The 57,671-nt window shown below is 67.1% G+C and carries 44 protein-coding genes (1 of these 44 only partly in view); 24 read left to right on the plus strand and 20 right to left on the minus strand.

Annotation, left to right across the window (positions count from 1 at the left end):
• The 5 genes from HLH28_RS12170 to HLH28_RS12190 all read left to right on the plus strand — a co-directional run.
• On the plus strand, positions 1–331 hold the final stretch of the coding sequence (locus HLH28_RS12170; protein ID WP_182959473.1) for an AsmA family protein. It extends 1,982 nt beyond the left edge of the window; the window shows 331 of its 2,313 coding nt (coding positions 1,983–2,313); its start codon lies off the left edge, out of view; its stop codon occupies positions 329–331.
• Positions 332–459: 128 nt separating this feature from the next.
• Complete coding sequence (locus HLH28_RS12175) at positions 460–1,311, plus strand: EamA family transporter (RefSeq protein ID WP_220790067.1); 852 nt, start codon at positions 460–462, stop codon at positions 1,309–1,311.
• Positions 1,308–1,880, plus strand: a complete 573-nt coding sequence (locus HLH28_RS12180) for a GNAT family N-acetyltransferase (protein ID WP_182959475.1) — start codon at positions 1,308–1,310, stop codon at positions 1,878–1,880. The genes HLH28_RS12175 and HLH28_RS12180 overlap by 4 nt, the downstream gene beginning before the upstream one ends.
• Before the next feature lie 53 nt (positions 1,881–1,933).
• Positions 1,934–2,764, plus strand: coding sequence for a 3-methyl-2-oxobutanoate hydroxymethyltransferase (gene panB / locus HLH28_RS12185; protein WP_182959477.1), 831 nt, complete (start codon positions 1,934–1,936; stop codon positions 2,762–2,764).
• A 269-nt stretch (positions 2,765–3,033) separates the two neighbouring features.
• Positions 3,034–4,299, plus strand: coding sequence for a GNAT family N-acetyltransferase (locus HLH28_RS12190; protein ID WP_246396075.1), 1,266 nt, complete (start codon positions 3,034–3,036; stop codon positions 4,297–4,299).
• A gap of 16 nt (positions 4,300–4,315) precedes the next feature.
• On the opposite strand, the gene HLH28_RS12195 is transcribed toward HLH28_RS12190, so the two are convergent.
• From HLH28_RS12195 to HLH28_RS12210, 4 genes are all read right to left on the minus strand, one after another.
• Positions 4,316–10,294, minus strand: coding sequence for a DUF4011 domain-containing protein (locus tag HLH28_RS12195; RefSeq protein ID WP_246396077.1), 5,979 nt, complete (start codon positions 10,292–10,294; stop codon positions 4,316–4,318).
• 138 nt (positions 10,295–10,432) lie between these two features.
• Positions 10,433–11,620 carry an alpha/beta hydrolase gene (locus tag HLH28_RS12200; protein ID WP_246396096.1) on the minus strand — a complete coding sequence of 396 codons (1,188 nt, stop codon included), beginning with the start codon at positions 11,618–11,620 and terminating at the stop codon, positions 10,433–10,435.
• A 79-nt stretch (positions 11,621–11,699) separates the two neighbouring features.
• Positions 11,700–12,488, minus strand: coding sequence for a class I SAM-dependent methyltransferase (locus HLH28_RS12205; protein ID WP_182959481.1), 789 nt, complete (start codon positions 12,486–12,488; stop codon positions 11,700–11,702).
• A 117-nt stretch (positions 12,489–12,605) separates the two neighbouring features.
• Positions 12,606–12,995, minus strand: coding sequence for a VOC family protein (locus HLH28_RS12210; RefSeq protein WP_182959483.1), 390 nt, complete (start codon positions 12,993–12,995; stop codon positions 12,606–12,608).
• Between the two features lie 347 nt (positions 12,996–13,342).
• Between HLH28_RS12210 and HLH28_RS12215 the strand changes: the two genes are divergently transcribed.
• Positions 13,343–13,651 carry a hypothetical protein gene (locus HLH28_RS12215; protein WP_182959485.1) on the plus strand — a complete coding sequence of 103 codons (309 nt, stop codon included), beginning with the start codon at positions 13,343–13,345 and terminating at the stop codon, positions 13,649–13,651.
• Between the two features lie 118 nt (positions 13,652–13,769).
• Here HLH28_RS12215 and HLH28_RS12220 read toward each other — a convergent pair whose 3' ends face one another.
• Positions 13,770–14,903 (minus strand): TIGR03364 family FAD-dependent oxidoreductase, encoded by a 1,134-nt coding sequence (locus HLH28_RS12220; RefSeq protein ID WP_182959487.1) that lies wholly within the window; start codon positions 14,901–14,903, stop codon positions 13,770–13,772.
• Between the two features lie 215 nt (positions 14,904–15,118).
• Here HLH28_RS12220 and HLH28_RS12225 point away from each other — a divergent pair, with 215 nt between their 5' ends.
• Entirely contained in the window at positions 15,119–15,841 is a 723-nt protein-coding gene (locus HLH28_RS12225) for an MgtC/SapB family protein (RefSeq protein ID WP_182959489.1), read from the plus strand.
• A 46-nt stretch (positions 15,842–15,887) separates the two neighbouring features.
• Here HLH28_RS12225 and HLH28_RS12230 read toward each other — a convergent pair whose 3' ends face one another.
• The gene (locus HLH28_RS12230) at positions 15,888–16,652 is read right to left on the minus strand and encodes a class II aldolase/adducin family protein (RefSeq protein ID WP_182959491.1); all 765 of its coding nucleotides are present in this window, start codon (positions 16,650–16,652) and stop codon (positions 15,888–15,890) included.
• A gap of 4 nt (positions 16,653–16,656) precedes the next feature.
• Entirely contained in the window at positions 16,657–18,051 is a 1,395-nt protein-coding gene (locus HLH28_RS12235) for a purine-cytosine permease family protein (RefSeq protein WP_182959493.1), read from the minus strand.
• 255 nt (positions 18,052–18,306) lie between these two features.
• Between HLH28_RS12235 and HLH28_RS12240 the strand changes: the two genes are divergently transcribed.
• Positions 18,307–19,242 carry a 2-hydroxyacid dehydrogenase gene (locus HLH28_RS12240; RefSeq protein ID WP_182959495.1) on the plus strand — a complete coding sequence of 312 codons (936 nt, stop codon included), beginning with the start codon at positions 18,307–18,309 and terminating at the stop codon, positions 19,240–19,242.
• Between the two features lie 112 nt (positions 19,243–19,354).
• On the opposite strand, the gene HLH28_RS12245 is transcribed toward HLH28_RS12240, so the two are convergent.
• Positions 19,355–22,207: a TonB-dependent receptor plug domain-containing protein gene (locus tag HLH28_RS12245; RefSeq protein WP_182959497.1), complete on the minus strand. Its 2,853-nt coding sequence runs from the start codon at positions 22,205–22,207 to the stop codon at positions 19,355–19,357.
• A 1,083-nt stretch (positions 22,208–23,290) separates the two neighbouring features.
• Between HLH28_RS12245 and HLH28_RS12250 the strand changes: the two genes are divergently transcribed.
• Positions 23,291–25,936 carry a M1 family metallopeptidase gene (locus HLH28_RS12250; RefSeq protein WP_182959499.1) on the plus strand — a complete coding sequence of 882 codons (2,646 nt, stop codon included), beginning with the start codon at positions 23,291–23,293 and terminating at the stop codon, positions 25,934–25,936.
• A 132-nt stretch (positions 25,937–26,068) separates the two neighbouring features.
• Here the strand turns inward: HLH28_RS12250 and HLH28_RS12255 are convergent, their stop codons facing one another.
• From HLH28_RS12255 to HLH28_RS12265, 3 genes are read right to left on the minus strand one after another with little or no spacing between them, the layout of a single operon-like run.
• Positions 26,069–27,049 carry a heme-dependent oxidative N-demethylase family protein gene (locus HLH28_RS12255; RefSeq protein ID WP_220790068.1) on the minus strand — a complete coding sequence of 327 codons (981 nt, stop codon included), beginning with the start codon at positions 27,047–27,049 and terminating at the stop codon, positions 26,069–26,071.
• Positions 27,050–27,065: 16 nt separating this feature from the next.
• Positions 27,066–28,013: a PDR/VanB family oxidoreductase gene (locus HLH28_RS12260; RefSeq protein ID WP_182959501.1), complete on the minus strand. Its 948-nt coding sequence runs from the start codon at positions 28,011–28,013 to the stop codon at positions 27,066–27,068.
• Positions 28,010–28,588: a dimethylamine monooxygenase subunit DmmA family protein gene (locus HLH28_RS12265; protein ID WP_182959503.1), complete on the minus strand. Its 579-nt coding sequence runs from the start codon at positions 28,586–28,588 to the stop codon at positions 28,010–28,012. The genes HLH28_RS12260 and HLH28_RS12265 overlap by 4 nt, the downstream gene beginning before the upstream one ends.
• Before the next feature lie 173 nt (positions 28,589–28,761).
• Here HLH28_RS12265 and HLH28_RS12270 point away from each other — a divergent pair, with 173 nt between their 5' ends.
• The 7 genes from HLH28_RS12270 (at position 28,762) to HLH28_RS12300 (ending at position 36,706) form a co-directional block, all read left to right on the plus strand.
• On the plus strand, positions 28,762–29,433 hold the full coding sequence (locus tag HLH28_RS12270; RefSeq protein WP_182959506.1) for a GntR family transcriptional regulator: 672 nt from the start codon (positions 28,762–28,764) through the stop codon (positions 29,431–29,433).
• Positions 29,430–30,686, plus strand: a complete 1,257-nt coding sequence (locus tag HLH28_RS12275) for a D-amino acid dehydrogenase (protein ID WP_182959508.1) — start codon at positions 29,430–29,432, stop codon at positions 30,684–30,686. Before HLH28_RS12270 ends, HLH28_RS12275 begins: the two co-directional genes overlap by 4 nt.
• Positions 30,683–31,474: a maleate cis-trans isomerase family protein gene (locus HLH28_RS12280; RefSeq protein ID WP_220790069.1), complete on the plus strand. Its 792-nt coding sequence runs from the start codon at positions 30,683–30,685 to the stop codon at positions 31,472–31,474. Before HLH28_RS12275 ends, HLH28_RS12280 begins: the two co-directional genes overlap by 4 nt.
• 30 nt (positions 31,475–31,504) lie before the next feature.
• Positions 31,505–31,858: a RidA family protein gene (locus HLH28_RS12285; protein ID WP_182959510.1), complete on the plus strand. Its 354-nt coding sequence runs from the start codon at positions 31,505–31,507 to the stop codon at positions 31,856–31,858.
• A 52-nt stretch (positions 31,859–31,910) separates the two neighbouring features.
• The gene (locus HLH28_RS12290) at positions 31,911–32,810 is read left to right on the plus strand and encodes an EamA family transporter (RefSeq protein WP_182959512.1); all 900 of its coding nucleotides are present in this window, start codon (positions 31,911–31,913) and stop codon (positions 32,808–32,810) included.
• A gap of 711 nt (positions 32,811–33,521) precedes the next feature.
• Positions 33,522–36,353 (plus strand): diguanylate cyclase domain-containing protein, encoded by a 2,832-nt coding sequence (locus tag HLH28_RS18405; RefSeq protein WP_182959522.1) that lies wholly within the window; start codon positions 33,522–33,524, stop codon positions 36,351–36,353.
• A gap of 74 nt (positions 36,354–36,427) precedes the next feature.
• Positions 36,428–36,706, plus strand: a complete 279-nt coding sequence (locus HLH28_RS12300) for a hypothetical protein (protein WP_182959524.1) — start codon at positions 36,428–36,430, stop codon at positions 36,704–36,706.
• 165 nt (positions 36,707–36,871) lie between these two features.
• Here the strand turns inward: HLH28_RS12300 and HLH28_RS12305 are convergent, their stop codons facing one another.
• Both HLH28_RS12305 and HLH28_RS18275 read right to left on the minus strand, forming a co-directional pair.
• A complete protein-coding gene (locus HLH28_RS12305; protein WP_182959526.1) occupies positions 36,872–37,096 on the minus strand; it encodes a hypothetical protein in 225 nt (74 codons plus the stop codon).
• A gap of 90 nt (positions 37,097–37,186) precedes the next feature.
• Positions 37,187–37,903 (minus strand): SH3 domain-containing protein, encoded by a 717-nt coding sequence (locus tag HLH28_RS18275; RefSeq protein ID WP_182959529.1) that lies wholly within the window; start codon positions 37,901–37,903, stop codon positions 37,187–37,189.
• 223 nt (positions 37,904–38,126) lie between these two features.
• Between HLH28_RS18275 and HLH28_RS12315 the strand changes: the two genes are divergently transcribed.
• Positions 38,127–39,680, plus strand: coding sequence for a glucoamylase family protein (locus HLH28_RS12315; RefSeq protein ID WP_182959531.1), 1,554 nt, complete (start codon positions 38,127–38,129; stop codon positions 39,678–39,680).
• Positions 39,681–39,720: 40 nt separating this feature from the next.
• On the opposite strand, the gene HLH28_RS12320 is transcribed toward HLH28_RS12315, so the two are convergent.
• Both HLH28_RS12320 and HLH28_RS12325 read right to left on the minus strand, forming a co-directional pair.
• On the minus strand, positions 39,721–40,629 hold the full coding sequence (locus HLH28_RS12320) for a LysR substrate-binding domain-containing protein (RefSeq protein WP_182959533.1): 909 nt from the start codon (positions 40,627–40,629) through the stop codon (positions 39,721–39,723).
• 10 nt (positions 40,630–40,639) lie between these two features.
• Complete coding sequence (locus HLH28_RS12325; protein ID WP_182959535.1) at positions 40,640–41,317, minus strand: TetR family transcriptional regulator; 678 nt, start codon at positions 41,315–41,317, stop codon at positions 40,640–40,642.
• Between the two features lie 136 nt (positions 41,318–41,453).
• Here HLH28_RS12325 and HLH28_RS12330 point away from each other — a divergent pair, with 136 nt between their 5' ends.
• From HLH28_RS12330 to HLH28_RS12350, 5 genes are all read left to right on the plus strand, one after another.
• Positions 41,454–43,490 carry an oxidoreductase gene (locus tag HLH28_RS12330; protein ID WP_182959537.1) on the plus strand — a complete coding sequence of 679 codons (2,037 nt, stop codon included), beginning with the start codon at positions 41,454–41,456 and terminating at the stop codon, positions 43,488–43,490.
• 360 nt (positions 43,491–43,850) lie between these two features.
• A complete protein-coding gene (locus tag HLH28_RS12335) occupies positions 43,851–46,178 on the plus strand; it encodes a TonB-dependent receptor (RefSeq protein ID WP_246396081.1) in 2,328 nt (775 codons plus the stop codon).
• A 130-nt stretch (positions 46,179–46,308) separates the two neighbouring features.
• Positions 46,309–47,556, plus strand: coding sequence for an aromatic ring-hydroxylating oxygenase subunit alpha (locus tag HLH28_RS12340; protein WP_182959539.1), 1,248 nt, complete (start codon positions 46,309–46,311; stop codon positions 47,554–47,556).
• A 25-nt stretch (positions 47,557–47,581) separates the two neighbouring features.
• Positions 47,582–48,934 carry a peptide MFS transporter gene (locus HLH28_RS12345; protein WP_220790070.1) on the plus strand — a complete coding sequence of 451 codons (1,353 nt, stop codon included), beginning with the start codon at positions 47,582–47,584 and terminating at the stop codon, positions 48,932–48,934.
• Between the two features lie 35 nt (positions 48,935–48,969).
• Positions 48,970–50,976, plus strand: a complete 2,007-nt coding sequence (locus HLH28_RS12350; protein WP_182959541.1) for a CocE/NonD family hydrolase — start codon at positions 48,970–48,972, stop codon at positions 50,974–50,976.
• 64 nt (positions 50,977–51,040) lie between these two features.
• Here the strand turns inward: HLH28_RS12350 and HLH28_RS18280 are convergent, their stop codons facing one another.
• Complete coding sequence (locus tag HLH28_RS18280; RefSeq protein ID WP_275943731.1) at positions 51,041–51,175, minus strand: hypothetical protein; 135 nt, start codon at positions 51,173–51,175, stop codon at positions 51,041–51,043.
• Positions 51,176–51,387: 212 nt separating this feature from the next.
• On the opposite strand from HLH28_RS18280, the gene HLH28_RS12355 reads away from it, so the two are divergent.
• Together HLH28_RS12355 and HLH28_RS12360 are read left to right on the plus strand one after the other, a co-directional pair.
• The gene (locus HLH28_RS12355; RefSeq protein WP_182959543.1) at positions 51,388–51,591 is read left to right on the plus strand and encodes a hypothetical protein; all 204 of its coding nucleotides are present in this window, start codon (positions 51,388–51,390) and stop codon (positions 51,589–51,591) included.
• Between the two features lie 622 nt (positions 51,592–52,213).
• Positions 52,214–52,381, plus strand: a complete 168-nt coding sequence (locus HLH28_RS12360) for a hypothetical protein (RefSeq protein ID WP_182959545.1) — start codon at positions 52,214–52,216, stop codon at positions 52,379–52,381.
• 26 nt (positions 52,382–52,407) lie between these two features.
• On the opposite strand, the gene HLH28_RS12365 is transcribed toward HLH28_RS12360, so the two are convergent.
• The 4 genes from HLH28_RS12365 to HLH28_RS12380 are packed head-to-tail and all read right to left on the minus strand — an operon-like array spanning position 52,408 to position 57,292.
• The gene (locus tag HLH28_RS12365; protein WP_182959547.1) at positions 52,408–53,562 is read right to left on the minus strand and encodes a PepSY-associated TM helix domain-containing protein; all 1,155 of its coding nucleotides are present in this window, start codon (positions 53,560–53,562) and stop codon (positions 52,408–52,410) included.
• Positions 53,563–53,593: 31 nt separating this feature from the next.
• Complete coding sequence (locus HLH28_RS12370; RefSeq protein ID WP_182959549.1) at positions 53,594–54,280, minus strand: Fe2+-dependent dioxygenase; 687 nt, start codon at positions 54,278–54,280, stop codon at positions 53,594–53,596.
• Entirely contained in the window at positions 54,280–54,951 is a 672-nt protein-coding gene (locus HLH28_RS12375) for a tetratricopeptide repeat protein (protein WP_182959552.1), read from the minus strand. Before HLH28_RS12375 ends, HLH28_RS12370 begins: the two co-directional genes overlap by 1 nt.
• 13 nt (positions 54,952–54,964) lie before the next feature.
• Positions 54,965–57,292, minus strand: a complete 2,328-nt coding sequence (locus HLH28_RS12380; RefSeq protein ID WP_246396083.1) for a TonB-dependent receptor — start codon at positions 57,290–57,292, stop codon at positions 54,965–54,967.
• Between the last annotated feature and the right edge of the window lie 379 nt (positions 57,293–57,671).

Here is a 57,671-nt window from a genome sequence, read left to right on the forward strand (position 1 = left end):
CATCGACGCGACTTCGCCCTGCGCCCGCCTCCTCCGCGCCACCCTTTCCTCCCCAACCGCCGCCGCGCCACCGAAACCGCCGCAATCCACCCCCGCACCCCATCCGGCCCCGCCCAGGCCTGCGCCCGCCAGGCCAGTCGCGACCAAGCCCGGCCCCACCAGACCGGCCCCCGCCCGGCAGGTCCATCATGCGCATGCCAAACCCCGGCGTCCCCCGCCCGTTCGCGCCAGGCCCAGGCCGTCCGACCCACACAGGCTGGATCCCTCCGAAATCCAGGCGATATGGCGGGCGAGGCAGCAACAGGCGCCGGAACCCAGCAACGTCCCCTGATCCGCCCGTCGCGCGGATCGCCGCCGGCACGCATTTTCAAACAGCCGCCAAAAGCGGTATGTCGGGCGCGGAACGCCGGATGGGATCGCCGGCCCGCCCTCGACCCCGTTCCCCACGGATGCCGGCCCATGACGCCAGACCACCTGACCGCCGGGATCTTCGCCGTCGTGCTGTTCGCAGCCACGATGCACGCGACATGGAATGCCATCGTCAAGGGCGGCCAGGACAAGCTGATGGCCACCGCCCTGGTGACGGGGGCGGCCGGTATTATCGCGGCCGCGATCCTGCCGTTCCTGCACCAGCCGGCACGGGCCAGCTGGCCGTACATCGCAACGTCCATGGTCTTGCAGATCTTCTATTACGCGCTGGTCGCCGGCGCCTATCGCGTGGCGGACATGGGCCGCGTCTATCCGCTGATGCGCGGCACCGCCCCGGTGCTGGTGGCCTGCGCCGGCGCCCTGTGGGCGGGCATGGACCTGCCCGGCCCGGCTTGGGCGGGCATCGCGCTGATCTGTTCCGGGGTGCTGGCTCTGACCCTGGGGCGGCAGGATGACGGCGGCCGCACCGGCGTGACGATGGCGCTGCTGAACGCGGTGGTGATCGCGACCTATACGCTGGTCGACGGCACCGGGGTCCGGCTGTCGGGCGCGCCGGCGGCCTATACGCTGTGGATCTTCCTCGCCTCCAGTCCGCCCCTGCTGGCCTGGATCGCGGCCACGCGCGGGGTGGGGGCGTTGCGCGCCCTGCGCGCCGGCCTGCTGCCCGGCCTGGCCGGCGGGGCCGGGACACTGGTGTCCTACGGACTGACGATGTGGGCGATGACCCGCGCGCCCATCGCCGTCATCGCCGCCCTGCGCGAGACCTCGATCGTCTTCGCAATGCTGATCGCCGCCGTGATCCTGCACGAACGGATCGGCCGCGCCCGCATGGCCGCCGCCGCCGTGATCGCGACCGGCGCCATCGTGCTGCGCCTGGCATGACGCGGACGCCGTCCCCCCCGCCAGCGGCCGCACCGCGCCCCGCCCGCCCGGCGGACGCGCCCGGCCTGCCCGCAATCGAACGCTCGGCCGGCGCGTCGTTCCTGGCCCTGCCCGACCTGGCCTGGATCGCCGACCACGAGGTCATGCCCGCCGCCACCCATCTGGAAGCGATCGGCCAGGGCACCTGCTGGGTGACCGAGGACGCAGGCGGCCTCACCGGCTTCCTGACCGCCGGCACGGCGACCGAGGACGGGCCGCCCCCGCACGTCCCCGTCCTGCATATCTGGGAACTGTCGGTCCGCGCCGACCGCCAGGGGCGCGGCCTGGGCCGACGCCTGCTGGACCGCGCCGCGCGGCACGCGGCGGCCCACGGCCTGTCCGCCGTGACGCTGACCACCTTCCGCGACGTGCCCTGGAATGCCCCGTTCTACGCCCGCGCGGGCTTCGCCCTGCTGGACGGCGACACGCTGACCCCGCGCCTGCGCGCCATCCTGGCCGAGGAGGCCGCCCACGGCCTGTCCCGCCGCTGCGCCATGCGCCGCGCCATCCTGCCAGGGCATTGCCCTTGACCCACCCAAGGGCCGGAACCATTCAGACCCACAACGACAAGGCGGATCCTCCGATGCGAACCACGCTCTTCGACCTGCAGGCCATGAAGCAGGCGGGCCAGCGGATCGTCATGCTGACGGCCTACGACTTCCCCTCTGCCCGGCTGGCCGAACGGGCGGGGGTACCGATCCTGCTGGTCGGCGATTCGATGGGCATGGTCGTGTACGGCCACGATACCACCCTGCCCGTCACGCTGGACGAGATGATCCGCCACGCTGCAGCCGTGGTGCGGGGCACCGGCCGGGCCTTCGTCGTCGCCGACCTGCCGTTCCTGACCTACGCGACCGAGGCCGACGCCATCGCCGCCGCCCGCCGCATGATGCAGGAAGCCGGGGTCCAGGCCATAAAGCTGGAAGGCGGCGCCCCGATCGTTCCCACCGTCCGCCGCCTGACCGAACTGGGCGTGCCGGTGATGGGCCATCTGGGCCTGACGCCGCAGGCGCAGCACACGCTGGGCCTGCGCGTGCAGGCGAAACAGGCGGCCGAGGCCCGGCGGCTGCTGGCCGACGCCCTGGCGCTGGAGGCCGCGGGCGCCTTCGCCCTGGTGCTGGAACTGGTGCCCGCCCCGCTGGCGGCGGCGGTATCGCAGCGGCTGCGGATCCCCGTGATCGGCATCGGCGCGGGCGCGGGCTGCGACGGGCAGGTGCAGGTGTGGCACGACGTGCTGGGCCTGTATGACGGCAAATCGCCCCGCCACGCCCGCCGCTATGCCGAAATCGGCACGGCGATCGAGACCGCCCTGCGCCAGTATGTGGACGAGGTCCGGTCCGGCACCTTCCCCACCCCCGCCCACAGCGCCCGGATGGAGCAGGAGGAACTGGATCGCGCCCTGGGTGAAGACTGAAGGCCTTCCGGAAGTCGCCCCGCCGGCAATCCTGGCGGCCGCCCCACCCGGACACCCGAAGGGATGCAAGGGCCAAGGTCCTTGCCGGGTCCGGACCAGGGCCGGCCTTTCCACGCTCCACGCCCCCCGGCCATCCGCTCCCGGGCGCCGATCGTTCCGGCCCATCACCGGAAATAACTCGTTCGCCGCCGCCCTTTCGGGCTGTATGTTCCGGGCCGGGTCCATTATATCGGACGTCCGCGATATCGGGATGGTGGCAGACTTCATACATGCAGATTGAACGTTCTTCTGCCCTGGCGGCGACCCTCGACACATCATCCGCCGCCCCCGACACGTCCTTACCCGGCATTTCGGCGCCTGCCGCGCCCGCTACGCCCGCGCCTTCGGCGCCCGTCACGATCGTGCCCGTCGAGGGCAAGCGCCTGCTCTCGGTTTTCGTCACCCTGCCGCGACGGCTCTATGCGGGCCAGCCCGGATATGTCCCGCCGCTGGACATGGAACAGCGCGACCTGGTGGATCCCAGGAAGAACGCGTTCTTCCGGCGCGGTCGCGCGCGCTTCTTCCTGGCGATGCGCGACGGCCGGCCGGTCGGCCGTGTCTCCGCGCAGATCGACGATCTGGTGGAACCGCGCGAGGGCGAAAAGATCGGCTTCTTCGGCGCGCTGGACGCCATCGACGATGCCGCCGTGGTGACCGCCCTGCTGGATGCCGCCTGCACATGGCTGCGCGCCCAGGGGGCACGGGCGGCGCGCGGCCCGTTCCTGCTGAACTATAACGGCGAGTACGGCCTGATGGTGGAAGGGCAGCAGATGCCCCCCATGGTGGCCATGCCGTGGCACCCGCACTGGCTGCCGCCACTGGTCGAGGCCTGCGGCTTCGCCAAGGCGATGGACGTGGTGGCCTACCAGATGCGGATGGGGCCGGAGGCCGAGGCCGCGCTGCCCCTGCCGTCGGGCCTGCGCCTGGGCGAGGGCAGGCTGGGCACCGTGACCACGCGGGGCCTGCGCAAGGGCCGCCTGGCCGAGGACGCCGAGATCCTGCGCCGCCTGTACAACGACGCCTGGCGTCGAAGCTGGGGCGCCGTCGACCTGACGCGCGAGGACATCACCGCCCTGGTCGCGCAGATGAAGCCCCTGCTGCGCCCCGAGCACTACGTGCTGATCGAACAGAAGGGCGAGCCCGTGGCAGTGGCCCTGGTGGTGCCCAACATCTACGACATCGTCGGCGACCTGGGCGGCGCGCCGTCGCCGATCGGCTGGATCCGGCTGGCGACGCGGCTGCTGCGCCATCGCTTCCATTCCGCCCGCGTCATCCTGCTGGGCGTCAGCAAGGACCTGGAAGGCACGGCGCTGGGTGCCATCCTGCCGGCGCTGATCATCGGCGAACTGATGCGCCGGGGCCGCACGCTGCCCTATCGCATGATCGAACTGGGCTGGATCCTGGAAACCAACATGCCGATGCGCCGCCTGATCGAACGCATCGTGCCCGAACCGTGCAAGCGCCACCGGGTCTACGAAAAACCCCTGACGCCCTGATCGCGCGAAGGACGCCTCACGGAAGGGACGTCGCCCGGGCACGCGCTTCCTTCAGGGCCACGGCGAACCGTGCGCGCGTTGCCTGGCCCATGCGGGTCATGCCACAGGCGTCACGCATGCGCGCAATGGCGTCCTCGTCCGGGCAGTCGATGGCGATGGCACCGGTCGCGAGGTCGACCAGGGCCGCAAGCGGCACCGTCGCCGGATCCACGGCCTTTCCAGCCGTCAGAGACCGGAACGACGCCCCTGCGTCGGGGGCATGATCGCCCGACCATAGGAACACCCCGACCTCTTCCTCGGTGCGCGTCACAGTCGCCGGGATTGCACGCTGGATGCGTTCCCGGATTTCGCGCCCCGCACGCCCAAACCCATGGTCGCGCGATACGGACTGGATGAGCAGGTCCTCGCGCATCACTCCCGCGCCGTTCAGCGCGCGAACGATGAGTCGTGTCAGCGTCGGCAGGTAGTTATCGTCCGCGAAACGCGACTGATCGGGCGTTTCATCGGCGACCTGGCCCGGCACCCGCGCATAAGGCGGCCCGGGCTCCGGCTCGGCGCGCGGTACGGGCCGCACCGGGGCGACATCCGACGGCACGGGAAGCGGCGTGTCGTCGTCGGCGACCGCCGGATCGTCCACCTCCTCCCGTTCAAGCGCCGGGGCCGGCAGTGCCTCCGCCTCCGCCCGGTCGCGTTCCGCCTGTTCCGCCCGCGCCTTCCGCGCCGTGTCCAGGCACGCCCGCAACGCCAGATCGACACGCTCGACCTCCCGCGGCGCATTGGTCCACCAATCGGTCGACCAGATGCGAATCACGTTCCAGCCCAGGTTTTCCAGGACGGCCTGGCGCAGCCGGTCCCGATCGCGGGCCGTGGCACTGCGGTGGTAGGTCGCGCCGTCGCACTCGACGCCGGCCAGGAACGTGCTGGGCAGGTCGGGATCGACCACGCCCAGGTCGACGCGGAAGCCCGATACGCCGACCTGCGTGACCACGTCCCAGCCCTTCGCCCGCAGCATCCGGGCCACCTCGACCTCGAAGAGACTGTCGAAGCCGCCGACCGACCCTTCGTGCGCGCCGCAGAGCGCCGTCGCGCCATGCTCGGCGAAAATCAGGAACCTGCGCAGGTCGTGCACACCCAGCGCCTGCGTACGCTCAACCGCGATCTGGTTGCCGCGCAGCGACCCGAAGACGATCAGTTGCTCGCGCGCGCGCGTGATCGCCACGTTCAGGCGGCGCTCACCCCCGTCCCGGTTCAGGGGGCCGAAATTCATCGAGATCCTGCCCGCGGCATCCGGCCCGTAGGTGAGCGAAAACAGCATGACGTCCCGCTCCTCGCCCTGCACGTTCTCGAGATTCTTGATCAGGAGCGGCTCGTCCGCCTTCTCGCCGATGAACCTCTCGAGGCCGGGGTCCTTCCGCACCTCGGCGTCGAGAAGATCGACGATCCGCTTCTGCTGCTCGCCGTTGAACGTGACGATACCGACCGACCTGCCGCGCCCGTCGCGCAGGATGCGCAGCGCCTCGGCGACGACCATCCGCGCTTCGGCGGGGTTGGTATGCGATCCATTCCGGCCCGGCTCGTAAACGCCGTCGGGTACGAAGCGGAACGACACGGCCCGATCCGCGGTAACCGGGGACGGGAACGTCACAAGATCGCCGCCGTAGTAAGCCTGGTTCGAGAACGCGATCAGGCTCTCGTGACGACTGCGATAATGCCAGGCCAGGCTGATGGCCGGGATTCCGGCCCCGATGCATTCGTCGAGGATGGAATCCAGATCCGTCATTTCGTCCGATGCGCCCCCTTCGTCCGGGCCCCTGCCCCGGGCGAAGAAATCCGTCGGCGGCAATTGCTTCGGATCGCCCACGACAACGACCTGCCTGCCCCGGCCGATCGCCCCGATCGCATCCCAGGTCGCGATCTGGGACGCCTCGTCGAAGATCACCAGGTCGAAGGGCGCGGCATCGGCCGGCAGGTACTGCGCGACCGACAGCGGGCTCATCATCAGGCACGGGGTCAGCGTCCGCAGGGCCCTGGGCATCTTCTCGGCCAGTTGCCGCACCGGCAGATGGCGGGCCTTCTTGGCCATCTCGCGCGTCAAGACCTTGTATTCCGGGTCATGCTGCCGCGCGGTTTCATCGGGGATCTGGCCGGCCAGCCGCGCCCGGATCAGCTGGGCGGCCAGGGTCTTGAGCTTCTCGTCGCGTTCGCGGAACCGGAGGATCCGCCCTTCATGCGTCGCGGCGACAAAACCGCTCAGCAGCCGGGAATCGCTGACGGCATGCATGGTCCACCAGCGCGCATAGTTCGCCTCGAACACCGGGACGACATCGTCGCCCGCGACGATCCCCTGTTCGATCGCCTCGACCAGCGGCGAGAGGCCAAGATGGGACGCCTCGTGACAGGCCCGGCGCCAGGAGCACCAGTCGCGCAATTCGCGCGCGGCGTCCTTCCAGCCGCGCAGCCGCCCGGCCAGCCGTTCCGGCCACGCCGCCGTCTTCGGATCGACCAGCGCGCCCGCATCGCTGCCGCTGCAACGCCCCAGACTCTCCATCGCCGTCATGAGGGTCGCAAACGCCGCGCGATAGCGCGTCATCGCCAGATGGACGCGGCCGCCCTCGTCCAGCAGATCCCGGCCCTCGGCCAGAAGCGTCCTCAGATGCGCGCGCGCGGCCAGCAGGGCGGCCGTGTCGTCCAGGCATCCGCCCAGGCAGGTCCGCGCCTTCCGCCCCCAGTCGAAGACCGTGTCGATCCGATCGAAATCGGTATCGAGGCCACGCCACAGATCGCCGATATCCGTGCCATGGGGGGCCGCATTCAGTTTCGCCGCGATCGCGGCGCTCTCGACGAGATGGGCAAGATCGCTCTCGCAATCCTCGGGCAGGGCGGCCGCGTGAGGCGCCAGCCGCTTGCGGATGGCCTTCTGCGCCATGGAACGCGACAGAATCCATTTCTCCTTGCTTGCGCGCCATTCTTCCAGAATGCCGGCCAGGGGCAGAGTATTCACGCTCTCATGCCAGCGCCCGCCCAGGGCGTCGGCCAGCAGGCGATGACGCGCGACGTGCTCGCGTTCGGCACAGGCCGCGTCGCGGCTTTCCTGCGCGGTGTCTCCGAAGGCCCACGCCGCGGCTTCCGGCCGAAGGAACGACGCGCACAACCCGTCGATCCGGGCCAGGCGATCCTGCGACAGGTCATCGGCCTTCAGGGCCAGTGCCTCCGCCACGTCGCGCGCGGCGCGCTGCAGGGCCTCCAGCGCCGAAAGGGCGGCGTTGACCGCATCCAGCAGGCGCGCCTCCCACAGGGGCGACCAGTCCGCGTGGTCCAGGCCGGCCAGCCGCGGCGACATGACGATATCGCCGATGCGCTCGTACAATGTCGCGAGATTGCCGGCGGATTCCACCAGACGCTCGTAATCCGCCTTCGTATGCGTATCGGCGTCGGGCCAGACCAGCGGCACCCGCACGACCGACGCCTCCTGGGCGCGCAACGTGGCGCCGACCCCCTGATAGGGCGTCCAGCCATTGCGCCGGACGACGTGAAGTTCGCGGACGTAGGCATTCAGCTCCGCCCGGAGATCGTCCAGGGACAGTTTGGTACGCTCATATTCCCCGGGCTGGAAGCGCTCCAGAACGGTCTGTGCCGCCTGGAACTGTTGCAGCACCTCCATCTTGTTCGCCTTGGGCGAGAACAGGTCGAGGCAGAACTCCGCAATGCCGAGCTTGGCCAGCCGCGCCCGGACCACTTCCAGCGCCGTCCGTTTCTCCGCGACGAAGAGGACAGTCCGGCCCTGGGCCAGGGTATTTGCGATGATGTTGGCGATCGTCTGGCTCTTGCCGGTGCCGGGCGGTCCGATCAGCACGAAATTCTCGCCCGCCGCGGCGCGCGCCACGGCCTTGAGCTGCGACGAATCCGCTTCCATCGGACAAACCAGGTCGGCCCGGGCCAGGGCATCGTCGAGATCCTGCGACGCGTCGAAACCGGCCGCAGGCGGGCGTCCCTCCGCCGCGCGATCCTGCACCCCGTTGAGCAGGCAGTTCGCGACATCGTTCGCGCCCAGCTGCGCCCGCCGTTCCAGCAGATCCTTCCACATCAGGAATTTCGCGAAGCTCAGCGTCGTCAGGCTGACATGCTCGCGGATTTCCCAGCCCGGAACATGCCGCAGGTGAAGCCGGAAGGCCTCGATGATCTTCGGAACGTCCAGGCCGGCTCCGTCTTCCGGCAGGGCGTCCCCCTCCAGCGCGGGAATGCGGATGTCATAGTCGGTGCGCAACATCTCCAGCAGCGTCGTGTTGATCCGGCTTTCATCGCCATGCGCGCGCAAGGTGAAGGGCGATTTGACGCTGGCGCGCTCCAGGATCACGGGGACGAGAATCAGCGGCGCAAGATACGGCTTCGCCTTGTCCCGGGCCGTCCAGGCGACCGCCCCGATCGTCAGGAAGAGCACGTTGGTGCCGCCGTCCTGCTCGGTCGCGCGGGCATGGCGGTAGATCTCGGTCAGCGCGTCCTGAAGCCTGGCCTCCCGGCGCTGGACCACCAGCTCCCGGCGGCCCAGCGCCTCCATCGCATAGGCCCGCGCCGCGTCTTCATGATGGCGGTCCTGATGGAGCGCCTTGCTCCGCGGATCGTCCTCATCCATCAGGCCCGGCGCCGCAACGAAGCGGAGCGGCTTGCCTTTCCCGCCGGCCCGCATGTCGGCCACCAGGTCTTCGAGCGCGGCCGGATCCGGGCAGTCGATCTCGATAAGCTGTCGATCCGACTTCGGCAGGTTCAGAAGACGGTTGCGCGCCGACATGTCGAGCAGGCGGTTGCACCAGCGCTGCACGCGATCCTCCGGCCCCTCGGGCAGGCGCTCTTCCTCCCGGTCCTCGCGCAGGACGGGCGGGGGGTCGAAGGCAGGCTGTTCGGAAGCGTCTTCCAGACCGTCCCCGGCCGTGTCCTCGGCAGGTGATACCGAAGTGGACAGGGGCCGGATGCGGCGCAGGCGCGCGCGATGGATATCGATGATTTCACGAAAATCGCTCTCGTCCGCGCCATTGCCTTCGCGAAGATTGCTCTCTCCCCGTTCGCACGCCGCGGCGAAACCCGGCTTGCGTGCCGCGGTCACCAATGTCGTTTCGAACACGCGCAGGTCATCGAGCTTCAGCCTGTTCCGGATGGCCGGCAGGTCCTGGACGATCGACGCACCCGCATCCTGCTGCGAGAGCCAGAAACCGGCGAACGCGTGCCCCCTGGTCAGGACGATCAGCGGCCGGAGGCCCGCCGCCTCCAGACAGGCGGCGAACAGCACGGTGGTATCGAGACACGTCGCCAGGCGTTCGTCGACCACCTGGCTCGGCAGGCGGATACGCTGGCCGTGATCGACGAAGGAGGCCGGCGGATTGATATATGCGATATCCAGACCGCAGATCGCGCACCAGATGGCCTGTGCCTGGGCCCACACGCGGGTCTTGTCCCCCTGGTACCCTTCCAGCGCGGGGGACTGCCCCGCGCCGCGGAGGATATCCGACGCATTCCGCAGGATCCGGGCGATCGCCGGATCGTTCGGCAGGACGAAGGCGGCAAGAATGTCGGGTATGCCGGACAGGCCGCCCCACTCGTTGCGGGCCAGGACCCGGATGTCGTGCGTGCTCCGCGCAAGCTCCCGCCCGCCGGCACGCGCAACGAAGCTGACTGTGGCGCGAGAGGCTTCCGTCTGCGCCGAGAGCAGCGTGCCGTCGAGCGTGAGGTCGCGTTCGCTCACCAGGCGAAGCTGACGGCCCCCGACCTGTTGCAGGCGCCACGAACGCGGCCGCAGGAACGGCGGCTCGCTGGTGATCGAGATGTCGACGAGCGGATATTCGGTTTCGCTCCTGTTCTCGAACGCCAGTTCCTCGAGGATCGGGACGCTGTTCTCCCACAGGCTGGCGTTGACAGCCTCTTGCAGGACGATCTGGAGTGTCGCCGTTTCGACGGGCCGTTCTTCCGCGATGCCCTCGGGATCGTGTTCGAGCATCGCGTCCATCGGGGGTACCTTCAGCTGCTGGCATGCTGCCCCGTTCGGCCGCGACCATCGGGGGCAGGCTGGCGGGAACGCATTGATATTTCGGTGCAAATCAGTCTGGGCGATCCCTTCCAAATAGACAAGCCCGGTCGTCCCGCCTCACTGGCCGGCGGGCGCGCAGGACGGTTCGACCGCTTCCCCCGCCATGACGGCCCGGGTGAAGGCGGCTGAATCCGGAACGGACGCCATCACCGTCTGTGAATGGTCCAGTCTCTTGTAGAGATGCGCCTGGACAATCGTTCCGGCCCGGCATGCATCCTTCACCAGCAGAAGCTGCCCATCCGGGGCGACGTCCCGGTCCCGGGCGCCCGTACCGACGAAAAGCGGCGTCCGGAGCTTCAGGGTCGGAAACGCCATGGCACGGAAACTCGACGCAAGGGCGACCCCCACCCCCGGCGTGAAGGCATTGGCCTGCGTCAGATGTTCCGCCTTGATCAGATCGAACAGGCCGGGAAAACAGAGCGTGGATGCCGCATGAAACGCGCTCATCGCCCGGGGGGTGAAGGCCGCCGACGCGTCGAAGGACGGGTCCAGCCCGGCCTTGGATGCGCCCATCAGCAGCGCATAAGCCACCAGGGGATCAGCCTCCCCGTTCCTGGACGCTGCCTTCCCGGCCCCGTGCGCCCGGGCCGTCAGCGCCTTCGCGATCTGCGGCGTCATGTAGGGAATACCGGTCGCCACCGTGCCGCGAATATCCAGCGCGGGCGCATAGTCCGGCGCATAGGCGGTTGCCGCGAACGCGGCGCCGGCGCCCTGCGACTGGCCGACGATCATGATCCGGTTGCGCAGGTCCGGCAGCCCGGACAGGGCGGCGCGCACGCCGTCGAGCACGCTGTAGGCCTCGGCGCGCGCGTTCAGATAGGGATGGGTGCCATCGCTGCCCAAGCCCTGGTAGTCGGTGGCAACGATCGCGAAGCCCCGGCGCAGCCATTCGGCCAGATAGGCCTGGTCGCGCGCGGAATGCGGATTGCGGGACGGCGCGCAGCTATCGGCAATGCCGACCGTGCCATGCGCCCAGGCCACGATCGGCCATCCACCCGCCGGCGCCGGCCCGGCCGGATAGATCACTTCGCCCGTCACCGGCACCAGACCCGATCCGGTCACGCCATCGGTCGACAGATAGGTGATCGTCAGGGCATCCGCCGCGCCCGGCACGCTGTCCGCGACCGCAAGCGGGGCCTGCGCGGTCAGGCTGCCCGCCGCCGGGGCGCGCTGCACCACGGCGGCCGGGGCGGGAGACGCCGCATTCTGGCACGCGGCCAGGACGGGCATCAGCGCGCCGATCATCAGGACAGGCAATCGTTTCATGAGGAAGGCTCCGGCCGGCGGGGACGAGAGAAGAGAAGAAGAAAAAACCAGTGAAGGACTACGGCTTGCGGAATTTCAGTACAACCTGGTCGGTATGGCCGCGAATCGCCGGGTCGAAGACGGTAAGGGTATGCGTATCCTGCCGATTGACCAGAATTCCGCTCTGGCCCTCGAACTGGAACCCGGCGGCCTCGACCTGCTGACGGATGATAGCCGGATCGATCCGATGCAGCGGGCGGACATCGTCCGGGCTCATGCCCGGATTGGCCACATGATCCACAACCATGAAAATCCCGCCCCGACGAAGGGCGGCGAAAACCGCCTTGTCGAGCGCAAGCGCCGCATCGGCCCCGACGCCATAATAGACGTCGTGATAATTCTGCGATGTCCACGCAAGGTCCAGCGGCTTGGGAATGCTGATCGCGTCCAGCGGCTGGACCAGCGCCGTGACGTTGCCGAAGGCCGGATCGGCGGCAATCGCCTTGACCGCATCCGCGGCATCCGGTTTCTGCGCCACCCGTGCGGCCGAAACGACGGCCCAGACATGGCCCTTCGCGCCGACGGCATTGCTGAAGATCCGCGTGAAATAGCCCTTCCCGGGCATGATATCCGCGACATTCATCCCGGGCCGGAGCCCGGCAAACGCAAGCAGGCCGGCAGGCTTGCGGTTGGCATCCGCTGCTCGGTCCGCCTCGGGCCGGTCGGCATTCCCCAGTGCCGCGGCAAGGCCGACACTCGCGCCGCGCCGAGAGAGAGCCAAGGCAGACTGCGCGGCAGCGGGCGGCACCGCCCCCGCGCCAAGCGCCGCGACAACGGCCAAAGTAACGAAAGACCTGCGAACGGCCATGGATTTGCCCCCTTGCACTATTCGACCCGGAGCGTAACAGGAATGGCCACGCTGGCCACCCCGCGCACGAACACGCCACCCCTGCTTGCAGGACGCCGTTTTCCCTTCACCCCGAATTTACTTTCCAGGCGGGGAGCAGATTTCGACCAGACATCCGTTGAGGTCCCGCACATAACCGATCGTTTGTCCCCACGGCGCTTCGACCGGGGACTTGATCCCGGCCGCGCCGGCGGCCACCGCCGCGGCATAGGCCGCATGCGGATCGGACGTGACAAGGGCGATTTCGAATCCGGCTGCAGGATCGGCCGGCCTGTTGGGTCGAATGGCAAGCCCGTTCATGTCGGCCATCGGCTCCCCGGCAAAGGCGAGCGTCGTGTCGCCCGTCTCCATTTCTGCATAAAGGCCGCTCTCGTGGACGAAGCGACATTCCAGGCCGAACGCCTGTTCGTAAAAAGCGACGGTCGCACGAACGTCGGCAACATAGATGATCGTATATCCGAGTTTCATGGCAATGGGGCCCGTTATGCACCCTGATGGCTGCGGATGTCTTTCAAGGGAAAAGTGCTTCTTCTTTTTCTGAAGAAAAGGAAGAAAAAACTTTTATCTGCCTCTCCTTGAAATTCATATACACGACATGACGGAATTCGACAGCCTGCACGCCACGGCGCGCAGAACACACGTCGGATCGCCGCCAGTCCACATTCTCGAAATAGCCTGTTATCTCGCCTTGGATGGGTCGTCCGCTGGATTGACATAGGTCATACCGAAAGGTCGAATTCCATACATTTCCAGTATTTTACAGGAATTTCCTGTCCAACGGGCATACGGATTACCTTTCGGCAGACGCCCCATCGATGCCAGATCTTGCATCTACGAACCCGCGAATATGGCAGCATTTTCACGCGAATAAAAAATTCCGGGTCGAATGTATTGCCGTAAACCGTGGCGATTTTCAGTTCCCTGGGAAAATCCGGCGGTACCGCTTCCCATTTGATCCGCTCTTTTGTGAGAACGACGGCATCCTCTTCGGCCAGGCGGCCGACGAGACACCAAGCACGACGCCCGATACGCAGACGACGGGCTTATTCCAATCCGTCGGCACTGTGCTCCTCATCGACCCGGGCAACGCAAGCTCCGGGACAGATCAGCATCGAAGCCCCTGATCGAAGACCCTGCAATAGAGCAGCGCCAGCGCCCGCACGACAAGGCACGATCATGTACACCGCCCCGGGCGACGTGACGTGGAATATGAAGGTGCGGACGGCACGACCGGCCTGACCTCTACGATCCCCACAACTCCTCGATCGTGTCGATGGCGATCGAAAAGGACGTGCTGGCGCCCGTGCCGCTGGTGATGACGACGATCCGCACGTCGTCGCGCGGCCGGTCTCTCAGCATCCACCGTCCCTCGGCCGAGGCATAGGTGCCGGTCCAGCGCTCGGTGACCTGCGGCCGGTCATCGAACACCGCGCGATATTCGTCGAGGATCAGATCGTCGATTTCCGTCGCGCCGAACGGGTCGGGCGACGGGCCATAGCGATGCGAATCCCCGACCACCATCGACCCGTCTTCCGACCGGACAGCGATCAGATGGATGCCGTGGCGCAGATGATCGGGCTGTTCGGCCATCAGCCGCCCCTGCAGCGCCCCGGCCTCCGGCAGGGCCGCATAGCCGCCATAGCGTACCATGCCCAGGTCGGACATGATCGCCGGCAGGCGCGGATCGTGGCGCGCCGGGCGCAGGCGCAGCATCTGCAGCTTGCAGCGCGTCAGGCCGTAGGCCGCCAGGCGATCCGGCGCCAGGGTGCGGAAATCGTCGCCGGGGCAGATCACCGTGGCCTCGGCCCAGATCGGGCCCTGGCTGGTCTCCAGGATCGGCGGGACGACGTCGAACACCGTGACGCCACGCATGAACACCACGCCGTACGCCTGCGCCAGCCAGTCCGCCAGGCGGGGGATGACCTCGCGCGATTCGACGCGGATTTCATGCGGCGAGAACAGTGCGCCGGCAAACCGATCCGCATGCAGCCCGTCATAGGCGGCCGCGATGTCGGCGGGGCGCATCAGGCGGCACGCCCGTCCCATGTCGGTCCCGGCGAAGGACTCCAGAACGGCCTGCGCCTCCGGCCGGCGGGCGACGACCAGCAGCCCGGTCTGCGGCGAGGCGATGCCTGTCTGCTCCATCACCTCGGCCCAGACCTGGCGCGAGCGGAACGCATGGTCCCAGCAATCGCCCGCGGCCTGGCCCGTCACCGTGATCAGGCCGAAATTGCGGATCGACGCCCCGGAGGCGGCCAGATCGCGATCGATGACCACCACCCGCTTGCCCCGCCGGGCGGCGGCCAGCGCGTGGGCCAGGCCGCAAATTCCGGCCCCCACGACCGCCAGATCGAACACCTGCTTCGCATGCTTCATGCCTTGTCTTCCCGCCCTGATCCGCGATGGGGCACCATGCGTTCGGGAAGGAATTCATGTAAAATCGATATTGTCGATAGTATTATAAATATTTTCGATACGCTTGCGGGCAGCCGAAAAGCAGCCCGGGGACCAACCCGGCCCGCCCCGGCACGTAGAAGACCCGGACCTGTCGAGAGTATGTCGAGAGTATAGAGAAGGAGGCGACACGCCCCATGGCCGTTTCCAGCCTGCCCGGACAGGGGATCCTGCAACTGGGAGAACTCGCGCTCGCGTTCCTCCTGTCCGGCCTGGTCGGGCTGGAGCGCGAGATCCGCCAGAAAAGCGCGGGGCTGCGCACCTACACCCTGGTCGGCGTCGCCGCCGCGCTGTTCACGCTGGTTTCGAAATACGGGTTCACCAACGTCCTGGACAGCGGCCGCGTCGTCCTGGACCCGTCGCGGGTCGCCGCCCAGGTGGTCTCGGGCATCGGCTTCATCGGCGGCGGGGTCATCTTCATGCGGCGCAACGTCGTGCGCGGCCTGACGACGGCGGCATCGGTCTGGCTGACGGCGGCGCTGGGCATGGCCTGCGGCGCGGGCCTGCTGGCATTGGCGGTCGCCACGACCCTGGGCCATTTCGTCATCATGTTCGTCTTTCCCCGGCTGCTGCGCTTCATTCCGCAGGCACGGCGGACGACGACGACCCTGACCGTGTCGTATCTCGACGGGCGCGGGGTCTTGCGGCTGATCCTAGTGGAGTGCACCCGCCTGCGCTTTGCGATCGACCATGTCCGCGTCGAACGCGACGGCCACCCGGGCGATGCGCCGCAGGCCGGGGGCGTGACGCTGTCGATGCAGGTCAAGGGCAAACGGCCAGTGGCCCACCTGATCGCCGACCTGTCGGACATCGAAGGCGTGACGGCAATCGGCACCTCCGACGATGATGAGATGGAATAGCGGCCTCCCCCCCCCCGCCGGCAAGACCGCCCTTTGAAACGGCTTCCTACCAGGCGTAGCCTGGCAGCGTCCGGTCCAGTCGCCGCTTCATCGCCGCCAGATGCACGGCGGCGGACATCTTGCGTTCCGCCACCATCTGCCGCGCGGCGTGGGCGACGACGGCCGGATCGATCATGCGCAAGGGCTGGCCCATTGTCCGCGCCAGCCACTGGTCCCGCGCGGCGATCTCCAGATAATGCAGGTCGTACAGGCATTCCGCGATCGTGGGCCCGATCACCAGGACGCCGTGATTGGCCATCAGGACGATGTCGTGGGTGGCATGCGCCGCAACCACGCGGTCGGCCGCCGCCTCGTCCAGGACCAGCCCGTCATAGGCTTCCAGATACGCGACACGGCCGACGAAGCGCATGGCGCTCTGGTTGAACGGCAGCAGGCGCATGTCCTCCAGCCCGGTCAGGGCGGTGGCATAGGGCATGTGGCTGTGCATGATGCAGGCCGCGCGCGGCACGGCGGCGTGAATCCGGGAATGGATATGAAAGGCCGTGGGTTCCCAATGCCCGGCGCCGGCCACGATCGTCCCGGTGCGATCGATCTTGATCAGGCCCGAGGCCGTCGCCTCCTCGAACAGCGGCCCGAAGGGCTTCAGCAGGAAGTGACCGGGCTCGGCCGGGATGGCGCAGGACAGGTGGTTGAACACCCCGTCGTCCAGCCCTTCCTGCGCCAGGATGCGATAGGCGGCAGCCAGGTCGACGCGCAGGGCCGCCTCGTCGCACGCGCCGCCGGGCGGGACGGCGTGGATGGGATCGGACATCGGCCTACACCGCATCCGCGACGCGCCCGCCGGGCAGCGGTTCGGCACGGCGCAGGCGGCAGGCCAGGTAATACAGCGGCGAGACGACGATCAGTCCGACGATCCAGGACAGGTCGGCGCCCCCCAGTTCCCGCGCCGCCGGGCCGGTATACAGGGCAGAGGACATGAACGGGACCTGCACGACGATCCCCACGGCGTAGCACAGCAGCGCCCGGCCGTTCCATCGACCGTAGATCCCGCCGTCGGCGCGGAAGAACGAGGTCACGTCATAATCGCCGTGATGGACCAGATAGTAATCCACCAGGTTGATCGCCGTCCACGGCACCAGGACATAGAGCAGCAGGAACAGGAAATTCATGTAGTTTTCGAGGAAATCCGCCTGCGCGTTCAGCGCCATGCCGGCGCCGCAGGCGAAGATCAGCGCGCAGAACCCCATCCGGGCCACGGGGCCGGGCCGCCAGTCGGACCGGAAGCCCTGCACCACCGTGATGACGGCGAGCATGCCGCCATACATGTCCAGCGCGCCGCAGCAGGCGACGGTGATCGAGAACACGGTGATGGCCAGCCCGCTCAGCCCGCCCAGGCTGTGCGCCAGCGTACCCACGACATCGCCGCCCTCTGCCACGACCCCGACCATGGCGCCCAGCAGCATGGGGAACGTCGATCCCAGCACGACGCCGGCATATGTTCCCCAGAATGCCGGGGCGGCCCCGGTGTCCTGCGGCAGGTAACGCGAATAATCCGAGACATAGGGCGCATAGGACAATTGCCACAGCGCCGCGACCGAGATCGCGCCCACGAAATCATGGATGCTGAACTGTCCGCGCGCCAGGAAATCCGCCGGCAGGCCCCGCACGCCCAGGATCCATGCGAAACACAGCGCCAGCGTGACCGCCGCCACGATCGACAGGTAGCGCGCGCAGCGATGAATGACGTCGTAGCCCGAAATGGCGACGGCCAGGCTCAGGCTGCCGACCCCCAGGATGGCCAGCGGCGCCGGAATCGCGGTGAATTCGCTGTGGATCGACCGGCCGCCGATGGTGACGTTCGACGCGGTATAGCCCGCATACATCAGGATGACGATCAGCGTCACCAGGATCGAGCCCAGGGACCCGAACTGCCCGCGCGTCTGCACCATCTGCGGCACGCCCAGCCGCGGCCCCTGCGCGGCGTGAGCCGCCATGAAGACGGCGCCCGCAACGTTGCCGACGACCAGCGCGATCGCCGCGTCCAGGAACCGCAGGTGGAATGCCGTGGTGGCCAGCGCCCCGGTCACGATCGTCAGGATCTTGACGTTCGCCCCGAACCACAGCGTGAACAGCGAATACGCCGTGCCGTGACGCCGATCCGCCGGAATCGGGTAGATGGTTTCCTGCTCGATATAGGTCGAGGTCCCCATTGGCGTTCTCGCTGCACGATGACCGGTTCGCGGCGCCCGAACGGATGCCGGCGGTCGCCTTCGTTACGATGACGCGATATTGTCAGCATGCTGACGGATGGAACGCAAGCGCCTTTTCGCACCGACCTGTCGTGACGGGCCGCCGAGGGATCTCCGAAGCCAGGGGCATGCGGAGGACAGCAGAACGAAGCGCCCTTTCCACATGGAACCGGATACCGATACAGTTTCGGATCATTCTGCCTGGGGAGAGTGCACATGACGGACACCATTGTCTTCTACAGCGAGGGCGACACGCCGGACACCTGGCGCGCGGCCTTGGCCGCCGCGCTGCCGGACCTGACTTTCGTGCAGGCCGACGATCAGTTCGATCCTGAATCCGTCCGCTACGCCCTGGTCTGGAGCCCGCCGCGCGGCTTCTTCAATCGCTTTCCGAATTTGCGGTTGATCGTAAATCTGGGTGCGGGGGTCGACGCGCTGGTCGCACGCGACGACCTGCCGCCGGGGGTGGCCATCACCCGCCTGCACGACCCGCTGATGGCGCGGATGATGGCCAGCTACGTCCTGTGCGCCGTGCTGCGCCTGGCGCGCGACATCCCGGCCTTCGAGGCCGCGCAGCGTCAGGGGCGATGGACCTTCATCGAACCCCGGCCGCTGGATCGGATGCGGGTGGGGGTCATGGGCCTGGGCGAACTGGGCCTGCGCGCGGCGAAGGAATGCGCGCGGCAGGGCTTCCAGATGCGCGGATGGTCGCGCAGCCCGAAATCGGACCCGGATATCCTGTGCTATTCCGGCATGGACAGCCTGGCGGACTTCCTGTCCGGTTGCGACATCCTGGTCTGCCTGCTTCCGAAAACGCCGCAGACCATCGGCCTGCTGAACGCCGAACGGCTGGCGCTGCTGCCCCACGGGGCCGGGTTCATCAATGTCGCACGCGGCGCGATCGTCGATCAGGCGGCGCTGGTCGAGGCCCTGCGGGCAAGGCGGATCGGACAGGCGGTACTGGACGTCTTCCAGCAGGAACCCCTGCCGGAGGGCGATCCGCTCTGGGGCCTGGACAATGTCCTGATCACGCCCCACGTCGCCTCGGTCGCATTGCCGGACTCTGCCGCCCCCCAGATCGCCGACAACATCCGCCGCGTCCGCGATGGACAGCCCGTGCTGGATGCGATCGACCTGTCACGCGGCTATTGAGGAACACTGGACCAGGCATACCGGACAAGCCGAGCCTGCCATAAAAAAGGGCGACGATCTTGCGATCGTCGCCCCCGGCCTTCTGGTACCACAGGATACCGAAGAGAACCGATTAGAAATTCACACCGGCCTGCAGGAAGAAATAACGACCGACGTAGAAGTTACCATACTGACCTGCGTTGCTGTTTTCCGTGGCACTGGCAACGAAGGGCGGGTTCTTGTTGGCGATATTCTGAATCCCGCCGAGGAACGCCCAGTTCCGGTAACGATAGGCGAAGGACAGATCGCTCTCGACCATTGCCGGGCTCTTGTAACGAGCAGCGCCGTTGGCCGTGAGGAAATTGGTGCCGTCGTTCCAGCGCATGCCGCCGATATACTGCATCATGTAGGTGACCGAGAACGGGCCATGGAACCAGGTCAGGGTGGCGTAGTCACGCACCTTGGGCTGGCCGTTGGAGATACCCGCCGTCCCCTGGTAGAGCAAGGCGCCGGTCAGGTTCACCCACGGACCACCTGCCACGTACTGCTGCTTGTAGTTCACGAGCTGCTGGAAATTGTTAGAGATCGTGAACGAGTCCAGCGGGGTGACCCGGAAATGATAATCCAGATCCCAGTCGATGCCGCTTTCGTGCAGGCCGCCCTGGTTGACGTAGTAATTGCTGACCGTGTCGATCTGGTCGCTGCCCTGGTAACGCACGATATCCGAGCAATAGCCGGGGCTGGTGCCGGTGTAGCATCCATTCACGACCGTCTGCGTCGGCAGAGCGGAAATCAGGTTCTCGATCGTGTAATGCCAGTAGGTGACGCTGGTGGAAAGACCCGGTACCCAACGCGGCGTGATCACCGTGCCGAACGTGTAGGTACGGCCGGTTTCCGGCGCCAGCTTGGGATTTCCGCCCGTCAGCGTCGGGATCTGTCCCGAATTGGCATCCTGGAAGGTCGAGGTATTGATGCCTGCGCGCGCGCAATTCGCAACGACGGTGGGCGTCAGGCCGCCATAGCTGTCGGCCTGGGCGCACGGGTCGGTGGCGGAGGCGTAATTGATCAGCTGGCCCTGGTAGAGCTCATAGACGCTGGGCTGCCGGACCGAAGTGCCGAGCGTGCCGCGGAAGCGGATATCGCGGGTCGGCGCCCAGTCGATCGAGGCCTTCCAGTTCTTGATGCTGCCGAAGGTGTTGTACGAGGAATAGCGTCCCTGCGCGTCGATCGTCAGGTCATGCGCCAGGAAGGCGTTCCGCAGCAGATTGAGGCTGCCTTCGATATACCCTTCGGTGACGTTGAACCCGCCGCCGGTGGGCTTGGCGGTGTCGGTCAGGCTCTGGCCGGACCCGATCAGCGGATCGGGATGGTAGGCAAGCTGCTCGCCGCGATGTTCCATGCCCAGCGCGATACCAAGATTGCCGCCGTGCTCGTAGGGCATCTTCACGACATGGTCGTTATGGATGCGCGCGTTGAGGTCGCGCATCTGGTAGTAGTACTGGCTGCTCGACGTGTAGTTCGCGTATTTCGTGGCCGCCGGCGACAGGGTCGCGAACGGGTTGGACAGCACGCATCCGGCGGCGGCGTTACAGACCGACGGATCATAAACCACTGCGCTGTTGGTATCCGAAGGGTCCACCTGGCGCAGGCCATATTCCTGCAGCAGGTTGACGTAGCTGCCGACACCCTCGACCCGCTCGTTGGTGAGGTTGGTGCCCCAGGTATAGGATACGTCGTAGTTCCAGCCGTGCGTGATCTCGCCGTTGACGCCCCACTTCACGGTCGTGGTGTCGCTGGCGGTTTCCGTCCGACGGTTCCCGAATTCGGACAGACGCTTGTACATCTGAACGTCTTCACCGAACGGGTTGTACGGATCGTTCGCGGGGATGATGACCGAGGCCGGCATGTCCGACGGGGGAACCGCACCGACCACCGGCTCGGGCGCCATCTGCGCCGAGGACGTGCGGTGGCTGTACAGCACGTTGGCATACAGATTGAAGTGCTTGTTGATCTCGTAATGCAGATCGCCGCTCAGCGTCGAGTTCTGCAACTGGTTCAGAAGCTGCTGCTGGTTGCCATAATTGTACCGGTCGGCGCTGGTGAAATCATGGAACGACGTCCCGTCGGGCGAACCGGCAACATCAAGGGTGGAGGTCGCGGAGGTGCCGAAATACTGCCCGTTCGGCGGAATGGCGGAGCCGTAGGTCGCACCACCCGCTGCACTCGGGTTATTGGACTGCACCGGGGTCGCCCACGACCGGTCGCGCTGCATCACGCCGCCCTGGCTCATGTAGGAGCCGAACAGGGTCAGGTTGCCCTTGCCGTGGTCGAAATTGAAGCCCTTGTACCCGGAAATCAGGCCGGTATCGTTATCGCCATGACCCGAGATACCGCCGCGAACGGTGATGTTTCCGGTTGTCACATCATGGCGCAGCTTGATGTTGATGACACCCGACACCGCATCGGCGCCGTACAGCTCCGATCCGCCGTCCTTCAGGATCTCGATGCTCTGGATCATCGCCGCCGGGATCGAATTCATGTCGACGCATTCGCCGACGCCGTTCGACGTGGTGCGCTTGCCGTCGATCAGCACCAGGACGCGGTTCGAACCCAAGTTGCGCAGGTCGGTGCAGGACAGGCCGTCCGTGCCGTTGGTCTGGTTGTTGTTGGTGCCCGACGACCCGATCGAGGGCAGGCGCTGGAGGTAGTCGCCCAGGGTCGTGGAGCCCGCCTGCTGGATCTCGCGCGACGTGATCGTCTGAACCGGGTTGGCCGAGGTGTTGTTCGAACTGCGCAGGAACGAGCCCGTTACAACAACGTTTTCGCCGCCGGTGGAATCAGACGTACTGTCCGACGGACTGGCATTGGCGGACGAGAGAATCGTCGATTGCGGCGACGAAAGCGTCTGGGCGAAAGCTGATGACGCCAGCGTTCCACTGAACGCAGAGACCGCCATCAGCATGAATCTCTTGCTACGGAAACTCATTACAATTTTTGTCCTATCGGGCAGTTAATGTAACGGACATTTACACGCGCAAAATCCGCATTGTCGATCTTTCGAACGGTCCGGATGTCACATGTTTGACGCATTTTCATAAAATGTGACTTTTATGTTACGCCCAATCGACAGGTTACCTGATATCCGGACGGCAACCGCGTTTTCCGCGGCGAAAAAGCGTATCTACGATTTCGATTTATAGACGACGAAATAACGTCTTTTCCTGGATTCCCGGCATTTCTCCGTACAGGCTCGTAGAGCCTTGCCTTACATCCACCAGTCTTGCGGCGAACAGGACCCATGACCGTGGAGGGGCCCGACAACGGACAACTGTTGCGTCGATACATCACCACATGGTGCATGTACCGTCCTCTTCCCGGTATTGCGGCAACGTCTGGAATGCCTCGGCGTGCCGGTTCAATATCGCCAGCTTGTAACGCAACAGCAAGATATGTTTCGCTACACGGGGCGATAAATCACCGACTCGTTGCAATATTACAACAACAAAACCGTCGGACTCATGAAATGATCACGGTCAGGGCAAGCACTTATCTGTCAACAACGGGAATTGTAATAACGGCGGAGGCGTGCACGTTTGCGTGAACAACGCTCCATGTCATAGGTTTCCTGGAAAAAGGATCCCCACTAGAAGATTTTTATTAAAATTTCTTTTTATATTCCAGAAGGCATATTGTTCCGTCCCCGTGCCCGGTTTTCGCAGTCTGAAATTACTTCACCGGATTTCCGTATCCACGTCCTGCATGTAGGCAAGTTCCGGCCTGTCCATATCTGCTCCAATATGGTCATACTGGATTCTGCTTCTGACCTTCCGAACCTATTTTTATTTCTTTTTCTACTGTCAAATCATCCGATACAGTCAAAATAAGATCATGAAGTTGAAATAATCACAAAATCCATCGTCAGAACCCCAGGTTTTTTAAAACCTGCGCAGGATATCAGGGGGATGGCGGTTCCGGCCGCTATCCGCGCGATCCGTCATGCGCTATCCGGTCAGCATCGTCGGGGGCCGGCCCACCGACCTCGCGCCCCAATCGTTCCGGAGTTGCCCCCATGCGGCATGCCACCCCCATCGCCACCCTCCTGCTGGCCGGCACGGCCCTGCTGTCGGGGCCGGCCCGTTGCGAAGCCCCTTTCGACTTCGCCCGCGCCCCCGGCCAGCTTCCCAAGACCGTCGTGCCCAGCGCATACCGGATCGACATCGCCACCGACATGAAGCGCCTGACCCTGGGCGGGCATGAAAGCATCGACGTCACCGCCACCGCGCCCGCCGGCAGCATCACGCTGAACCAGGCGGGGCTGAAGCTGCTGTCGGCGAAGCTGGACGGAACCGCCGCCAGGATCACCCAGGACGATGTGGCGCAGACCGCGACGCTGACCCTGCCGCACCCGGTCGCCGCCGGCCCCCATACGCTGGTGATCGACTATAGCGGCCCGATTCCGGCGACACCGAACGGCATCTATTACGACGATTACCGCACCCCGTCGGGCCAGACCCACCGCATGCTGGTCACGCAGTTCGAGGTCGCCGACGCCCGCCGCATGTTCCCCGGCTGGGACGAACCCGCCTTCAAGGCCACCTTCCAGCTGACCGCGACCCTGCCCGCCAGCTACGTGCCGGTCAGCAACATGCCCGTGACCTCGTCCACGCTGATCGGTGGCAATGCCAGGCGCGTGGCCTTCGCCACCACGCCGCGCATGTCCACCTACCTGCTGGCCCTGGTCGCCGGCGACATCTCCGCCGTCAGCGGCAAGGGCGGCGCGACCCCCATCAACGTGTACGCCCCCACGGGCATGCAGCAGAACGGCACCTACGCCCTGCAGGCGGCCTCCGCGATCCTGCCGTACTACAACGACTATTTCGGCGTGTCCTACCCGCTGCCGAAGCTGGACCTTCTTGCCATTCCCGGAAATTACGAGGCCGGGGCGATGGAAAACTGGGGCGCCATCACCTTCATCGATGACGATCTGCTGTTCGACCCCCGGACCAGCGCACCCAGCACGCAGGAACTGGTGTATCTGGTGGTGGCCCACGAAATGGCGCACCAATGGTCCGGCGACCTGGTGACAATGGGATGGTGGGACAATATCTGGCTCAATGAAGGGTTCGCGACCTGGATGGAGACCAAGGCCACCGATCATTTCAACCCGACCTGGCAGATCTGGCCGCGCCAGCATGCCGACCGCGAGCAGGCGATGGCGCAGGACGCCCATCCGACCACCCACCCGATCCAGCTGGTGATTCACGACGTCAGTGAGGCCAATACCGCCTTCGACCGGATCAGCTACCAGAAGGGCGAGCAGGTCATCCGCATGATCGAGGACTGGCTGGGCGCCGACATGTTCCGCACGGGCATGCGCGCCTACATGAAAGCCCACGCCTACGGCAACACCACCAGCGCTGACCTCTGGGCCGCGCTGTCGCAGGTGTCGCACCAGGACGTCGCCACCGTCGCGCGCAGCTTCACCGAACAGCCGGGCATCCCGCTGGTGCATGTCGCGCGCCGGTGCGACGCGGGCAGGACGGTACTGACCCTGACCGAGGGCCGCTTCGCGATCCATGACGCGCATCCCCTGCCCGCACGGTGGAACATCCCCGTCACCGTCGGCGGTCCGGATGGGGCGGCGCAGCGCGTCATCCTGCACCCCGATGCGCCTGCGAACCTGACCTTCGCGGGCTGCGACCAGCCGCTGAAGGCCAATCTGGGCGAAAACGGCTATTACCGCACCGCCTATGACGCGGCGTCGCTGACGGCGCTGGGGACGGCATTCAGCCGCCTGGACGCGACCGACCGCGCCAACCTGCTGGGCGACCAGTTCGCGCTGTTCCAGGCCGGGCTCGCCCCCCTGGGGGCCTATCTGGACCTGATCGCCGGCCTGTCGGCGCAGAAGGAAACCAGCATCGCGGTCTGGCAGGACACGATCTCGCACCTGCGTCAGCTGGACAGCATGGAACGCGGCAGCCCGCAGCGCCCGGCCTTCCGGGCCTTCGCGCGCGCCCTGCTGGCGCCGCAGCTGGTCCGGCTGGGCTGGACGCCGCGCGAGGGCGAATCCTTCCTGGATACGCTGCTGCGTCCCGAACTGATCGCGGCCCTGGGCCAGTTCGATGACCAGGCGGTGGTGGCCGAGGCCCAGACCCGCTTCGCCGCCTGGCGCAAGACCCCGTCCACGCTGGCGCCCAGCCTGCTGGACCCGGTGACCCGGATCGTCGGCCGGCACGCCGATCCGGCCACCTACGCCACCCTGGCCGGCCTGGTCCGCAGTTCCTCCGACACCGAACAGAAGCTGCGCTTCTTCCGCGCCATGGCGGCCTCGCACGACCCGGCGCTGATCGCGCAATCGGTCCGCATGGCCTATAGCGGCGCCATCCCCAACGGCCGCATCGTCCACATGCTGGCGACCATCGCCGCCGGCAGCGACGATCCGGACCGCGTCTGGTCGCTGGTGCAGGCCCCGCAGACGCAGAAGCAGATCCGCGCGCATCTGGCGCCCTGGTCGCAATCGGACCTGCTGGCTGCCGTCGCCGGCCAGTCGGTCAGCCCGGCCGTCGCCCAGGCCCTGCTGGACGACCCGTCCACGAAGGCCAGCACCGGCGCCACCATCGAGGCGAAGAAGGCCGCCGACCTGATCGCCGCGAACGCCGACATCGCGGCACGGGCCCAGGCCGGGCTGGCGGCGTGGCTGCCGACGCACCATTAAGGCAGGAAAGGTCGGGCGCCGCCCGAACCCGGCAAGGGCCTCGGCCCTTGCATCCCCTTTCGATAAAGTCCGCGGTTTCCAAACGGCTATGCCCTTTGGTGGGTCAAGGACAATGCCTTTGCCTTCGGCCCGTCACCCCAGATGCGCCAGCAGGCGCGGCCGCAGCACCGCCAGTCCCTTGTACTGGATGATATCGTCGGGCAGGTGCGTCAGGACCGACGCGAACTGCGCCCGCCACTCCGGCACCGTCAGGATGTCGGCCAGCGGCAGCAGGTAGGTGCGGATCAGGAACAGGATCGCCCCGCTTTCGGGCAGGCGGACCAGATGCTGCACCTCGACACGCATATGGAAGACATCGGCGAAATCGTCGCAATCGGCCAGGCGCACCCGCGACGCGCCCCAGTCGGCATAGCTGTCCAGCGCGGTATCCAGCCGGTATCCGGCGGTCGTGGTCCAGTTCAGCCGCCGATAGGCCTGCCCGGCGCCCAACCGCATCAGGAACCGTTCCGCCCGCGGGATCGCGCCGTCCGCGAAATCATGCGGCACCGGCCCATGGATCTCCATGAACGACATGCCGGCGGTAAAGGCCATCGACCAGTTGGAGGCGAAGGTGACGCATCCCGCATCCGCCCACAACCGGTCCTCGCGCTGGTCCAGCAGGACGATGTCCTCCTGGATCTGGCTGCCCAGGAACATCAGCGGCCCCATCGGCAGCGACGCGTCGTCGCCGTAGCGGAACGCCTGGCACGTGCCCAGCCGCCGGTTCGTCCACACATACCCGTCGCCCTGGCGGTCCAGCGTCATGGCCGGATCTGTGCCGACCAGTTCCCGCAGCCCCCACAGCAGGACGTCCCAGCTGGCAGCCCGCATATGCGGCAGTTCGACATGGCGGGACGGATCGCGCGCCAGGATGTCGCGCCGTTCCGCCAACTCGGCCACGTACGTCTCGTCCGGGTCAAGGATCGTACGTCCCCATTCCCCCACGATCGTGCGCCGCAATCCCGGCGCGGGCTCGACATTGGCGCTGTAGGCATAGCGGTCGCCGGTGAACGGCCACGGAAAGCGCCGGATGCGCGTGGCGCGGCGAACGGGATCGGACATCGTCTGGACCATGCGCCGTACGGGCTCCCTACAGATCGAGGCTCAGGACACCCTCGGCCCGCGACACGCAGGGCATCAGGCAGGATTGCGCGGCGCGCTCGGCCGGCGACAGGACCAGGTCGCGATGCAGGATCGTCCCCGCCGCGTCCATGCGGCATTCGCCGCACACGCCGCGCCGGCACATCGCGGGCCATTCCACCCCCGCCGCCGCCAGCGCGTCCAGCATGCTGACATCGGCAGCCACCGCGATGTCGCGGCCCGTCCGGTGCAGCCGCACGGTAAAGGGCGCGCCCTCGGCGGCGTCGACCCCGCCGAACCGTTCGGCATGGCAGCGTTCCTCGGGCCAGCCATGCGCCTGCGCCAGGGCCAGTGCCGAATCCATCAGCCCGTCCGGGCCGCAGACATACAGATGCGTGCCCAGCACCTGCGTTTGCAGCGCATGGTCCATCGCCGCCTGCATCGCGGCGCGCCCGCGCAGGATCCGCAGCCCGTCGCCGGCCAGCGCCGCCAGTTCCGCATGGTGGGGCACCGGCGCCCCGGCGGCCACGGCGTAGAGCACGCTGACCCGCCGCCCCCAGCGTCGTGCGGCGCGCAGATGCGACAGGAACGGGGTGATCCCGATCCCGCCGGCGATCAGCAGATGATGCCGCGCCGTCGCCACCGGCGCGAACGCATCGCGCGGCCGGCCGCATCGCAGGATATGCCCGGGGCGCACGCGATGCAGCCAGGCCGATCCCCCCTGCCCGTCGGGCCGGTGCAGGACCGAAATCCTGTAAGCCTCCGGCGCGTGTCCTTCCCCCGTCAGGGAATAGGCATTGCGGCGGTCGCCGCACGCCACCACAAGGTGGCTGCCGGGCACATGGGACGGCAGCCCTTCGCCCTCGGTCGGACGCAGGACGAATTCCCGGATCGACGGCGCCACGTCGACGACCTGCTCCACCCGCAGGACCAGATCATCCCCGGCCGGCGCACTCATGCCGATGCCTCGGCATCCGCGCTGAAGGCGACCAGCGCCGCCAGCCGGCGCGACAGGTGCTGGTGCACCACCAGGGCGCGGCCGCAGCCGGGACAGGCGACATGCGATCCGGGAACGGCCTCGGCACGGAACAGGGTCTTGCAATGGACGCATTGCAGGCGGGCCGGGCCTTCGCCCACGGCGTGGCAGCGGATCTCGGCCTCGATCATGCCCGCCGTCCGCGCCCGGGCCGCCAGTTCCAGGATATCGCTTGCCGGGCCGGCCAGCATCAGCCGCCATCCTACCCGCGCAGCACCCAGCGCGTCGTCGAGCCAGGCCAGCGTATCGGCGGTCACCTGCGCCGACGCATCGCGGCGCTGCCGGCAGGGATGGCCGGCGGCCGCGACATCGGCGGCCCAGCCCGCCAGCGTGTCGGCCCCGGCAGGCCCCAGCCCCACCAGGACAAAACCCCGCCCCTGCGGATCGATGCCCGGGGCCGAGGCCGGCCAGCGCGGCAGGTTGGTGGTGGCGGACGGCACGAACCGGCGATGTTCCCGCCCCGTCCCGGCCGACGGATGCCCTGCCTCATGCGTCATGGCGGCCCCTGTCCGAACAATGGTTCGTTCCCGGATCGTAGCGGACGTCCCCGTCCGAAATCAATCGTCCCCCGCGATCCGACCTCCCGTCCATTGCGGGACCAAATCGTCATTCACACCGGATACGAAATAGTATATCGTCCTGTCGACAGAGCATGGAGACAGGACGGCCCATGTCCGAAAGCAGCGTGGAACGCGCCTATGACAGCCTGCGCCGCATGGCGGTCGGCTTCGCGTTCAAGCCCGGCGAACGGCTGAACGAGGGCACGGTGTCCCGCCAGCTGGGCATGAGCCGCGCCCCGGTGCGCGAAGCGATGAACCGGCTGGCCAGCGAGGGCCTGCTGACGGTCGTCCCCGGACAGGGCTTCTTCTGCCGCCAGCTCAGCATCTCGGAAATCGAGGCCCTGTACGAGGTCCGCGGCGACCTGGAGGCCGCTTCGGTCCGTGCCGCCGCCCGGCACGGCGATGCCCGCACCCTGTCCGACCTGCGGGCGGCCGCCGCGTCCCTGGTCGCGGCGGCGGACGGGCTGGACATCGATACGCTGATCGCGCGCGACGAGGCCTTCCACCTGGAACTGGCGCGGCTGGCCGGCAATGCGGAACGGGTGCGCATCTTGGAAAACGCCAACGCACGCATCCGCTTCGTCCGGCAGATCAACCTGGAACGGCCGGCGCGGACCCTGCGCTCGCTGACCGATCATGTCGCCATCGCCAACGCGGTGGTGCGCGGCGACGGCGAGGCGGCGGCGGCGCTGATGCTGGCCCATCTGCGCGACAGCGCCGCCCAGGCCGCCGCCGGCGTCCGCGACGGGCTGGTCCGGATCTACGCGCAGGCCGTGGCATGAGGATCGTCATCCTGGGCGGCGGCGTCGTCGGCGTCACCACCGCCTACCAGCTGCAACAGGACGGACACGAGGTCGTGGTGCTGGACCGGCGCGACGACGTGGCGGCCGAAACCAGCTGGGGCAATGCGGGCATGGTCGCCCCCGGCCATTCCTTCGTCTGGTCGTCGCCGGCCGCCCCGATGATCCTGCTGAAATCCCTGTTCCTCCGCGACCAGGCACTGCGGTTCCGCTTTTCGGCCGATCCGCACCTCTATGCCTGGTCGCTGCGCTTTCTCGGCCAGTGCACGGCCGACAAGGCGCGGCGCAACACGCTGCTGAAGCACCGGCTGGCCGCCTATTCGCAATCGGTCCTGCATGGCGTGCTGGGACGCGAGGCGATCGCCTATGACCGCAGCGACCGGGGCATCCTGTATGTCCATCGCAGCGCCCAGGCGCTGGAGCGCGGCATCGCGCAGATGCGCCTGCTGCAATCCGACGGGCAGGTCGTGCGGGTGCTGGACCGTGCGGGAATCGCCGCCATCGACCCGGTGCTGGGCGCGGCCCCGGGCATCGTCGGCGCCATCCATTGCCCGACCGACGAAACCGGCGACCCCGCCCTGTTCACCCGCGCCCTGGCCGGCCTGGTCGCCGCGCGCGGCGGCGAGATCGCGACCGGGACGACGATCACCGGCATCGACACCGACGGCCGCGCCGTGACCGGCATCCAAACCGATAGCGGGCACGTCACGGGCGACGCCTATGTGCTGGCGCTGGGGTCGTACAGCCCCATCCTGGCGCGCCGGATCGGCATCCGCCTGCCGATCTATCCCATCAAGGGCTACGCGCTGACCATCCCGATCGGCGGCCACGCCCATCCGCCCACTGTCGCCTCGGTCGACGAGCATCATCTGGTCGCGATCTCGCGCTTCGGGGACCGCCTCCGCGTCACCGCCACGGCCGCGTTCTCGGGCTATGACGTCAGCTACAGGCCGTCCGACTTCACCTTCATGACGGACATCGTCCGCACCCTCTATCCGGATGGCGCGGATTATGCGCGGGCGCAGATGTGGGCCGGGCTGCGTCCGATGACGCCGACGAACCTGCCGGTGTTCGGCCGCGCCCGGTATCGCAACCTGTATCTCAATACCGGCCACGGCCATATCGGCTGGACGATGTCGCATGGCTCGGCCCGCATCACGGCGGACCTGATCGCCGGCCGGCCGCCCGGCCTGCCCATGAATGGTCTGCTGGCGTGCGAAGGGCATGCGCCATGATGCAGGCCTCTCCCGCGGACCCGCCCCTCGACCTCGGCGTCATGGATTCGACCCTGGATGGTGGGCTGACGGCGCGGGCGGCGCTGGGCGTCGTCGTGCTGGCCACCGACCAGACGCTGGAACATGAATTCCGCTTCCTGCTGGACGGATCGGTCTTTCCCGGGGTCGCCTTCTACGTGGCGCGGGTGTTCAACGACGCGGACATCACGCCCGCGACCCTGCAGGCCATCGGCGCACGCCTGACCGCGGGCACCGCCCTGATCCTGCCCGGCAGCCCGCTGGACGTCGTGGCATTCGGCTGCACCTCCGCCACCATGGTACTGGGCGAGGATGCGGTGTTCGCCGAACTCCGCAAGGCGCGCCCCGGCGTGGCCTGCACCACGCCGATCACCGGCGCACTGGCGGCATTCCAGGCCCTCGGCGCCCGCAGGATCGGTCTGCTGACCCCCTACCGTCCCGATATCAACCGGGGCATCGCCGCCTATTTCGCCGGCCGTGGCGTGCATGTCGCGGCAACGGCCACCTTCGACCGAGTGGACGACCGCGACGCCGCGCGGATCCAGGTCGCGGATATCGAGGATGCGGCCGCGCGCATGGCCCAGTCGGGCGCCATCGACGCGCTGTTCGTCTCCTGCACCAGCCTGCGGGTGGCCGAGGCCGTGGATCGGATCGAACGCCGCACAGGCCTCCCCGTGACCTCCAGCAACCACGCCATGGCCTGGCACATGCTGCGCCTGGCCGGCATCACCGATCCGGCGCCCGGCGCCGGACGCCTGTTCAGGCTCTGACTTCCCCCCAACACACGAAAGAGTACCTTGATGACCAGCGTCACCCGCATCCAGGCCGGCCCGCGCATGAGCCAGGCCGTCATCCACGGCGACACGGTCTATCTGGCCGGACAGGTCGCCCTGGGCGCGCCGGGCCAGCCCGTCGCCGCCCAGACGGCCGACATCCTGGCCCGCATCGACGCCCTGCTGGCCGAGGCAGGCAGCGACAGGACGAAGCTGCTGACCGCCACGATCTGGCTGGCCGACATGACGCATTTCGACGAGATGAACGCCATATGGGACGCCTGGGTGGCGCCGGGGGCGACACCGGCCCGGGCCTGCGTCGAATCGCGCCTGGCGGCGCCGCAATTCACGGTGGAAATCGGCATCGTCGCCGCGCGCTGAGCCTCTGCCCTTGACCCTCCACATCACAACCGCGGCGGCTCGGCCGGCACGCGTGCGCGGCCCCCTGGGCGCGTACGGACACCTGCTGGCGATCTACCTGATCTGGGGCAGCACCTATCTGGCGGTGAAACTGTGCCTGTCCGGACCGGCGCCGGTCTCGCCACTGCACCTGCAGGTGCTGCGCGAGGGCTGCGGCGCGCTGCTGCTGGCCGGCCTCACCGCCGTCCGACATGGCGGACCGGGCCGCCTGGACCGGCGCGACGCCGGCCTGTGTGCGCTGACCGGCGTCCTGATGTGGGTGGGCGGAAATGCGCTGGCCACGGCCTGCGCGCCCTATGCGCATTCCGGTTTCATCGTCATGGCGATGGGGACGATCCCCCTGTGGTGCACGTTGTTCGACTGCGTCCTGAACCGTGCCAGGCCATCGGCCAGGATCCTGGCGGCGCTGCCGCTGGGCCTGGGCGGGCTGGTCATGGTGGTGGCGCCCGCCCTGTCAGGCCACGGCGCGATCGTCACGCGCCATCCGGTGGCCGTAGTGCTGGTGTTGCAACTGGCCGCCATCACCTGGGCGCTGGGCACGGTGCTGCAGCGCCGGCTGGCCGGCCGGTTGCGGCCCGGCTGGACGGCGGCGATCCAGATGGGGGTGGCGGCGCTGATCCTGGGATGCGCATCCTCGGCCAGCGGATGGTCCATCCCCGCCCATGTCGGAACGATCCAGCTCGCGGCCTTCGCCTTCCTGGTCGTCTTCGGCTCGGTCGTCGCGCCGGCGTCCTATATCGTCGTCCTGCGCAGCTTCTCGCCCGAAATGGCGTCCACCTTCGCCTACGTCAATCCGGTTGTGGGCGTCCTGCTGGGCTGGATGGTACTGGGGGAACGGCCGGCCGCGCTGGCCCTGGCGGGCATGGCCGTGGTTCTGGGCAGCATCGCGCTGATGATGCGCCGGAAGGGATAATACCGACCGGCGTTATACCGGCACTAGGGGCAGGGCGGGTCGGGCTTTGCCCGAACCCACCAGAGGGCACGGCCCTTTGGAACCCCCGGACTTCATCAACCCAGCGCCTTCAGGCGGCGGCCGAGCGCCATGCGCTGGCCCGGGAAATCACCGTCATTCCGGTTCGCCCAACTTGTTCCGATATCGATATTATTCCCATCGATGAACAGGGCGGCAACGGACCGCAGGCGACATGACATGATATATGTTTCACGTTAGTAATGATGTCGCCAGATATGACCTGTCGTCATGCCGCCATGATACGTCCGTCCTCCGGAATGACCGAACGGGCCGCCACTATTACTTAAAAACCAATGGAATAGATCACGACATGACAGGATCCGACCTGTGGCGGAACATGCCGGCACGCCAATCGTGGTCATCCGCGGCCCGATCTTGGGCTCTGCATGCTCGTATTTTGACTATCCATCGGCCGGTACGCCTGCTACCTGCCCTCGCAAGAAGAAAACGAAATCGCCGTCTGAGACATTATGGCGACGGAACATCCGCCGGGCCCTTGCAGTCACGGGCCGCGTCGTCCACCGCTAAGGGGCCGTTTTGGACTTCGTTCTGAAAGTCAAACATTCCGATCCGCGCCGGCATATAGGACCGGTGGGCGCGCGCCGGATCGCCTGCGGAACACTTTTCAGATCCTGTCGGGCACGGATGATCGTGCTCTGGTTCGCCCTTCTCGTGGTCCAGGCGGCGATCTCGCCAATCGATGCGCGGACGATCCCGATCGTGGGGTACGGTGTATCCGCGGGCCTGTCGAACGTCGCCGTGCTGTCGGCCACGCAACTGCCGAACGGCTACCTGCTGGTCGGAACCCAGCATGGCGTCTTCTGGTATGACGGCCGCCATTTCATGCCGCTCGGTCCCGAACAAGGCCTGCCGGCCGGCGACATGGCAAAGGCCGTGGCGATGACCGGCGACGGCGACCTGGTTTTCGTCTTTGTCGACACGATCTATGTCGCTCGCAATATCGTCCAGGCCGCCACCCCCGACCATCTGGCGTTCCGGAAGGTCGCGATGCTGACGACCCTCAGCCGCGACACCTATCGCAAGGCGCTGCCCTGGCATGGCGGGCTGGTGGTCACGGACCATGGCCGGCTGCTGTTCGTGCACCGGGCCGGTTCGGGGAATGTCGTCGACGGCCTCGGCGCCACGCGGATCCTGCGGGGCGGATCGATGGACGATATCTCGGCCCTGTTCGCCCAGGGCGACACGCTGTGGGTCGGTACCGGGGACGGCCGCGTCTGCGCGCTGTCGGACAGGAAACCGGACTGCCTGTCCGTCCCCGCCCTGTCCGGCCCCCGACGCGTGGATGCCATCACCGGGGATCGCCAGGGCGTCCTCTACGCGCGGACGCTGCATGACGTCGTCAGGTTCGATCCCACGGATAGATCGACCCGGCTGGAAGCCGTCCCCCATGCCGGCGTGCAGTACGAAAACTACCAGCGATTCCTGACCCTGACCTGGACGCCCCTGGGCCATCTGCTCACCCAGACGGATGACGGACAACTGGCATTGCGGAGCGAACAGGGCTGGCAGACCCTCACACCGGGCGGCGAGGCGACATCCCTGCCCTTCAGCACCCTGCTGTTCGACCGGCAGCGCACCCTGTGGATGGGTGTCCTGGGGCGCGGCATCGTGCGCACCCTGGGGTTCGGCGCCATCACCAGCTTCGACCGGCGGGACGGCCTGCTGGGCAACGTGGTCTGGCAGACCGCGCGGCAGGCCGGCGGGCCGCTATGGATCGCGACCGATGCCGGGATCACGGCCTTCGACACCACGACCAGCACCGTCCTGCGGAACTTCGTCTCCCCCGCCTATTTCGTCGCCGTCGATGCGCAGGGATGCATCTGGCACGACGGCCCGGATCTGGTGACCCGCCTGGATCCGGTCACGGGGTGGCATCGCGATTACAGGATCGGACGCACCAACCGGATCCTGCCCGGACGCGGCAACGACCTGTGGATCCTGACCGACGCCGGCGCGTGGCGGGCAGACGCGGCACGGCGCGACGTGGCGCCGGAACGCGTCCCCGGCCTGTCGGGGGCGTACGCGACCGGCGCCATGGACCCGGCCGGCGCCCTGTGGCTGATCGAACGACGCACGCTGATAGTCCGCCATCCCGATGGGGGTGTGGCGGTCGTGCGCAGGGCGTGGCCGCAGGTCGGCTTCGCTCCCAACGAAATCGCCATCCAGAACGACCATGTGCTCTGGATCACCGGCCAGGGCGGCGCCTATCGCGTGGCGCATGACGGCGACACGATCACGGCGCTGGATTTCTACGACCCGTCGATGGTCGGGTCGGACGCGCCCTACAGCGTGCTGGTCGATCACCGGGGATGGGTATGGATCGGTTCGGATCACGGGCTGGCCCTGATCGATGGTCCGCGCCGGACCCAGATCACCGAGGCCGACGGGCTGATCGCCAACGACCTCGCGCAGGACAGCCTGCTGGAGGATCATGACGGCTCGATCTGGGTGGGCACCAGTCACGGCCTGTCGCACATCCGCCAACCCGAAAATCTTTTTCGCCAGACGACGGCCCGACCGGTTATCACCGGAATGTCGATCGGCGGGCAACGGTACGAGGGCGGCCCCATCGCCGCGACGCGGGCACCGTTCCAGGTCCGTTTCGGAACGCTGGATTATCGCAACGCGGCGCGCACCCATTTCCGCTACCGCCTGGAAGGCGTGGACGAGGGCTGGAACGACACGATCGAAGGGACGGTGCGCTACCCCGCCGTGCCGCCCGGCATCCACCATTTCCTGCTGGTGGCGTACGATCCCGACACGGGGCGGTGTTCCGACCCCGTGTCGGTCACGATCACGATGGGCCGTCCGTGGTGGCAGACGACCCCCGTCCTGCTTGCCGCGGGGCTGGCCGTCATCCTGCTGGGCTATGGCCTGTGGCGCATACGGATCGGCTGGCTGCTGCGGCAGCAGCGCCTCCTGCAGGATATAGTGGAACGCCAGACCGCCGAAATCCGCGCGGCGCACGAGGCCCTGATCCGCCAGGCGCGCCACGACAGCCTGACGGGCCTGCTCAACCGGGGCGCGATCCAGGCCCACCTCCAGTCCGGCCTGCTGGAGGGAAACCGGGACGCCCCCCTGGCGATCGGCCTGGTCGATGTCGATCATTTCAAACAGATCAACGACCATCTGGGGCACCTGGTCGGCGACGACGTCCTGGCCGAGATCGGCCGGCGCCTCCAGCAGGCCCTTGCCCCCGACGAGGCGGCCGGCCGCTATGGCGGCGAGGAATTTCTCATCGTGCTCCAGGGCGCGCGGGACGGAGCGGCCCGGATGGAGGTGCTGCGGCAATTGATCACCGGCCCGCTGGTGCCCTCCTGCGCGAACGTCCTGCGCGTGACCGTCAGCGTCGGCTATGCCGAGGCACGGGCCGGGGAAACCTGGCATGTCCTGGTCGGCCGCGCCGACCGCGCGCTCTATCGCGCCAAAACCGGCGGCCGGAACCGGATGGTCGCCGACTGAACCGCACGCCGGTGGCGCGGGCCGGGACGGGCCGCTATGATCCCCTCTCCCGCCCGTCGCGAAGGATTCCCGGCATGGACCACGCCATCGCAATCGTCACCGGCTTCCTGCTGGGCCTGTTCGGCCTGATCGTCTCGGCGATCGCCGTGATCGAGCATTTCGCCCGGCAGATCCTGGCCAGCGTCGGCATCGTCGGTGAATTGCAGACCGCGCTGCTGGTCATCCTGCTGGCCGCGCTGATCGTCGGCGCCTTCCGCATGTTCGGCGGCGTCTTCGCCGTGCTGATCAGCGCGATCCTGATCCTACTGCTGGTGCACGCGCTGTTCGCGACGACGGGCCTGCCGGTCCGATAGCACCGGCCGCGCCGTGCCCCCCGCGACGGCATGGCGTCCGCGTCCTCGGTGAACTCTCGGTCCTGGACTCAATGCCACGAACCGCCGGCTGATCCCTCACCCGCTTCTTCACCGGGCGCAGGGATGCGGTCGAGCACCGACCGGCCGCCTCAGGGGCCGGACGCCCTATCGCTGCCGGCGGAAAGCCACCCGCCGCGACAGGCCCGCCGACACATGACGGACCGAGGCGACATAGCCCGGCCAGGCCGGCGTCCGCGCGCCGGGCCGGCGCATCGACCACGCTCCGCGCGACCAGCGCCGCGCGCCGGAGCGGACGGGACTTCCCTCCTCCCGGGCGGCCATCCACTCGCTGACGAGGATATGACCGATAATACCTGCTGCGTGACTCATTGATCGGGCCCTCCCTCATCGGATGTCATGAAAAAACCGGCAGGTGGCGTCAAAGTTCCGGCCGGAAGCCTTGATGGGCGGCGCTGCGCCCTACCTCGGATGACCGCCATGATCGCCTCCGCCATGGCCTCCGGCACCGCCACCTTCGTGACCGCCACCCGGATGACCACCGCCACCGGGGCCACCCCCGCCATGACCGCCCCCACCGGGACCGCCTCCACCTGGACCACCGGGACGGCCGGGGCCGCCGCCAAGACCGCCGCCGGGGCGCCCCCCATGCGCGCCACCGGCGTTGAACCCGCCGCCGGGATGGCCGCCACCGCGATAGCCGCCGCCGCGATCGGGACCATGGAAGGGCGGCGGCCGGCCCGCCCCCCCGCCCTGTCCGCCCCAACCGCGACCACCGCCACCGCCCCAGCGATCACGGTCGGAAAACCACGAGCGGCCGCGATAATGCGCGCCCCAGTAACTGCCGAACACGAAGCCCGCCAGCGGCAGGCCCACCATGGGGCCATAGGTTTGCAGCGGCCCCGCCCCGCCATTGTAATTGTAAAGGACCTGGATGCGGTCGGACGGCGCCCACCCCCGATAGGGGCCATCGGCGATGTCGCACCAGCCCCAGCCGGGTTCGCACCCGAAAATATCGATCGGCGTGCCCGGCGGCAGCGATCCGACGACGGGATAGTTCGGCGAAGGCCCCGCGAAAACGTCGGTCCCGCCGACAACGACCCCGGGCGCGGCCAGGGCGGGGGACGCCACGCCGCCCAGCGCCAGTACCGTCAGGACGGCCTTCAAACGATGTTTCATCCGGGCCGCGGCTCCATGATGCGATGGTCGCTCAACGATCGCAGAGTGGGCAGGTTGCGCGCAAATGAAAAGCCCGCCGCGACGCGGATCGCAGGGGTTTCGCCCCTCCTTCCACCCACGCCGCCATCCCTCGCGCCACCATTGCCGCCCGGCGCGGTTTGCAAATCCCGAATCGCGATGGTTAAGTGACCGCGCCAGATGACGCGAATGTGACGGAACCCCCATGACGATCACCCCGTGCACCGCACCCCACGCGCATGCCGGGCGCGGCGGGACCGCACGCCGACGGCCGGGCGCCTTCCTGCTGCTGGCCCTGGCCGCGGCACCGGCCGTACCACCGGACGAGGGCACGGCGCGTGCCGCCACCACCCCGGCTGCCGCCCGCGCCGCACCCGCCGGCATCATGCCCGCCCCAGCCTCCCAGCCCGGGGATGTCCGCTTCGTCGATGACCTGGAACGACGGACCTTCGACTGGTTCTGGGATGCCGCGAACCCGAAAAACGGACTGATCCCCGACCATTATCCCTCGTCCGACCGCTTCGCCAGCATCGCCGCCGTGGGGTTCGGCCTGACCGCCTACGGCATCGGGGCGCAGCGCGGCTACGTCACGCGGGACCAGGCGGCGGCACGCACGCTGGCGACCCTGCGCTTCCTGTATCGCGCGCCGCAGAACGCGGCCGAGGACGGGGCCGCCGGCTATCACGGCTTCTACTACCATTTCCTCGACCCCGATCGCGGCACGCGCTTCGCCCGCTGGTCTGAACTGTCCAGCGTGGACACCACCCTGCTGCTGGGCGGCGTGCTGTTCGCGCAATCCTACTACGACCGCGACACTCCGGGCGAACGCGCGATCCGGCGACTGGCCGACGCGCTGTATCGCCGGGTGGACTGGCCGTGGATGCGCGCGCACGCGCCGTTGCTGGACATGGGCTGGACGCCCGCCGGCGGCTTCCTGCGCAACGACTGGGACGGCTACAGCGAGGGCATGCTGATCTACCTGCTGGCGCTGGCATCGCCGACCCATCCGGTGCCGGCCGACACCTGGCAGGCCTGGACCGCGACCTATGCGCGGCAATGGGGCACGTTCCAGGGCCAGACGCTGTTGAATTTCGCACCGCTGTTCGGCCATCAGTACAGCCATTCATGGGTCGATTTCCGCGGCATCCGCGACGGGTGGGGCCGCACGCACGACGTCGATTATTTCGAGAACAGCCGCCGTGCCACCTACGCCCAGCGCGCCTACGCCCAGGCCAACCCCGGCGGCTGGCGCGATTACGGCGCGAATGTCTGGGGACTGACCGCCTGCAACGGGCCGGGCATCGTCACCATGACCGTGGATGGCCGCGCGCGCAGCTTCCAGGCCTACAGCGCCCGTGGGGCCGGACGCGACTATATCTCCGACGACGGCACCATCGCGCCGACGGCGGCGGGCGGATCCATCGCCTTCGCCCCGGAAATCGTCCTGCCCGCGCTGCGGGAAATGCAGGACCGCTACGGGGCGCGCATCTACAACCGCTACGGCTTCGTCGACGCGTTCAACCCCAGCTTCCCGTCCGGCACGTCCTACTGGGCCGATACCGAACAGTTCGGCATCGACCAAGGGCCGATCCTGCTGATGATCGAAAACTGGCGCAGCGGCCTGGTCTGGTCCACGATGAAGAAGAACCCCTACATCCGCGCCGGCCTGGCCCGCGCCGGTTTCTCCGGCGGCTGGCTGACCGAGGAAACCCGCCAGGCCCAGGCCGATTCTTCCCCGGGCACCGGCCGCCACATGTAAGAATCCGGTCTGTAAAAACCTCTTCCGGAACGTCGTTTTTTTAGAAATCTGACGGCGGGAACTGTCCGGCCAGCCATTCCGCGAACAGATGGGCGGCGGCGCAGGGCGCCCGACGGTCGGGGATCAGGATATTGTAGCTGGCCTGCGGCTGCAGGACGAGGTCCGTTACACGGACCAGCAGGCCCGCGCGCAACTGCTCCTGCAGCAGCAGCCTCCACCCTAGCGCCACCCCCTGTCCGGCGATCGCGGCGGCGATGCCGTCGGTATAATGGTTGAATTGCAGGACGGCGCGCGGCGTCGCCGGGCCCAGCCCCACGGCATCGAACCAGTCGGGCCACTGGATCCAGCTCGGATCCGGCGCATCGCTGCCGATCAGCGGCAGATGCGGCAGCGCGTCGGCAGTGGCCGCCCCGCCGATCCCTGCCAGGAAGGCCGGCGAACAGACGGGGAAGACGCTGTCGCGCGCGCTGGCCAGGGTTCGGCCACCCGCCACGGGCGGCACCCCGAAGCGGATCATCACATCCAGATCGTCGCGCGCGTCGAACATCTCGTCCTGCGAGACGACGCGGATCTTGAGATCCGGATGGAGGGCTCGAAACTGCGGCAGGCGCGGCAGCAGCCAGAACTGGGTCTGCGCCAGGGTCGCGCCCACCGTCAGCGTATCGCTCTCGCGCGGGCGGCGAATGGATTCCACGACATCGCGGATCTGATGAAACGCCTCGCCGAGCGTGCCGCCCAGCATCATCCCGGCGGCGGTGGGGATAACGGCCCGATGCGCGCGCTGGAACAGCGGGACGCCGAAATCCTCCTCCAGCAGGCGCACCTGGCGGCTGACGGCGGCCTGGCTGACGCCCAGCTCACGCGCCGCGGCGGTGAAGCTGCGCAGGCGCATCGCCGCCTCGAACGTCACCAGCGCACTGATCGACGGCACGTTCTGCTTGAACGACATCGCCCCCTCCTCAACCCGACCGGACGGTACGGCGCCGGACGCGACGCGGCGCGGCGGGTGCGGAATCCGGGGGCTGAAACCGGTGCCGCGCATAAAATCGCGCCAGCTCCATCCCGGTCGGGGCGATCCCGCTGAACACGTCGACATAATCGGCGATGCGGCCCATCCGCTCGGCCTGGTCCTCGGTCGTCCTGGCCGAGATATAGCCGATCTGCGTCAGATAGATCGCACGCGCCCGTACGTCCGCGGTCCCCGGCGCAATGTCGAAACGCCGGAGCATGGCGGCGATCGCCGCCAGCCGCATATTGTCCGCCGCCCCGACGGCCGCCGCGACGTCGGCCGATTGCAGCGCCCAGCTCCGCACCGCGAATTCGAACTGGGAATCGAACAATGCCGGATCCAGCCAGCAATCGAACAGGTTCAGCACGGCCTCGGCCACCGTTTCGGCATAGGCCGTGGTCCGCGCGACGATGCCGCCGCTGTTGCGTATCCGCCAGCGTTCCAGCAACGCGTCCAGCATGTGCGCGCGATCGGTGAAGAACCAGTAGAAGCTGGTGCGCGACAGGTTCAACCGGCGCGCCAGCTGCTGAATGCGCACGGCGTCGACCCCGGATTCCAGGAGGCTGGCCTGGGCGGCGTCCAGCCAGACATCCTGCGATCCGCGCCATCCCGTACGAGAAACAGTCACCCGACACCACACCCGATCGATAAGTTCAAGTTAAGTTATACAACATCGTAAAATGTACACAACCGTCTTTCTAATTGACACATCTGTACATCGCCCCCTAGATGGCGCGGACCATTCCCCTTCCGGACTGATGCCGATGCAGCACGATCCGCTTCTGCGGCCTTTCGCACTCCGTCACCTGACGCTGCGGAACCGCATTATCACCACGTCGCACGAACCGGCCTATGCCGAGGACGGCATGCCCAAGGCGCGCTATCGCGCCTATCACGTCGAACGCGCGCGTGCCGGCGTGGCCCTGACCATGACCGCCGGATCGGCCTCGGTTTCCCGCGACAGCCCGCCGGCCTTCAACAACATCCTGCTGTACAAGGACGAGGTCGTGCCCTGGCTGCGCGACCTGGCCGAGTCCTGCCACGCGCACGGCGCGGCGGTGATGATCCAGATCACCCACCTGGGACGCCGCACCCGCTGGGACAAAGGGGACTGGCTGCCCTCGATTTCCGCCTCGACCCGCAAGGAAACCGCCCATCGGGCCTTCGCCAAGAAGGCGGAGGACTGGGACATCGCGCGCATAATCCGCGACTACGCCGATGCGGCGGAACGGGTGCGCGCCGCCGGGCTGGACGGGATCGAGGTCGAGGCCTACGGCCATCTCGTCGACCAGTTCTGGTCCCCGCTGACCAACGACCTGGATGCCCCCTGGGGCGGCAGTGCAGAAAACCGCCAGCAGTTCGCCTTTGCCGTGCTGCGGGCGATCCGCGACCGCGTGGGGCCGGACTTCATCGTCGGCATCCGCTTCACCGCCGACGAACGCCTGCCGGGCGGCCTGACGGCGGCGGACGGGCTGACCTTCGCGCAACGGCTGCGCGACCTTGGGCTGGTGGATTTCCTCAACGTCATTCGCGGCCATATCGACACCGATGCCGGCCTGACCGACGTCATCCCCATCCAGGGCATGCGCAACGCGCCGTTCCTGGATTTTGCCGGCCATATCCGGGCGGAAACCGGCCTGCCGACCCTCCACGCCGCCAAGATTCCGGACGTCGCGACCGCGCGTCACGCCATCGCGTCGGGCAAGCTGGACCTGGTCGGCATGACCCGCGCCCACATGGCCGACCCGCATATCGTCGCCCGGATCGTCGCGGGGCAGGAGGACGAGATCCGCCCCTGCGTGGGCGCCAATTACTGCCTGGACCGGATCTACCAGGGCGAGGCCGCTCACTGCATCCACAACCCCGCCACCGGCCGCGAACTGACCATGCCGCATGTGATCTCCCGCGCCGACCGACCCCGCCGGGTGACGATCGTGGGGGCCGGCCCCGCCGGGCTGGAGGCCGCCCGCGTCTGCGCCGAACGCGGGCATGCCGTCACGCTGTTCGAGGCCGCGCCCCAGGCGGGCGGGCAGATCCTGCTGACCGCGCGCAGCGAGCGACGGCGCGAGATGATCAGCATCGTCGACTGGCGGATGCGCCAGTGCGAACGGCACGGCGTGTCCTTCTGCTTTTCCTGCTGGGCGGATCGCGACGCCGTGCTGGACACCGCACCCGATGTCGTCATCGTCGCCACCGGCGGCTTTCCGGACACGAGCGGACTGCCCGCCGGGCAGGACCTGGTGTCCAGCGCCTGGGACATCCTGTCGGGCGACGTGGCCGCGGGCCGCAACGTGCTGCTGTACGACGATGCCGGCGACCATGCCGCCCTGCAGGCGGCCGAAGCCATCGCCGCCACGGGCGCGCACCTGACCATCGTCACCCCCGACCGCACATTCGCCCCCGAGGTCATGGGCATGAATCTGGTGCCCTACCTGCGCGCGCTGCAAGCGCGGGACGTCACCTTCACGGTGACATACCGGCTGCTGTCGGTCGCACGGGACGGCAACGGGCTGGTCGCGATGCTGGGCAGCGATTACGGCGGCGCACGGCGCGATCTCGCGGTCGACCAGGTGGTGGTCAATTACGGAACCATCCCGATGGACGATCTGTATTTCGAACTGCGCCCCCTGTCGCGCAATGGCGGCGAGGTCGATTACGATGCCCTGATCGCCGGCCGGCCGCAGACGATCTCCAGCAACGATGCCGCGTCCTTCAGCCTGTTTCGCATCGGCGACGCGGTGTCGTCGCGCAACGTCCACGCCGCGATCTATGACGCACTACGCCTGGCGAAGGATTTGTAGCTCCCCTGTCATGAAGGTCGCCCGGCGGCACACCACAGGGCGGGGCGGAGCAATCCGCCCCGCCCTTATTTCATGCCGCACGTTCTTTCGCATAACTTCAGATCATATCAATCTGGATTACGTGAATATTTTCAGTGAAAATAATATATTCTTCTTGACCCATTCGAATACGGCCGTTATTTGTTTCGACATGGCAAATATACCGAAAACATATTAACGGCCATCTTCTCTCTTCTTTCCAGATTATGCCCCGTTCCATGACCTGGCGGACGATGCGCGTCGCAGGCGCCGTTCCGCGTCCACCCTGGCTGGAATCAGGACAAGGCACTTCACTCTCGACATTTTTCGATACGAGGCCCCATGATGCGCTCGCTTACCCTGCTGGCCCTGGTTTCCAGCACCATCCTGGCTGGCGGCGTACCGGACCGCAGCGCGCTCGCGGCCACGCCGGCCGACGCGCCGGCCGGCAAGGCCGCCACCCGGCCGAAGCGCGCGGCCCTGCCCCCCGCCGGGGAAGACGTCACGGTGACACGCAGCATGTCGGTCTCGCACGGCACGGCCGACACTGTGACATCGCGCGTCATGCAGCAGTTCGCCCCGGGCACCAGCGCGCTGAAGGCGCTGGCCCGCCTGCCGGGCGTCACCTTCAATTCCGCCGATCCGCTGGGGCTGGATACGTGGTCGTCCAACCTCTACGTCCGCGGCTTCACGCAGGCGCAGCTGGGGGTGACGCTGGACGGCATTCCGCTGGGCTACCAGGGCTATCGCACCTATAACGGGCTGGGCATCAATGCCGCGATCATTCCCGACGCCATCAGCCGGATGACCGTCTCGCAGGGCGGCGGCGCGGTGGACATGCCCTCGACCACCAATCTGGGCGGCGCGCTGCAATTCTATTCCGCCGACCCGACCGACCGCACCGGGGGCACCGTGTCGCAGATGTTCGGCAGCAATTCGGCCTTCCGCACCTATGTGCGCCTGGACAGCGGCGCCCTGAATGCCAGCGGCACCAAGTTCTTCGTCGCCTATGCCCGCAACGATACCCAGAAATGGAAAGGCGCGGGCGAGATGTTCGAACAGCAGGCGAATGCCAAGCTGGTGCAGCCGATCGGCAACGACAGCAAGATGTCCGTGTTCTTCGACTGGTCGGATTCGGCGCAGATGGACTACCAGGACCTGTCGTTGAACTATCTGAATACGGTGGGTCAGCGCCTGGACTATTCCTATCCCGACTACCGGGCCGCCTACATGACGGCGCTGGGACATTACACCCCCGCGCAGCTGAAGACGAACGACCCGCTGGACACGTCCTATTATGACGGCGTGGCGCTGGAACGGAACTATCTGGGCGGAATGAATTTCGACCTGGCGCTGAACAGCCGGCTGCGCTGGAATTCCGTCATCTACGGCCAGGGCAACCAGCGTTACCAGACCTATACCGACCCCTACATGCCGTCGCCGAACGGGGCGCCCCTGTCCGAACTGGTATCGCAGCCCGCCGAACAGCGCTTCGGCTTCACGACCGCGCTGCAGTACACCATCGCACGCCATGTGATCGATGCCGGCGTCTGGTACGAAAACAACAGCTTCCGGATGAACGAGTTTCTGTACCAGGAACCGCTGCTGGGCCAGGGGCAGCCGATCGACGCCATGTCGGGCAATTTCGGCACGCCGTTCATGCAGCCCTGGGGCACCAGCTTCAGCACCAACACCTTCCAGTTCCATCTGCAGGACACCTATCACCTGCTGTCGAACCTGACGCTGCATGCCGGCTTCCGCTCCATGCTGGTCACGACCCGCGGCGGGGTGAACGAAAACGACGTCGCCTATAACGGCGTCGCGGACCTGCCGAACGGCAGCCTGACCTCGTCGGCCGCGTTCCTGCCGCATGTGAGCATCAACTGGGCCTTCCGTCCGCATCACGAGCTGTATTTCGATTTTTCGGAAAATATGCGGGCCTATGATTACGGCGGATACCAGCAGGGCTCGCCCTGGGGCGTGACCGACCAGGCGACGTTCGACCAGCTGCGCCACACCATCCGTCCGGAACGCAGCTTCGCCTATGTGCTGGGCTACCGCTACAACACGCGGCGCCTGATGGCCGGGCTGAACCTGTATCACGTCAGCTTCGAAAACCGCCTGCAGTCGCTGGTGGGCGGCACGCTGGTCCAGCCGGTCTCCACCATGGTCAATGTCGGCGGGGTGGAAATGAACGGCCTCGACGCCAGCCTGACCGTGTCGCCGTTCAAGGGGCTGTCGATCTATAACAGCGTCAGCTACAACCACTCGGTCTATTCGAACAATATTACCAGTGGCGGGGTCGTCTATGCCCTGTCCGGCAAATATGTCGTGAACTATCCGCAGTTCATGTACAAAACCAACGTGACATACGCCTGGCGCGGGTTCGAGGCCCATTTCGATGCCAATTACATGTCTCGGCGCTATCTCAGCTACATGAACGACACGTCGGTCAACGGCTTCTGGATGACCAATCTGGGCGCGCGCTACAATTTCGGCAAGGTGGGCTTCGTCCGCGACCTGACTGCCGATTTCACGATCTATAACCTGATCAACACGAAATACATCGCCCAGATGGGCGAGAACGGCAATCCGCTGACCGGCGACTACCAGTCGCTGATGGCCGGGGCGCCGCGCCAGTACTTCGGATCGCTGAAGGCCAATTTCTGACCCGTCGTTTCCGATGCGGCCGGCCGGTGCCACCAGCGTGAACCGGTCGCGCCTTTTCGTCCTTGACCGCGCCGCCGGCGCGACCGCCATGATCGCTTTCCTTCCGTCCCATCTCTGATCGGAGCCCGATATGCCGGACATACCCTCGATCGCCACGCTGCTGCGCGCCCGCACGCCCGGCCATTCGTTGCCCGGGGGCCTGTATACGCGCGACGACGTCTTTGCCGCCGATATCGACATCTTCTTCCACCGGCACTGGATCTTCGTCGGCCTGGAATGCGACGTGCCGGAACCGGGTGACGTGTGCGGGGTCGATATCGGTTCCACCGGCATCGTCCTGGTGCGGGACGAGGACGGATCGGTCCGGGCCTATTACAACGTCTGCCGCCACCGCGGCGCCCGCCTGGTGCCGTCCGGCCGCGGCATTGTCGGCAAGCTCGTCTGCCCCTACCACCAATGGACGTACGAACTGGATGGCACCCTGGTCCTCGCCCCGCACATGGGGCAGGATTTCGACCATGCCTGCCATGGGCTGCGCCCGGTTGCGCTCCGGTCGATCGGCGGCCTGCTCTACGCCTGCCTGTCCGACGACCCGCCGTCCGACATCGACGATCTGGCGGCGACGATGGAACCCCGGCTGGCGCCCTACGGGCTGCGGGACGCCAGGATCGCCTTCGAGGCCGACATCATCGAGAACGGCAACTGGAAGCTGGTGATCGAGAACAACCGCGAATGCTACCATTGCGGCTCCAACCACCCGGAATTATGCGCCTCCTTCATCGATCTGGATTTCGGCTTCGACCCGGCCACCCTGTCCGACGAGGACCGCGCCGCGGCCGCCGCGCACGATGCGCGCTACGCCGCCCGCGTGGCGGAATGGGAGAAGGCCGGCTATCCGTCGCACGCCGTGGAACATCTGGCCGGCCACGCCACGAATTTCCGCACGCAGCGGCTGATGATGTCAGGGGCCGGCGAATCCCAGACGCCCGACACCCGTGCGGCGTGCCGCCGGCTGATGGGCGACATGACGCGCAAGGACCTTGGCGACGTGCATCTGTGGGGCCATAATTGCTGGCACCATTTCATGGGCGACCATGCCTTGTCCTTCATGATGATTCCACTGGCCGCCGACCGGACGCTGGTCCGCACGAAATGGCTGGTCCACAAGGACGCGGTCGAAGGCGTCGATTACGACCTGGACACGCTGACCGCCGTGTGGACCGCAACCAACGCCCAGGATGCCGAACTGGTCGCCCTGGCGCACGCCGGCGCGGGCAACGCGGGCTACACGCCCGGCCCCTATTCCCGCTTTACCGAACGGCAACTGGACAATTTCATGACCTGGTATGCCGAGCGCATGGCGCTGCACGGCTATTGACGCGCCCCGAATCGTGCCACGCATCATGCCCGACGCCATGACGGACACCATGACGGGCCGGGCCACCTCCCCACGCGCCCTGTTCGGCCATCCGCCCGGGCTGATGCTGCTGTTCCTGGTCGAGATGTGGGAGCGGTTTTCCTTCTACGGCATGCGCACGCTGCTGATCGTCTATCTGACGGCGGTCGTGCTGCCCGACGCGGGGCACGTGGCCGGATACGCCACCCTGTGCGCCTTGCTGCATCTGGATCCCGCGACGGCGGGACCGGTCCGTATTTCCTCCGAGCTGTACGGCCTCTATTCCGGATGCGTCTATCTGACGCCGCTGCTTGGCGGGCTGCTGGCAGACCGGCTGTTCGGCAAGCGGGCCACGATCATCGCCGGTGGCGCCCTGATCGTGGCGGGACATCTGCTGCTGACGACGCGGCACTGGTTCCTGGCCGCGCTGCTGCTGGTCGTGATCGGCACCGGCGGGGTCAAGGGCAATATCGCGGCCCAGGTCGCCGATCTGTACGAACCCGGCGATCCCAGGCGGGAACGCGGATTTTCGATCTTCTATGTCGGCATCAATGTCGGTGCCACGGCCGCGCCCATCGTCTGTTCGGCCCTGGCCGGGACGCTGGGATGGAACGCGGCGTTCATGGCCACCTCGATCGGCATGATCGCGGGGCTGGCGCTGTATGCGTTCGGCGCCGCGCACCTGCCGGACCGCCAGGCCCCGGATCCCGCGGCCGCCGCCCCCGCGCGCACGGGCGGCGGGTCGTTCGCCATCCTGGCCGTGCTGACCCTGGCCGCGACCTTTCTGTGGATCAGTTACGAACAGCAGGCCAACGCCCTGGTCCGCTGGATGGCGGCCAGCCCGTCCGACATGGGCCTGGCATGGCTGCAGGCGATCCCGCCCGCGATGGTGCTGTGCGGCACCCCGCTGCTGACCCGGCACTGGTCGGCCCGGGCCCGCGCGGGACGCGAACCGGGACCCGGCAGCAAGATGCTGATCGGGGCCGCGATCGTCCTGGTCATGCAGCTTCTGCTGGCCGTCCTGTCCCTGGCGGGGGGCGGCAAGGCCCCGCCGGGTTGGGTCGTCGCGCTGTATTTCGCCGGCTGGGAAATCGGCGACCTGTATTTCAGCCCGGCCGCCATGGGGGTGTTCTCGCGCCTGGCGCGGCCGGGATTCGAGGCCGTGACGATGGCGGTATGGTACCTGACCGTCTTCGCCGGCAATATCGCCAGCGGCTGGATCGGCGGCATGTGGGGCAGTGTCGGGATATCGGCCTACTGGTTCATCGTCGCGGCGCTGACCGCCGTCGGCGTGGCCGGCATGGCGGTCTGCCGCCCGCTGATCGCCCGCGCGCCGCACGCCGTGCCGCAAGACGCCTGATCGCCATCCCTTCGTTCACAGGAGCATGCAAGGCCATGTCCGTCCATATCGAGAACCATCTCTGGATCACCCTGGCCGATGGATGCCGCCTGGGCGCGCGGCTGTGGCTGCCGGCGGGCGCCGGCGACACGCCGGTACCGGCCATCCTGGAATATATCCCCTATCGCAAGGGCGACGGGACGCGGGTGCGCGATGAACCGATGCATGGCTATTTCGCCGCCCAGGGCTATGCCTGCGTGCGGGTGGACATGCGCGGCAGCGGCGAGTCCGACGGGCACCTGGCCGATGAATACCTGAAACAGGAACAGGACGACGCGCTGGAGGTCATCGCCTGGATCGCCGCACAGCCCTGGTGCAGCGGCGCCGTCGGCATGATGGGCAAATCCTGGGGCGGCTTCAACTGCCTGCAGGTCGCCGCCAGGCGTCCCCCGGCGCTGAAGGCGATCATGACGGTCTATTCCACCGACAACCGCTTCACCGACGATATTCATTACATGGGCGGCTGCCTGCTGAACGACAATCTGTGGTGGGGCAGCCTGATGCTGGCCTTTCAGGGACGGCCGCCTTTCCCCGAGATCGCGGGACCGGACTGGCGGGCGCAGTGGCTCGAACGGATCGCCGCCATGCCCTTCTTCCCGGCCCTGTGGCTGGCGCACCAGCGCTATGACGCCTACTGGAAGCACGGATCCGTCTGCGAGGCGTATGACGACATCGCCTGCCCGGTCCTGGTGGTCGGCGGATGGATCGACAGCTATACCAACGCCGTGCCGCGCCTGCTGGAACGGCTGACGGTGCCGCGACGCGGGATCATCGGCCCATGGGGGCATGTCTATCCCCATGACGGCGCCCCGGGGCCGGCCATCGGCTTCCTGCAGGAGGCCGTGCGCTGGTGGGACCAGTGGCTGAAGGGACAGGATACCGGCATCCTGGATGAACCGATGCTGCGCGCCTACGTCACCGACGCCTATCCGCCCGACGGCACCCGCACCTTCATTCCCGGCCGCTGGGTGGCCGAAGCCCACTGGCCCTCGCCCGACATCACGCCGCGCACGCTGCACCTGCGCGCCGACCACGGGCTGGGCGCGTCCGACGGCGGCGACGCCGTGCTGTCCATCCGCTCGCCGCAGAGCCATGGCCGCGCGGGCGGCGAATGGATGGGCACCGGCTGCCCGGGCGAGATGCCGACCGACCAGCGTCTGGACGACGGCGGCGCCCTGGTCTTCGAGACCGATGTCCTGGACACGGCCTTCGACATCCTGGGCGCGCCGCGCCTGCATGTGCGCGCGGCATCCGACGCGCCCGTGGCCCATGCGGTGGTGACGCTGTCCGACGTCGCACCGGACGGGCAGGCAACGCGCATCAGCTACCAGGTGCTGAACCTGACGCATCGCAACGGGCATGAAACGCCGGAACCGCTGGTGCCGGGCGCATGGTTCGACCTGACGGTGACGCTGAACGATTGCGGACATCGCTTCGCCCCCGGCCACCGGCTGCGGATCGCAATCGGCACGGCATACTGGCCGCTGATCTGGCCGGCACCCCACGCCGCGACCCTGGCGCTGCGGGACGGCCGGCTGGTGCTGCCGGTCCGCTCGGGGGCGGAGACCGCGCAGGGGGCCGCCCCGGCGTTCCCCCCGCCGGCACACGGCCCCCTGACGCCCGTGACGCAGCTCGATCCGGGACGGATCGAACGGTACAGCGTGCAGGATTGCGTAACCGGCACCATGCGCTACGTCACCGACGCCGAAGGCGGCGTCTTCGGCGAAGGGATCTATCGCCTGGACGGGGTCGACACCCTCGTGTCGCACAATCTCAGGCGCGACCTGACCATCCGCGACGACGACCCTCTGTCCGCCCGCTACGTGCTGACCCAGACCTACGAAATGGGACGTGCAGGCTGGATGACGAAAATCGTCACCCGAACGGAAATGACGTCCGATGCGGGCTATTTTCACCTGTCCGGACAGCTGGAAGCCTTTGAAAACGACCAACCGGTGGCCCGGCGCGACTGGTCCGAACATATTGCGCGCGACCTGATGTGACGGGGCAGATCGGCAATGCCCTCTGCGGGTTTCAGGACAGAGCCCCGAGACCTGCCACGGCCGGCTACCAGGCCGCACCGAAGATCAGGATGCAGGCATAGAGCGCGATGATCCCCGCGATGCCCCCGATCATCACGGACCAGTACCCGATCGAATGGCCAGGTGTCGTGGACAGCCGGCGTGCAAGAATGTCGGTCATGGACGCCCCCTTTTTCCAAGGCGGTTTTTTACTCCCTGCAGGTGGGCACCCCCATCGCGGCGGCAAGGAGGGGTGGACGACGCCGCCGATCACAACCCCACGATCCGCGCCCGTTTCACAGGCCCTGCCCTCCGACGGACGCGCGATTCCCTTGTCCGACGCGGGCGTCGGCTGGCATGCTGGCGCCCGTATCCGCGAAGGACCGTCCCGACATGCGTATCCGCCTGCTCCTGTCCACCCTGTCCGTCGTCGCCCTGATGGGGACGGCCCCCGGTTCGGCTGCTCCCTGCCGCGACGCCAAGGGCAAGTTCGTCACCTGCCCCAAGCCGAAACCGGAAAAATGCCGTGACGCCAAAGGTAAATTCATCAAATGCCCTGCGCCGGCGATACCGGCGGCACCAGCCACGCCGGGCTGATCGAGAGGCGCCCGGCAGGGCCCCGGACGGACGACGCGCCGACAGGCATTTCAGAACTCTTGCGCGAGAGCGGTCCTTTGGACTGCCCGCCACCAAGCACGGGAAACGCGCGTCCGATCTCCGGCAGAAGGGTTTTCAGTCGGACTCCCAAGGCGGGATGCAACTCCCGCAGCTTCCTCCCGTTCGATCGCACACAGGCGCCTCAATGGAGAAAAGCGATGGGACGCTTCGCCCGACACGCGACCCGGCAGGCTGTGCTTGCGTTACTGGCCGTCCTGGCCAACCCGGCCGTATCACTGGCCCAGCCCACCCCGCCCCGCCTGCCACCTCCGGCAAATCCACATACCAACACACCGCCGGAACGGATGGGCGATATGCCGCAGATGAATTGCGCCAGCGAAATGACACCGGGGCGCTGCGGCCACCAGGACATGCTCGGGCCGCCGCCCGAGCACAGGCCCGTCCCCGCCAGCCGCCCGACCTCCAAGGAAAAACCGAGGAACCCGCCCCGTCCGACGACATCCGCCCCACCGCACGCCACGTCTCCCTGACAAGCGCCGTCACCGGGCAACGAAACCTATGGCCTGTTCTCGCGTTTCGTCCAAAACCTCAAGGACGATTCATGACCCGCGTTTTTGCTGCTGTTCTCGCGCTTCTGGCCGCCACCGCGCCCCTGACCGCCTGCACCCACCACCGGACCTTCGGCGAGAAGGTCCGCGACACGGTCGATCCCCCCCAGGGGCCCGTCGAGAAAGCCGGACGCGCGGTGGACCGCGCAACCGGCAACTGATCGACGCGGACGGCCGGGCAGCGGCGTCAGCCGTTGGCCCGCGCCCGCCGCAGCACCCACATCACGACGCCGGACACCGAAAAGAGGCACAGGGCCAGGCCGTTCAGCCCGATCAGCACGCTCCAGGCATAGCCGGGCAAGGTCGGGCCAAGCCGGTTCTGATGCAGGATCCGGATCCAGGCATACAGGCGCTGCCCCACGCCCTGCGTGCCGGGATCGGTGACCACGGTCATCGCGCCATCATGGCGATCGATCCTCACGCTCGTGGGACGGTTCGCTCCATATCCGGGCTGCACCACGCGCACGACGAACGGGCCCGGCGTCCCCATCTGGACGTCCGTAATCGTATCGTCCGGCCTGGCCTGGCGGATCGCCGCCAGGGCCGTGTCCAGCCCGTCTTCCTCCGCCTCCATGCCCCCCGCGTCCGCACCGGCCGCATGCCGGTGGCCGCGATGCTCCCCCCCGTCCCCGGGGGGCTGCCGATGCTGCCCGGCTCCGCCACCCGGAAACATGTCCGGATAGCAGATCATCACCCCGCTGCCTCCCATGAAGCCGAGAAGCAGGAACATCCACGCGCCTACCGCAAGATGCGTTTCACGCCAGAGCCTCAAGCCGCGCGCCTTGCGCGAAATCATCAGACCGCGCCGCCAGAGTCCCGAACGCCACAGATGGCTGCGCGGCCACCACAGCACGATGCCGCTGACCGCCATCCCGACCAGGAAGACGCCGACCCACCCCATCGGCCCCCGCCCCACCGGCAGCAGCAGCAACGTGGTATGCAGACGCAGGACGAAGCCATAGAGGGCACTGCGCTTCTGCGTGCCGATCACATGGGCGGACGACGGGTCGACCAGGATTTCGAGCGCGGGGCGATGTCCCCCCGCCGGGCCGAACCCGACGCTGGCCGGGTCATGCAGGCCCTGCGACGGCGCATAACGCAGCGCAGTCAACCCGGCGGGCGCCGCAGCCCGGGCCGCCGCGACCAATTGGCTTGCGGGAAGCGGAGGGCCGGACTGGACGATCTGCGGCCGCCCGGGCGCCTCCTGGGGCAGTACGACCATCAGGAATCCGGTCAGGCCCTGCAGGGCAAAGGGAATCGCCAGGATCAGCCCGATCCAGCGATGCAGCTTGCGGATCAGCGGCATCAGGCGGCACCGCGAATCGTCATGCGCATCTTCCATGTCGTACTGTGATATTTTTCGAACACACGTATCATAACGAGCACCATTGGCGCATGAGGTTGTGGTAGCAGTTGACCAGGCCAAGGATATCCCGATCATCGTCCGGCAGCCGGGCCCGCAGACCCATGATGGTCCGGTCCAGATCGAACAGGATCCGGCGCAGAGTCCCGTCGCGGATCATGGATTGGGTCCAGAAGAACGACGCCCAGCGGCTGCCGCGCGTCACCTGGGCGACACTGTGCAACACCGTCGTGTCATAGACGATCATGTCGCCGGCCGGCAGTTTGACGGCCTGTGTACCGCTTTCGTCATGGATCAGCAATTCACCGCCGTCATATTCCTCGGGCTCGGTCAGGAACAGGGTCGCGGAAATATCGGTCCGGATTCTCAGCCCGCCGGAACCGGGGATGTAGCGGATCGCATTGTCGACATGCGCGCCGAATTCCATGCCGACATCGTACCGGTTGAACAGTGGCGGCACGATGCGATTCGGCACCGCCGCGCTGGTGAACAGCGCGTTGCGCGCCAGCGCGTTCAGGACCAGGTCGGCCATTGCGCGATGGTCCGGATGATCGAGCGGCAGTTGAAGATTATGCTTGGCCTGCGCCGATTGCGGGCCCGCGGTAACCCGCCCGTCGCGCCAGTCGGCCCGTGCCAGCACCGCGCGGCAATGGGCCAGTTCGTCCCGGCTCAGCAGTTCGGGGATATGCAGCAGCATCAGTTGACCTCATGTTCCGCAAGGAATCGTTCCATCTGCGCACGGAAGGCCGGCGTGCCGGTTCGACGTGCGATGTCGAAATGACGCTGCGCCTGCGCGTGCCGGCCTTCCGCTTGCAGGAAACGGCCCAGGTTGAAATGCCCCCGGAAATCCCCGCCTTCCGCGGCCCGGACGTACCAGGCCCTGGCCTGGCCAATGTCACGCGCCACGACCCACCCGTCTTCGTAAAACCCGCCGATGATATTGAATGATTTGCAATGACCATGCGCGGCGGCCCGTCGGAACCAGGCCAGCGCGCGGACACGGTCGGGCGCGCCGTCCCAGCCCAGGGTCAGGCCCGTCGCGTAATTGTACATGCCCCAGTCCAGACCCGCGCACGCGGCGCCGCGATACCAGCGCAGCGCGTCGGCCGGGGCCGGGGCCACGCCCCACCCCAGTTCGCAGCAGCGTCCGACCATGTTGAGGCCCATCGCATGGCCCTGGCGCGCGGCGGCCAGGAACCAGCCCAGCGCCGCCCGCTCATCCCGGGGCAGGAGCGTACCGTCCAGCAGGATTTGCCCCAGCATCAATTGAGCATCCGCCTGCCCCGCGCTGGCGAGGGCGCAGATCGCGGCGATGCCGTCCGCGACATTTTCCTGCCCCCCGTCCTGCATGCCGGTTCCGTCGTGCATCCCGCGCAGGCGCTCAGAAATGGGCGTTCATCGTGACGAGGGCGGTCCGGCCGGGCGCCTGCATCGCATAATGCGTCGTGTAGGCCTGCGTGAAATACCGCTTGTTGGCGAGATTCTGAATATTGAGCTGCAGGCTGTAATTCCGGCGGAACTTGTAATTCGCCATCATGTCGAAACGCCAGTAGCTGGGCACGAATTTCGGCGCGGTCGGCGAATCCGTGCCGTACACCTTGCTCATGTAATAGACGCCCGCCGCCACCGTCAGCGGCTTGATGATCTGGTAGGTCGTCCACAGCGCCAGGCTGTTCTCCGGCGTGTTCGGCGCATGCCGCCCGTCCATCAGCCCCGCCGCGGCCCCGGCCCCGCCGGCCTTGAGCAGCCGCGCGTCGAGGTAGGTGTAGCCGCCATTGACCGACCATTTGCGAGTGATCTGTCCGTTCAGGCCGATTTCAAAGCCACGGACCCGCTTGGTGCCCCCATTGGCGATCCCGCCCGACGCCGTGCTGATCTTGAAATTGGTGCTGTTGATCTGGAACAGCGCGCCGGTCACCATCACCCGGTTATGAAGCACGCTCCATTTGGTGCCGACCTCGATCGTACGATCGCGTTCCGGCTTCAGGACACTGCCGATATTGCCGGTCCGGTCCGCCCCGAGGCTGATATCGTCCGAGCCCTGCCCCACTGAATTGCCCGGCGGAATCGCCGCCGTGGCATAGGACGCATAGATCGACCCGTTGGATCGCGGCTTGTACACCAGCCCGCCCTGGTAGGTGAACAGATTGTCGCCACGCCCGTATTCCCCCGCCGACGAACGGTAGGTGCTCTCCACATTGTCGTAGCGCACACCGAAATTGGCCTGAAGCTGACGCAGCAGGGTAATGGTGTCGAACAGATAGACCGCCTTGGTGTCGAAGCGCGTGCTGTTCGGATTCCCCGTGCGTTTTAGGGTTCCGGTCCAAAGATCGTTCGGATTCGGATTGGCCAGCGAGGTGCAGGTATAGGACGAGAAGGCCAGCGCGGTCGCGCATCGCGTAAAGCTGGTGCCCGAACCAACGCTCTGTCCGTTCACATAGGCGGTATAGGTATCGTTCTTGCCCTGCTCGCGGGTGAATTCGGTGCCCGAGGCAAACTGGTTCTTGAAGCCCAGCAGATGGACCGACCCATAGAAATCGGTCTGGTTGGTCGCCGTGTCGAACGTGGAAATGCGGCTGTTCAGGCGACGGTAGACATAGCCGTAATAGATGTTGCCCTGGCTGTCGTCCGGCATGGTCCACGCATCGTTCTGCGTGGTCTCGGAATAGCGTGTGGTATTGCGGATATGCAGGTTGCTGCTGAAATCATGTTCCAGCCGCAACGTACCCATATCAATGCCGTCCTGGTCGAAATCGCGGTTTTTCAGCCCGTACCAGGTATCGAACGGCACCTTCACCGGCGCACCGCTTCCCGTCGCCAGCACCCGCGCCGCGCCGTCGGACCGTGCGTTGAAGGTGGGATTGTTGTAGGGAATGCCGACGTTGGGCACATCGTCATTCTGCATGTGATAATACATCAGGGTGACGCGGTTGGGCGTGCCCAGTCCGAACGACAGCGACGGCGCCACGCCATAGCGACGATAATGGGTGGGCCCGCGTCCGGCCACGCCCTGGTCGTCGCCCATCAGGTTCAGGCGGAACGCGCCGGTCGGGCTGATTTTCCAGTTGCCGTCGAACGTGCCCCGCTTGTAGTCCGCATTGCCGAAACCCAGGCTGGCATCGATCGCGTTCTTCAGGCTGGGCATCTTGCTGTTGATGTAGATGGCGCCGCCGGCGCCGCCACGTCCGTTGAAGGCGCCGGTATCGCCCTTGATGACCTCGACCGATTCCACATTGAATGTCTCGCGCGATTGCGCGCCGACATCGCGCAATCCGTCGACGAAGGTGCTCGACTGCGCGTCGTAGCCGCGCAGGAACGGCCGATCGCCGACCGGATTGCCCCCTTCGCCCGCGCCCATCGTGATCCCGGGCACGTTGCGCAGCGCATCGGCCAGCGTGTTCGACGCCGTCTGGGTCAGCAACTGGCGCGAAATGATCGACACGCTCTTGGGCGTATCCAGCAGCGGGGCGGTGAATTTCGGCGAGGCCTCGTGCCACAGCCCGACGACCTCGATATGTTCGTGATGAGGGGCCGGCCGGTCTTGATGGGCCTTCTTCTTCTCCTCGTCCGACATCTTGTCCGGGGCGGCCATGCCCGTGGTGGCGGTCAGCCCCTGCGTTCCAACCATCGCCAGGGCCAGACCGCACAATGTCTGGCCGCGCTGGGGCACCACAAGATGCGCGGCACGCCATTTTCCAGTGACACCCATTCCCTCGGGACCTCTTGTTATAATATGCAAATGCGAACAACTCGCAATTCAGATCTGTTCATGACGTACCCGAATCGTCAAGAGATTCGTTCATGACAAATGATGTCCAGGGGCGGCCAGACCAGGCTGCCTGGACGTGTTACAAGATGTGGCGAACAGCTTCGCACCAGCCTCCGTCGATGACGGACAAGCGAATACGCCTGCGCTGCGTACGATCGTGATCCTGCCAGGGGCGGCAGGCGGTGTCCGTCAGCCACGCCGATAACGTCGCGGCCGATAACGTCGCGGAATGCATGCTCCCGGCTGCCGAGAAAGGCCCCGGGGTGAAGAGGCCTGTCACGTGACGGACGGCGAGGACTCCACGCTCAAAATCGTGCTG

This window comes from Gluconacetobacter tumulisoli, assembly GCF_014174155.1.
Lineage (GTDB): Bacteria > Pseudomonadota > Alphaproteobacteria > Acetobacterales > Acetobacteraceae > Gluconacetobacter > Gluconacetobacter tumulisoli.

What these genes read in the sequence shown, in the direction of transcription:
- HLH28_RS12175 (WP_220790067.1), top strand. Translation starts at nt 460, where the DNA reads ATGACGCCAGACCACCTGACCGCCGGGATCTTCGCCGTCGTGCTGTTC.
- HLH28_RS12180 (WP_182959475.1), top strand. Translation starts at nt 1,308, where the DNA reads ATGACGCGGACGCCGTCCCCCCCGCCAGCGGCCGCACCGCGCCCCGCC.
- panB (WP_182959477.1), top strand. Translation starts at nt 1,934, where the DNA reads ATGCGAACCACGCTCTTCGACCTGCAGGCCATGAAGCAGGCGGGCCAG.
- HLH28_RS12190 (WP_246396075.1), top strand. Translation starts at nt 3,034, where the DNA reads ATGCAGATTGAACGTTCTTCTGCCCTGGCGGCGACCCTCGACACATCA.
- HLH28_RS12195 (WP_246396077.1), bottom strand. Translation starts at nt 10,294, where the DNA reads ATGGACGCGATGCTCGAACACGATCCCGAGGGCATCGCGGAAGAACGG.
- HLH28_RS12200 (WP_246396096.1), bottom strand. Translation starts at nt 11,620, where the DNA reads ATGATCGGCGCGCTGATGCCCGTCCTGGCCGCGTGCCAGAATGCGGCG.
- HLH28_RS12205 (WP_182959481.1), bottom strand. Translation starts at nt 12,488, where the DNA reads ATGGCCGTTCGCAGGTCTTTCGTTACTTTGGCCGTTGTCGCGGCGCTT.
- HLH28_RS12210 (WP_182959483.1), bottom strand. Translation starts at nt 12,995, where the DNA reads ATGAAACTCGGATATACGATCATCTATGTTGCCGACGTTCGTGCGACC.
- HLH28_RS12215 (WP_182959485.1), top strand. Translation starts at nt 13,343, where the DNA reads ATGCCAGATCTTGCATCTACGAACCCGCGAATATGGCAGCATTTTCAC.
- HLH28_RS12220 (WP_182959487.1), bottom strand. Translation starts at nt 14,903, where the DNA reads ATGAAGCATGCGAAGCAGGTGTTCGATCTGGCGGTCGTGGGGGCCGGA.
- HLH28_RS12225 (WP_182959489.1), top strand. Translation starts at nt 15,119, where the DNA reads ATGGCCGTTTCCAGCCTGCCCGGACAGGGGATCCTGCAACTGGGAGAA.
- HLH28_RS12230 (WP_182959491.1), bottom strand. Translation starts at nt 16,652, where the DNA reads ATGTCCGATCCCATCCACGCCGTCCCGCCCGGCGGCGCGTGCGACGAG.
- HLH28_RS12235 (WP_182959493.1), bottom strand. Translation starts at nt 18,051, where the DNA reads ATGGGGACCTCGACCTATATCGAGCAGGAAACCATCTACCCGATTCCG.
- HLH28_RS12240 (WP_182959495.1), top strand. Translation starts at nt 18,307, where the DNA reads ATGACGGACACCATTGTCTTCTACAGCGAGGGCGACACGCCGGACACC.
- HLH28_RS12245 (WP_182959497.1), bottom strand. Translation starts at nt 22,207, where the DNA reads ATGAGTTTCCGTAGCAAGAGATTCATGCTGATGGCGGTCTCTGCGTTC.
- HLH28_RS12250 (WP_182959499.1), top strand. Translation starts at nt 23,291, where the DNA reads ATGCGGCATGCCACCCCCATCGCCACCCTCCTGCTGGCCGGCACGGCC.
- HLH28_RS12255 (WP_220790068.1), bottom strand. Translation starts at nt 27,049, where the DNA reads ATGGTCCAGACGATGTCCGATCCCGTTCGCCGCGCCACGCGCATCCGG.
- HLH28_RS12260 (WP_182959501.1), bottom strand. Translation starts at nt 28,013, where the DNA reads ATGAGTGCGCCGGCCGGGGATGATCTGGTCCTGCGGGTGGAGCAGGTC.
- HLH28_RS12265 (WP_182959503.1), bottom strand. Translation starts at nt 28,588, where the DNA reads ATGACGCATGAGGCAGGGCATCCGTCGGCCGGGACGGGGCGGGAACAT.
- HLH28_RS12270 (WP_182959506.1), top strand. Translation starts at nt 28,762, where the DNA reads ATGTCCGAAAGCAGCGTGGAACGCGCCTATGACAGCCTGCGCCGCATG.
- HLH28_RS12275 (WP_182959508.1), top strand. Translation starts at nt 29,430, where the DNA reads ATGAGGATCGTCATCCTGGGCGGCGGCGTCGTCGGCGTCACCACCGCC.
- HLH28_RS12280 (WP_220790069.1), top strand. Translation starts at nt 30,683, where the DNA reads ATGATGCAGGCCTCTCCCGCGGACCCGCCCCTCGACCTCGGCGTCATG.
- HLH28_RS12285 (WP_182959510.1), top strand. Translation starts at nt 31,505, where the DNA reads ATGACCAGCGTCACCCGCATCCAGGCCGGCCCGCGCATGAGCCAGGCC.
- HLH28_RS12300 (WP_182959524.1), top strand. Translation starts at nt 36,428, where the DNA reads ATGGACCACGCCATCGCAATCGTCACCGGCTTCCTGCTGGGCCTGTTC.
- HLH28_RS12305 (WP_182959526.1), bottom strand. Translation starts at nt 37,096, where the DNA reads ATGAGTCACGCAGCAGGTATTATCGGTCATATCCTCGTCAGCGAGTGG.
- HLH28_RS18275 (WP_182959529.1), bottom strand. Translation starts at nt 37,903, where the DNA reads ATGAAACATCGTTTGAAGGCCGTCCTGACGGTACTGGCGCTGGGCGGC.
- HLH28_RS12315 (WP_182959531.1), top strand. Translation starts at nt 38,127, where the DNA reads ATGACGATCACCCCGTGCACCGCACCCCACGCGCATGCCGGGCGCGGC.
- HLH28_RS12320 (WP_182959533.1), bottom strand. Translation starts at nt 40,629, where the DNA reads ATGTCGTTCAAGCAGAACGTGCCGTCGATCAGTGCGCTGGTGACGTTC.
- HLH28_RS12330 (WP_182959537.1), top strand. Translation starts at nt 41,454, where the DNA reads ATGCAGCACGATCCGCTTCTGCGGCCTTTCGCACTCCGTCACCTGACG.
- HLH28_RS12335 (WP_246396081.1), top strand. Translation starts at nt 43,851, where the DNA reads ATGATGCGCTCGCTTACCCTGCTGGCCCTGGTTTCCAGCACCATCCTG.
- HLH28_RS12340 (WP_182959539.1), top strand. Translation starts at nt 46,309, where the DNA reads ATGCCGGACATACCCTCGATCGCCACGCTGCTGCGCGCCCGCACGCCC.
- HLH28_RS12345 (WP_220790070.1), top strand. Translation starts at nt 47,582, where the DNA reads ATGCCCGACGCCATGACGGACACCATGACGGGCCGGGCCACCTCCCCA.
- HLH28_RS12350 (WP_182959541.1), top strand. Translation starts at nt 48,970, where the DNA reads ATGTCCGTCCATATCGAGAACCATCTCTGGATCACCCTGGCCGATGGA.
- HLH28_RS18280 (WP_275943731.1), bottom strand. Translation starts at nt 51,175, where the DNA reads ATGACCGACATTCTTGCACGCCGGCTGTCCACGACACCTGGCCATTCG.
- HLH28_RS12355 (WP_182959543.1), top strand. Translation starts at nt 51,388, where the DNA reads ATGCGTATCCGCCTGCTCCTGTCCACCCTGTCCGTCGTCGCCCTGATG.
- HLH28_RS12360 (WP_182959545.1), top strand. Translation starts at nt 52,214, where the DNA reads ATGACCCGCGTTTTTGCTGCTGTTCTCGCGCTTCTGGCCGCCACCGCG.
- HLH28_RS12365 (WP_182959547.1), bottom strand. Translation starts at nt 53,562, where the DNA reads ATGGAAGATGCGCATGACGATTCGCGGTGCCGCCTGATGCCGCTGATC.
- HLH28_RS12370 (WP_182959549.1), bottom strand. Translation starts at nt 54,280, where the DNA reads ATGCTGCTGCATATCCCCGAACTGCTGAGCCGGGACGAACTGGCCCAT.
- HLH28_RS12375 (WP_182959552.1), bottom strand. Translation starts at nt 54,951, where the DNA reads ATGCACGACGGAACCGGCATGCAGGACGGGGGGCAGGAAAATGTCGCG.
- HLH28_RS12380 (WP_246396083.1), bottom strand. Translation starts at nt 57,292, where the DNA reads ATGGGTGTCACTGGAAAATGGCGTGCCGCGCATCTTGTGGTGCCCCAG.